We start from the raw sequence: 55,002 nt of genomic DNA, 5'->3' as shown, positions 1-55,002 counted from the left end.
GTTCGGGCTCGATCACGAAGGAGGCGGCATCGCTGTAGCGCCGGGCCACCAGGTCGTGTGCCTCGAGCCCGCCGCGCAGCGGCGCCCAGTCGGCCCAGGTGCGCGGCTGCGCCTTGATCCATTGCAGCCGGTCTTCCATGCGGCGGCCCACTTCCTCGTGCAACCAGGGCGATCCGGCCTCGGGCACGGTCCGGCGCCAGCGCGAAGCCGCCGTGGGGTCGATGGTCGGCGGTCTTCTTGCGGGGTCGGTGGCCATGGGGCCGTGAGTATATTGAGCCCATGTTCAGCCGCTGGGGCCACCGGCCTTTGACCTCTCTGCTCGCACGGCTGCCCAGCCAGTGCGAGGTCTGCCGCGCCTGGCCTTCGCAGCGCGTCTGCGATGCCTGCGTGGCCCGCTTCGCGCCGCCGACCACGCGCTGCGCCACCTGCGCCTTGCCCGTGCCCGCGGGCGTGGTGCGCTGCGGCGAATGCCTGCGCGATCCACCGCCGCTCGATGCCTGCCTCGCCGCCTGCGCCTATGCGTGGCCCTGGCCGGAGTGCATTGCCCAGTTCAAGTTCCGCGGCGAAGCCGGTTGGGCCGGCCCGCTGTCCACGCTGATGCGCAGCGTGCCGTGGGTGGAGCCGGCGCTCGAGCGCTGCGGCCTGGTGCTGCCGATGCCGGTGGCGCCGGCGCGGCTACGCGAGCGCGGCTTCAACCAGGCGCTCGAGCTCGCGCGCCGGCTCGCCCCGGCCAAGACCGATGCCACGCTGCTGCTGCGCACGCGCGAGACGCCGCCCCAGCGCGGCCTCGCGCGCGCCGAGCGGCTGCGCAACCTGCGGGGCGCCTTCGCCGTCGAGCCCTTGGGCGCCGAACGCCTGCGCGGCAGCCGCGTGGTGCTGGTCGACGACGTGATGACGAGCGGCGCCTCGGTGTTCTCGGCCGCCGCGGCGCTGCGGCTGGCCGGCGCCGCGCATGTGACGGCGATCGTGTTCGCGCGCACCGACCCGCCGCATTGAGCGGCCTCGCCCGCGCCGACAATCGGCGCATGTTCCATATCGTTCTGGTCCACCCCGAAATTCCCCCTAACACGGGCAACGTGATCCGCCTTGCGGCCAACACCGGCTGCGCGCTCCACCTGGTCGAGCCGCTGGGTTTCTCGATGGACGACCGGCTGCTGCGCCGGGCCGGACTCGACTACCACGAATATGCCGAGGTCAAGCGGCACGGCAGTTGGGAGGCGCTGCTCGACAGCGAACGTCCGGCGGCCGAGCGCATGTTCGCGCTCACGACCCGCGGCACGCGCGCCGTGCACGACGTGCGCTTCGCGCCGGGCGACTGGCTGGTGTTCGGCTCGGAAACCAGTGGGTTGCCACCCACGCTGCGCGAGCGCTTCGGCGAAGCCCAGCGGCTGCGGCTGCCGATGCGCGAGGGGCAGCGCAGCCTGAACCTGTCGAACGCCGTGGCGGTGACGATCTTCGAAGCCTGGCGGCAGAACGGTTTCGGCTGAACATTTTTTCGCCGGTGGTGTATCCAACCGGCGTTCGGCTGCGTATAGAAGAGCACGTACGGGGCACAACTGCACCCGACCTCTTCAATCATTCTTTCAAGGAATTTGCCATGGCCATGAACCTCTCCACCCTCCTCGTCGCTGCATCGGCAGCCCTCGCCGCAACGACCAGCGCGCAAGCCTTCCAGGGCGAGCAGAACCCGCTGCCGCCCGCGCCGTTCCAGTCGACGCTGTCACGCGCCGAAGTGCAGGCACAGGCGCGCAACCCGCTGCAGATCAGCAATGGCAGCACCGGCGTCCATCACCTCGCCGGCTCGAAGATCGATCGCGCAACGGTGCGCGCCGGTGCGGTCGGCATCACGGCGGACGGCCACTCCGCCTATGGCGAGGCATCCGGCACGATGCTCTGACGTGCTTCAACGGTAGCGGCGCGCCACCGATTCGGCCACGCAGGCCGGCTTGGCCGCGCCTTCGAGCTCGATCGTGGTTTCCCAGGTCATCTGGTAGCCGTCATCGGCGATCGGCTCGGCCGTAAGCAGCTTCATGCGCGCGCGCAGCCGCCTGCCAACGGGCACCGGCGACATGAAGCGCACCCGGTTGAGCCCGTAGTTCACGCCCATGCGCGACTCGACCACCTCGATCGCCGTCTCGAAGAAGCGCGGCAGCAGCGACAGGGTCAGAAAGCCATGGGCGATCGGCGCACCAAACGGCCCGTTCTTGGCACGCTCGATGTCGACGTGGATCCACTGGTGGTCGCCGGTCGCCTCGGCGAACTGGTTCACCTGTTCCTGCGTCACGGTGATCCAGTCGCTCACGGCGACTTCCTGGCCCACGCAGGCGGCAAGGTCCTGCAGCGTCTGGAATGTCTTCTTGGTCATGCGCGGCACTCTAGCGGGTTGCTGCATGCAGGCGGTGTCGGCCGCGCGACAGCGTCAGCCTTCGAGCCACTGGCAGATCGGCTGCCACTGCTCGAGGTCGCGCTGCACCCGCCCGGGCGCGATGTCGAACAGCGTCAGTCCGCGCGCGGCGAGCTGCACATAGTTCTGCGTGTCGCGCACTTCGCCGAGCACCGGCACGCCGAGGCTCGCGACGAATTCGCCGAGCCGGTCGGCCGCGAGCGTGCGGGCATTCACGCGCATGCCCACGAGGCCGATCTTCGTCTTCTCGGCGCGGCGCTGCGCCATGAGCCGGTCGATGAAGTCGCGCGTCGCGTAGATGTCGAAGATGCTGGGCTGCAACGGCACGATCACGCGGTCGGCCAGCGCCAGCACCTCCTTGAAGCGCCATCCGTGCAGGCCGGCGGGGGTGTCGAGCACGGCATGCGTGGTGCCCTTCGGCGGGCGCACCACGGCGCTGTCGCCCGACGCTTCCCAGGTGGCGATCGGCCGCGCCTGCGGCGGGCGCAGCCCGAGCCAGAGCCGCGACGACTGCTGGCGGTCCACGTCGCCGAGCATCACGGCATGACCCCGGCTCGCGAAATAGCCCGCAATGTTCGTCGCGAGTGTCGATTTGCCCACGCCACCTTTCGGGTTGGCGACCAGAACCACCGGCATAGATAAGCCCTCCAGAGCTGGAACAGCCCCCATCGTAGTGCCTGCCCCTGCGCCCGGGCGGGCCGGCAACTTTGCGCTATGTTCGCGAAATGACGACAACAACTACAAGATCCGCCGGCGCCATCTATGTGATTGCCGCCCATCCGCACTGGCGCGAATCGCGCGTCAACCGCCGGCTGCTGGCCGCAGCGCGCTCGGTGCCCGGCGTGGAGGTGAACGATCTCTACGGCACCTACCCCGACCTCGCGATCGACGTGCAGGCCGAGCAGGCGCGTCTCGCCCGGGCCAGCCTGGTGGTGCTGATGCACCCGATCCAATGGTATTCGGCGCCCCCGCTGCAGAAGCTCTGGTTCGACGACGTGCTCGGCTACGGCTGGGCCTACGGCCGCGGCGGCACGGCACTCCAGGGCAAGGACTGCTGGCTCGTCGCCACCACGGGCGGCCCCGAGCGCAGCTACCACCCGCAGAGCTACAACCGCTATTTCTTCGACGCCTTCCTGCCTCCCTACGAGCAGACCGCCACGCTCTGCGGCATGCGCTTCCTGCCGCCGCTGGTCTTGCATGGCGCGCGCAGCGCCTTGGAGGCGGAGGTCGAGGCCCACCTGGAAGTTTTCGTGCAACGCCTCCAGAGCTATCCCGACTGGCCCGAGATGGACGAACTCGATGCCTGCATCGCCTGCCCGGTGCCGCAGACCGACCGGCCCGCGGAGTCGACCTGAGATGGAACACGCACCCGCCTGGCTGACCAGCAGCCTGATCTACCTCAGCGCCGCGGTGCTCGTGGTGCCGCTTTCCAAGGCACTGGGCCTCGGTTCCATCATCGGCTACCTCGTCGCGGGCATCGCCATCGGCCCGTGGGGGCTCGGCCTGGTCTCGAGCGTCGAGGAGGTGCTGCATTTCGCCGAGTTCGGCGTGGTGCTGATGCTGTTCCTCGTCGGCCTCGAACTCGAACCCAGGCGCTTGTGGAACCTGCGCCGGCCGATCTTCGGCTGGGGCACCGCGCAGGTGCTCGCCTGCGCGGTGGCGCTCTTTGCCGTCGGCTTTGCGGTGGGCGCGCCATGGCGCGTGGCGCTGGTCGCGGCGCTCGGCCTTGCGCTGTCCTCCACGGCGATCGCGCTGCAGGTGTTCGGCGAGCGCAACCTGCTGAAGGCGCCGAGCGGCCAGGCCGGTTTCTCGATCCTGCTGTTTCAGGACGTGGCTGCGATCCCCATCCTCGCGCTGCTGCCGCTGCTGGCCGGCGCCACGGCCGCCGAGCCGGCGATCTCGGGACTGGACCGCACGCTCGAGGGCCTGAAGATCGTCGGCGTCATCGCCGCCATCATCCTTGGCGGCCGCCTCGCGTTGCGGCCGCTCCTGCGCTGGATCGCGCGCAGCAACACGCCCGAGATCTTCACCGCCGCGGCGCTGCTGGTGGTGGTGGCCATCGCCGCGCTGATGCTGTTCGTCGGCCTCTCGATGGCGCTCGGCGCCTTCCTGGCCGGCGTGCTGCTGGCCGAAAGCGAATACCGGCGCGAACTCGAGACCGACATCGAACCTTTCAAGGGCCTGCTGCTCGGGCTGTTCTTCATCGCGGTCGGCATGTCGATCGATTTCGGCGTGCTGATCGCAAGCCCCGGCATGATGGCGCTGCTCGTGGTCGGCTTCATGGCGATCAAGCTGGCCGTGATCTACGCGCTCGCTAAGGCCATGGGCATCGCCTACCAGGAGCGCCCCGTGTTCACGCTGCTGCTGGCCCAGGGCGGCGAGTTCGCGTTCGTGGTGTTCCAGGCGGCCGGCCCCGACGTGCTGCCGCCCCAGACCACCTCGCTGCTGATCGGGGCCGTGGCGCTCTCGATGCTGCTGTCGCCGCTCCTGCTGGTGCTGCTAGACAAGCTGGTGCTGCCGCGCTACAGCCGGCCACCGGCCACGCAGCTCGAGGAAATCTCGGAGCAGCAGGATGCCAAGGTGCTGATCTGCGGCTTCGGCCGCTATGGCCAGATCGTCGGGCGCATGCTGATGTCGCAGGGCCTTGCCGTCACGGTGCTCGACCACGATGCCGACACGGTCGAGGGCTTGCGCCAGTTCGGCTTTCGCGTGTTCTACGGCGATGCGACCCGCCTCGACCTGCTGCGCACCGCGGGCGCGGGCACCGCGAAGGCGGTGGTCGTCGCGGTCGACGACGTGGAGCAATCGCTCGAGATCGTCGACCTGTTCCGCGCGCACTTTCCGCAGGCGGGCATCGTCGCGCGGGCACGCAACGTGGGGCACCTGTTCCAGCTGCGCGACCGCGGCGTGGAACACATCGAGCGCGAACTCTTCGAATCGTCGCTGCGCAGCGCGCGCTCGGTGCTCGAGGTGCTGGGCTGGCCCGCGGCCGAGGCGCGCGAAACGAGCATGCGCTTTCGCCTGCGCAACCTGCAGCTCACCGACGAGATCTACCCGCACTACAAGGACCGCGCCAAGTTCATTGCGGCCAACAAGGAGGGTCGCCAGCAGTTCGAGGCGCAGATGGCGCGCGAGCGCGAAGAACGACGCCGCCGCGCCGCGGGCGACTGGGACCGCCTCGGCGACGACGAGGAGGCCGACGCGCCGCGCCGGCCTTGAGCCCTCAGCCCTCGAGCTTCAGCAGCCTGACCGCATTGCCCTTCAGGATGCCCGGCATCACCTCGGGCTTGAAGCCCGCGGCCTCGAAGTCCTTCATCCAGCGGTCGGGGGTGATCAGCGGGTAGTCGCTGCCGAACAGCACGCGATCCTTCAGCAGCGTGTTGGCGTACTGCACCAGCTGCTTCGGAAAGTACTTGGGGCTCCAGCCCGACAGGTCGATCCAGACGTTGGGCTTGTGCGTGGCCACGCTCAGCGCCTCGTCCTGCCACGGAAAGCTCGGGTGCGCCATCACGATCTGCATGTCGGGGAAGTCGATCGCCACGTCGTCCAGGTGCATCGGGTTGCTGTATTCGAGCCGCAGCCCGCCGCCGCAGCGCATGCCCGAGCCGATGCCGCTGTGGCCGGTGTGGAAGATGGCCGGCAGCTTGTGCTCGGCAATCACCTCGTAGAGCGGCCAGGCCATCCGGTCGTAGGGATGGAAGGCCTGCACCGTCGGGTGGAACTTGAAGCCCTTGACACCGTGCTCCGCGATCAGCCTGCGCGCCTCGCGCGCGCCCATCTTCCCCTTGTGCGGATCGATGCTCGCGAAGGCGATCATCATGTCGCTGTTCTTCTGGGCGGCCTCGGCGATCTCCTCGTTCGGGATGCGCCGGCGGCCCATGTTCGACTCGGCGTCGACCATGAACATCACCAGCCCGATCTTGCGCTCGCGGTAATAGGCCACGCTCTCCGCGATGGTCGGACGGCCGCTCGAGCCGAAGTACTTGTCGGCGGCGCGGTCGTACTCTTCGCCGTAGTTGTCGAACGGATTCCAGCAACTCACCTCGGCGTGCGTGTGGATGTCGATGGCAATCAGGTTCCGGTGGTCCATGTCGTGGTCTCCAGTACGGGTAAGTCCCTAGGAATCAGTGCGCTCCAGCGCCTTGAATTGGTTATTTATCATAACCATAATCGAACTCACGGACGAACGCAACATGACCCATCCCGACCTTCACCTCGACATCCGCGACGACGTCGCCATCATCCGCCTCGCGCGCGGCGCCAAACGCAATGCCCTTTCGGACGGGCTGATCCTCGCGCTGCGCGATGCCTTCGAGAACCTGCCCTCGAGCGTGCGCGCGGCAGTGCTCGACGGCGAAGGCCCGCACTTCTGCGCCGGTCTCGACCTCAGCGAGCTGAAGGAGCGCGATGCGGGCCAGGGCATGCAGCACTCGCGCATGTGGCACAGCGCGCTCGATCTGGTCCAGCACGGCCCGGTGCCGGTGGTTGCGGCGCTGCACGGCGCGGTGGTCGGTGGCGGCCTCGAACTGGCGAGCGCCTGCCACATCCGCGTGGCCGACCGCTCCACCTTCTATGCGCTGCCCGAGGGCTCGCGCGGTATCTTCGTGGGCGGCGGCGGCTCGGTGCGCATTCCCAAGCTGATCGGCGTGGCGCGCATGACCGACATGATGATGACCGGCCGGGTCTACAACGCCGAAGACGGCGAGCGCGCCAACTTCGCGCAGTACCTGGTCGACGAGGGCACGGCCTTCGACAAGGCGTTCGAGATCGCCAAGCGCGTGGCCACCAACGCGCCGCTGACCAACTACGCGCTGATGCATGCGCTGCCGCGCATCGCCGAGCAGTCGGCCGACCATGGCTTCTTCACCGAGGCCCTGATGGCGGGCATCGCGCAGGCCGCACCCGAGGCCAAGGCCCGCGTGCGCGACTTCCTCGAAGGCCGTGGCGCCAAGGTGAGCAAATCATGACGCCGATTCGCTACCGCCCGCTGACCTTCGGCGTGACGCGCGCCGTGCTGCGCGCCGGCCCGCCCGGCACGCAGTACCTGCAGGCCGAGACGCCGCTCGGCGCGTACCGCGACCGCATGACCGATCGGCTCGTGCACTGGGCCGAGGCCGCGCCCGATCACACCTTCATCGCGGCCCGCGAGCGCCTGCCCGACGGCAGCACCGGCGAATGGCTGCGCGTGAGCTATGCAGAGGCGCTGTCGCGCGCACGCAGCATCGGCCAGGCGCTGCTCGATCGCGGCCTCGGCCCCGAGCACCCGCTCGCGATCCTCAGTGAGAACAGCATCGACCACGCGATGCTCGCGCTCGGCTGCCTCTACGTGGGCGTCCCGTACTGCCCGGTCTCGCCGCCCTATTCGCTCGTGAGCCAGGACTTCGAGAAGCTGCGCCACGTGCTGGCGACGCTCACGCCGGGCCTGGTGTTCGCCGCCGATGCCGCGCGCTATGGCCGCGCCATCGAGGCCGCGGTGCCGCACGACACCGAAGTGGTGCTCGGCGAAGGCCGGCTCGAAGGTCGCGCCACCACGCCGCTGGCCGAGCTGCTCGCCACGCGGCCCACGCCCGCGATCGATGCCGCGCAGCAGGCCACCGGGCCGGACACCATCACCAAGTTCCTCTTCACCTCGGGCTCGACCAAGATGCCCAAGGCGGTGATCAACACGCACCGCATGTGGTGCGCCAACCAGCAGCAGCTGCGCCACTCGATCCCCGCGCTGGGCGAGGAGCCGCCGGTGCTGGTCGACTGGCTGCCGTGGAACCACACCTTCGGCGGCAACCACAACGTCGGCATCGTGCTCGACAACGGCGGCACGCTCTACATCGACGAGGGCAAGCCCACGCCCACCGGCATGGCCGAGACGCTGCGCAACCTGCGCGAGATCGCGCCCACCATCTACTTCAACGTGCCGACCGGCTTCGAGGCCATCGCGAATGCGATGGAGACCGATGCGGTGCTGCGCCGCAACCTGCTCTCGCGGGTGCGCATGTTCTTCTACTCGGGCGCCGCGCTGGCGCAGCCCATTTGGGACAGCCTGCACCGCACGCAGGAGGCCGAGGTCGGCGAGCGCATCGTCATGGGCACCGGCCTCGGCATGACCGAATCGGGCCCGTTCGCGCTCTACGTCACCGGTCCCGACGTGAAGTCGGGCGACATCGGCCTGCCGGCGCCGGGCATCGAGCTCAAGCTGGTCGAGGTCGACGGCAAGACCGAGGTGCGCTACCGCGGCCCCAACATCACGCCGGGCTATTGGCGCGCGCCCGAGGCCACGGCCGAGGCCTTCGACGAGGAAGGCTTCTTCTCGACCGGCGACGCGGTGACGTGGATCGACGAATCGAACATCCACCGCGGCCTACGCTTCGACGGCCGCATCGCCGAAGACTTCAAGCTCGCCACCGGCACTTTCGTGAGCGTCGGGCCGCTGCGCGCGAAGATCATCGCGGCCGGCGCGCCCTACGTGCAGGACGCGGTGCTGACCGGCATCAACCTGAAGGAAGTCGGCGCGCTGATCTTCCCGACGCAGAAGGTGCGCCAGCTCGCCGGGCTCGCGTCCGACGCGCCGATGCAGCAGGTGCTCGAAAGCGCGCCGGTACAGGCGCACTTCCAGCAGCTGGTCGACACGCTCGCCGCAAGCGCCACCGGCAGCGCCAACCGCATCGCCAGGCTGCACCTCGTGGCCGAGCCGCCGTCGATCGACAAGGGCGAGGTGACCGACAAGGGCTCCATCAACCAGCGCGCCGTGCTCAAGCACCGCGCCGCGCTGGCCGATGCGATGCACGCGGGCACGCTGCCCTTCACCCTCATGCCCCGCTAGACATTCCAGGAGACATCCCATGAAGATCCAAGGACAGGCCGCACTCGTGACGGGCGGCGCATCGGGCCTCGGCGAGGCCACCGCGCGCGAGCTCGCAAGGCTCGGCGCCAAGGTCGCGGTGCTCGACCGCAACGCCGAACTCGCCGAGAAGGTCGCGGCCGACATCGGCGGCATCGCCTGCGCGTGCGACATCACTGATACCGACAGCGTGACCGCGGCGCTCGACAAGGCCGAAGCCGCGCACGGCAGCGCACGCATCCTGATGAACGTGGCCGGCATCGGCAGTGCCAAGCGCATCGTCGGCAAGGACGGCAACCCCGCGCCGCTCGAAGACTTCGTGCGCGTGGTCAACATCAACCTGATCGGCAGCTACAACATGGCGCGGCTGTTCGCGGCGCGCTGCGCGAAGCTCGAGGCACTCGACAACTCGGAAAAGGGCGTGATGCTCTTCACCGCGTCGGTCGCAGCCTTCGACGGCCAGGTCGGCCAGCAGGCCTACAGCGCATCGAAGGGCGGGCTCGTCGGCATGACGCTGCCGATGGCGCGCGATCTCGCGCAGCACGCGATCCGCGTGTGCACCGTCGCGCCGGGCCTGTTCGCCACGCCGCTGCTGATGGAGCTGCCCGAGCCGGTGCAGCAGTCGCTCGCGGCGTCGATCCCGTTCCCGCCGCGTCTCGGCAAGCCGTCGGAGTTCGCCGAGCTGGCCTGCCACATCGTCACCAACGGCCATCTGAACGGCGAGGTGATCCGCCTCGACGGCGCCCTGCGCATGGCGCCGCGCTGATCCCATTCCAAGAACATCCAGGAGACACAGCACCATGACCAACCGACGCCAATTCGTGAACCTGCTCGGCGGCGCCGCCGCGCTCGGCGCGCTGCAGCCGCTGACCGCGTTCGCGCAGATCGTGCAGCAGGCCAAGATCTACTACGGCTTCCCGGCCGGCAGCGCTGGCGACAGCGTGGCCCGCCGCGTGGCCGAGAAGCTCGGCGACACCGCGTTCTCGAAGAACAGCGCGGTGGTCGAGAACAAGCCGGGCGCGGGCGGGCGCATCGCGCTCGACACGCTCAAGGCCTCGGTGGCCGACGGCTCGGTGCTGGCGCTCGCGCAGGCCTCGGCGATCTCGACCTATCCGCACATCTACCGCAAGCTCGGCTACACCATGGCCGACTTTGCGCCGATCTCTATCGGCGCCGTCATGACGCACGGGCTCGCGGTCGGCCCGATGGTGCCGGCCAGCGTCAAGACGCTCAAGGACTACATCGCCTGGGCCAAGGCCAACCCGGACCAGGCCAGCTACGGCTCGCCGGGCGCGGGCTCGACGCCGCACTTCCTGGGCGCGCTGCTGGGCATCCACACCGGCACCGACCTGCGGCACGTGCCGTACCGCGGGTCGCTGCCCGCCGTCAACGACGTGGTCGGCGGCCAGATCGCCTCGAGCATGACGCCGGTCGGCGACTGCCTGCCCTTTGCCAAGGCCGGCAAGCTGCGCGTGCTCGCCAACTCGGGCACGCAGCGCCCGGCCTACCTGCCCGACGTGCCCACCTTCACCGAACAGGGCTTTCCCGAGATCGTGGCCGACGAATGGTTCGGCTTCTTCGCGCCAGCCAAGACGCCGGCCGCCACCATTGCTGCCGCGAGCAGCGCGATCCAGGCCGCACTCAAAGACAAGGCCGTCGCCGACGGGCTGCTCGCGGTCGGCCTGGTGGCCAGCGGCTCCTCGCCCGAGGACATGCGCAAATCGCTCCAGTCCGAATTCGACCGATGGGGTCCGCTGGTCAAGAAGATCGGCTTCACCGCCGAGTCCTGATAGTTCTTCCACCATCAATGAGCTACACCCCCCGCCCTGAAGACCAGCGCTTCCTCCTGAACGCGGTGCTCGATGCACCGTCGCAGCTGCGCGCGCTCGCGCCGTTCGCCGAAGTGGATGATGCGCTCTGTCAACAGGTGCTCGGGGAGGCGGCGCGCTTCGTCGGCGAGGTGATCGCGCCGCTCAACCGCGGCGGCGACGAGATCGGCTGCCGCTTCGCCGATGGCGAGGTCACGACGCCGCCCGGCTTTCGCGAGGCCTACCGCGCCTTCGTCGACGGCGGCTGGCCCGCGCTCGCGGTCGCGCCCGAAGACGGGGGCCAGGGCCTGCCGACGGTGCTCGAGGCCATCGTCTACGAATGGATGACCGCGGCCAACCACGGGCTCACGATGGCGCCCGGCCTGCTGCATGGTGCCTATGCCTGCCTCAAGCACCACGGCAGCGATGCGCTGAAAGCGCGCTACCTGCCAAAGCTCGCGAGCGGCGAATGGCTGGCGACCATGTGCCTCACCGAAGCCCATGCGGGCAGCGACCTGGGCCAGGTGCGCACACGTGCCGTGCCGCAGGCCGACGGCAGTTTGCGCGTCGCCGGCAGCAAGATCTTCATCTCCGGCGGCGAGCACGACCTCACGCCGAACATCGTGCACCTCGTGCTGTGCCGCCTGCCCGACGCACCCGCCGGGCCCAAGGGGCTTTCGCTCGCGCTGGTGCCGAAGCACCTGCCTGACGGCGCGCGCAATGCGGTGCACTGCGAACGCATCGAAGAAAAGATGGGCCTGCACGCGAGCCCCACCTGCGTGATGCGCTTCGACGAGGCCACGGGTTGGCTGGTCGGCGAACCGGGCCGCGGCCTGGCCGCGATGTTCGTGATGATGAATGCGGCGCGGCTGCATGTGGCGCTGCAAGGCATCGGCCTGCTCGACGCCGCGTGGCAGAAGGCCAGCGCGTATGCCGCTGAGCGCCGCCAGATGCGCGCGCCCGGCCCCGCGCCCGCCAGCCGCGGCAGCGAGGCCGCCGACCTGATCGCCGAGCATCCCGCGATCCGGCGCATCCTCGACACGCAGCGCGCCTGGGTCGAGGGTGCGCGCACCCTCGCCTACCGCAGCGCGCTGATGCTCGACGTGGCCGCGCACGACGCCGATCCCAAGGCGCGCGAGCGCGCGCAGCGCTGGTGCTCGCTCGTCACGCCGGTGCTCAAGGCGGCCTGCACGCACCAGGCCTTCCATGGCGCGAGCGATTGTCTGCAGGTGTTCGGCGGCCACGGCTACGTGCGCGAATGGGGCATCGAGCAGATCGTGCGCGACGCGCGCGTGACCATGATCTACGAGGGCACCAACGAGATCCAGGCCATCGACCTGCTGGTGCGCAAGGTGCTGCCCGACGGCGGCGCCGCGATGTCGGCGCTGCTGCTCGAGCTGCGCGACACGCTCGACGCCGCACGCGAGGTCGATGCCGACGTGCAGCGGCGCCTGGCGCAGCTGCGCTACCTGGGCACCACGATCGCGATGGCCGCACATGCCGACCCCGCGCTGCCGCACGAGGTGGCCGACGACTACCTGCGCCTCGTGATGCTCGCGCTGCTGGCCTGGGCCTGGGCGCGCATCGACGCCGCCGAGGCCACGCCAACGGAACGCGCCGCACGCACCGCGCCCGCTGCGGCCTTCCGGCGCTGGGTGCTGCCGGAGTTCGAGATGCGCCACGGGATCGTCAAGCGCGCCTGCGAGGGGATGGCGCTGTCGCATGCGGCTGCGAAGACTCTCGCGCAGCCTTGAACGAAGAGCAACTAATAAGTTGCATATCTCCGAAAAGCGTTGAACAATCAACAGGCAACCATTTTGTTGCCCATTGATGTCCACCCTTCTTCAGGAGACCGCCATGCCCATCGACGCCCCCACCGAACCCACCGACCTCATCGAGCGCAGCATCGTCATCCAGGCGCCGCGCACGAAAGTGTGGAACCTGTTGTCCGACGCCGAGACCTTCGGCCGCTGGTTCGGCGCCGACCTGCAAGGACAGCGCTTCACGCCCGGGGAGGTGACGCGCGGGCCGATCACGATCGAGGGCTTCACGCATGTGATGTTCGATGTTCGCGTCGAGCGCGTCGAGCCGCAGGACCTGCTTTCCTGGCGCTGGCACCCCTATGCCGTCGATCCCGAGGTCGACTACAGCCAGGAAGAACCCACGCTCGTCACCTGGACGCTGCACGACGCGCCGGGCAACGCCACCCTGGTCAAGACGGTGGAGTCGGGTTTCGACAAGGTGCCGCCGCACCGCCGCCTCGAGGCCTTCCGCATGAACACGGGCGGCTGGAAAGAGCAGCTCGACAACGTGCGCCGCCATGCCGAACAAGGCTGAGCCGCCCGCCATCGCCGCGCCGCCCGAGCGGCTCGCGAACGTGTTCTTCGCGCTCGGCGATGCCACGCGCCTGCGGCTGGTGGCCGTGCTGTGCGCGGGCGGCGCCTTCTCGATCGCGCAGCTCACGGCCAGCACCGACATCAGCCGGCAGGCCGTGACCAAGCACCTTCAGGTGCTCGGCGATGCGGGGCTCGTGACCGACCTGAAGATCGGCCGCGAACGGCTCTGGCAGTTCGATCCCACGCAGCTCGAGGAGGCACGCCGCACGCTCGAAGTCATTGGACGGCAGTGGGAAGCGGCGCTGGCGAAGCTGAAGGCGTTCGCCGAATCGGACTAGACGCCACCTTGCCACCGAGCGCGTCGGCCAACTCGAAGTTCTCGCGCCAGTCGCCATCGGCTGGCTCGAGCAGCAGTTCGGTGCGCGGCACCTGCGCGCCGCAGTAGTCGAAGATGCCGTGGTCGATCTGGGTCCGCATGGCGCCGAAGTAGCCATGCCGCGCATAGGTGCGCCAATCCGCGCCGCCGACCGCGGCCAGGTACACCGGCAGCCCGCTGAGCTTTCGGGTCAACGGTGTGCCGGGCGCCTCGTCGTAGGCCCAGCCGTTGGAAAACACGCGGTCGATCCAGCCCTTGAGCAACGCTGGAAACGACCACCAGTACACCGGATAGACCAGCACCAGCGCATCGGCACGGTCGATGCGCGCCTGCTCCGAAAGCACGTCGGCGGCGGGCGCGCGTCGCTCCCGATGCACCGCGACGTCGTGTTCGGTGAAGCGTGGATCGAAGCCTTCGGCCGCCAGGTCGGCGATCTCGGCCGAATGCCCGGCGCGGCGCACGCCTTCGGCGACGCGTGCCGCGATGGCATGGGTGGCGGAGCTGGGCTTGGGATGGGCAACGACGATGAGCGCATGCATGAGGAGACTCCTTCGCTATATACGTTTGGTAGGTTAATGCCTGCAATGTACCATTCGTACATAACCACACCGAACACCCCGACATTGACCGAAGCTCCTCCTCGCAAGCGCCTCGCGCGCAGCGACCGCTACCGCCAGCTCATCGGCGCGGCCTGGGCGCTGGTGCGCCATGAAGGCATGGACGCCCTGACCCTTGGCCGGCTGGCCGAGCAGGCGCAGGTGGCCAAGCCCGTCGTCTACGACCATTTCGGCAGCCGCAACGGCCTGATCTCGGCGCTGTACCTCGACTTCGAGGCGCGCCAGACACTCATCATCGACGCCGCCATCGCAGCGAGCGCCCCGACGCTGCCCGCGATGGCGAACGTCATCGCCTCGACCTACGTGGACTGCGTGCTTGCGCAGGGCCGCGAACTGCCGGGCATCGTCGGTGCGTTGGCCGGTGCGCCCGAACTCGAACTCATCCGTCGCGAATGTTCCGACGCGTTCCACGCCAAGTGCCGCAGGGTGCTGGCGCCGTTCGCGCCCGGCGGGCAACTGGCGCCGCTGCGCGTGCGCGCAATGCTCGGCGCGGCGGAGGCCCTGTCGTACGCCGCGGTCTCGAACGAGATCACGCCCGCCCAGGCTACGGCCGAGCTGCATGCAACGATCGTGCTGCTGGTCACGACGCCGAAGACGCAAATGCCGTCGGCGCGGTAGGCCGACGCGTTACGCTCCGGGCCTATGCCTCGACCCTCCAAGAAAAGCACGCCCAAGGCCGAACCCGCGGCCGCCGGCAAGCACGACCGGCTCGATGCCCGCGTGCTAGAAGACTTCGTCGGCTACAACGCGCGGCGTGCCTGGCTCATCGTGAGCGACGTGTTCGCCGAACGCATGGCGCCCTACGGCCTCAAGCAGATCGATTTCTCGGTGCTGTCGCTGCTGGCGCACAACCCGGGCGCCACCTCGCGCCAGCTCTGCAACACGCTCGACATCCTGCCGCCCAACCTCGTGAGCCTGGTGTCCACGCTCGACAGCCGCGGGTTGATCGAGCGCCGCCCGCATCCGCACGACGGCCGCGCGGTGGGCCTGCACCTCACAGAAGCAGGCGAGAAGCTGATCCGGGAAGCCGAGCAGACGGTGGTGCAGCTCGAGGCCGATGCGAGCGCCCGGCTCACCGCGCGCGAGCGCGAAACGCTGATCCGGCTGCTGCAGAAGATCTATCTCTAGGCCGCGCGCCGCGCCGCGTCAGAGGCCGCGCTCCACCATGTCGATGAGCTGCTGGCCGAGCGCATGGATGCCGGCCGCATCCATGGCCTTGAGCGGGCCGTCGATGATCAGCAGCGCGAGCCCGTGCACCGCCGACCAGGCCAGGTACTCGGCATTCAGGCGGCGCGCGGGATCGAGCGCTCCCGCCTCCACGAGCTTGTCGATCGCGCCGCCCAGCAGCTGGAACGGGTCGAGCCCGCTCTCGCCCGCGCTCCCCGGTCCGACGTCGCCCTGCGCATCTTCGGACGACACCACGAACGCGGTGCGGAACAGCCCCGGCTCGGCCTGCGCGAAGCTCAGGTAGGCCGTGCCGATGGCGCGCACGCGTGCGCGCGCGAAGTCGGCGGGCGGCTGCTCGCAGGGCAGCACCGCCAGTTCCTTTTCCATCGCCACCGCCGCGGCCGAGAGCGCGGCGGCACGCACCGCCAGCAGCAGTTCGCGCCGGCTCGCGAAGTGGCGGTAGGCCGCGTTGGGCACCACGCCGGCGCGCCGCGTCACTTCGCGCAACGCCACCGCCTCGGGGCCGCCGTCGCGTGCCAGCTCGATGCCCGCGTCGAGCAGCGCCCGGCGCAGGTCGCCATGCCGGTAGGTGCTGCGGGCGGCAGGCGGCTTCGGGGCGGGCGGGACAACGCGCGGACTCATCGGAAGATCTCCATGTGGACAGTGTCCATTATGTCTGCTATTCTTTGTGGACGGTGTACACAAACTAGGTATTCCGTATTCGCGCAGTGTCTTGCGCGCCCGTTCATCCCTCCAAAGGAATCGCCATGAAAGTCCAGTCCTATCTCTCGTTCGAAGGCCGTTGCGACGAAGCGATCGCTTTCTACAAGCAGGCGCTCGGCGCCGAAGTGGTCCAGTTGATGCGCTACAGCGAGGCACCCGAGATGCCTGCGTCCGAAGCCGAACAGGGCTGCGCGGGCGGCACGCCCGCAGCCGACAAGGTGATGCATTCGGTGCTGCGCGTCGGCGAAACCGAGCTGATGCTGTCCGACGGGCAGTGCTCGGGGCAGGCGGAGTTCAAGGGCATCATGCTGGCGATCACCGCCGCCACCGACGCCGACGCACGCAAGTGGTTCGATGCGCTGGCCGCCGGGGGCCAGGTGATGCAGCCGCTGACGCCGACCTTCTTCACGTCGAACTTCGGCATGCTCGCCGACCGCTTCGGCGTGGGCTGGCTGATGGTTGTCGCTGCCGCGTAATCCGAAGGAAACACCATGTCTCCCATCCACGCCTATCTCACCTTCGACGGCCAGGCGGCCGAAGCCATGCGCTTCTATGCAAAGACGCTCGGCGGCACGCTCCAGATGATGATGACCGTCGGCGAAACGCCCGACGCCGAGCACTTCCCGCCCGAGGCTCGCGGCCGCATCATGCATGCCTCGCTGGCCTACGGCGACGGCATGCTCATGGCCTCCGACAGCATGCCGGGCCAGCCGTACGAAGGCATGAAGGGCTTCGGTGTCGCGCTCACCATCGACTCGCTGGCCGAAGCGAAGCGCGTGTTCAACACCTTCGCCGAAGGCGGCCAGGTCGGCATGCCCTTCGAGAAGACCTTCTGGGTCGAAGGCTTCGGCATGGTCACCGATCGCTTCGGCACGCCGTGGCTCATCAACGGCGGCAAGCCCCTCGTCTGATCTTGTCTTTCTTGCAGGAACACCCATGACCGACTCACCCGACAACAACAACCGCAAGCGCTGGCTGGCCCTGATGGTGCTGTGCCTCGGCGTGCTGATGATCGTGCTCGACACCACGATCGTGAACGTGGCGCTGCCGTCGATCCGCACCGACCTCGGCTTCACGGAAACCTCGCTGGTCTGGGTGGTGAATGCCTACATGCTGACCTTCGGCGGCTTCCTGCTGCTGGGCGGACGGCTCGGTGACCTTTACGGCCACCGCCGCATGTTCCTCGCCGGCCTCGTGCTGTTCACGCTCGCCTCGCTGGCCTGCGGCATCGCCAATTCGCAGGGCCTGCTGATCGCGGCGCGTGCGGTGCAGGGCCTGGGCGGCGCAGTGGTGTCGGCGGTGGCGCTCTCGCTGATCATGAACCTCTTCACCGAGCCGGCCGACCGCGCCAAGGCCATGGGCGTGTACGGCTTCGTGTGCGCGGGCGGCGGCAGCCTCGGCGTGCTGCTCGGGGGCCTGCTCACGAGCACGCTGAGCTGGCACTGGATCTTCCTGGTCAACCTGCCGATCGGCGTGGCGGTGTATGCGCTGTGCGTGGCGCTGCTGCCGAAGGCGCGCGGCCATGCCCACGGCGAGAAGCTCGACGTGGCCGGCGCGGTGGCGGTAACGCTGTCGCTGATGCTCGCGGTGTACGCCATCGTCAACGGCAACGAGGCCGGCTGGCAGTCGGCGCAAACGCTCGGCCTGCTCGGCGCGGCCGTGGTGCTGATGGTGCTTTTCATCGCCATCGAGGCACGGGTGCAGCATCCGCTGATGCCGCTCGGCCTGTTCCGGCTGCGCAGCGTGTCGGTGTCGAACGTGGTGGGCGTGCTGTGGGCGGCCGCGATGTTCGCGTGGTTCTTCATCTCGGCGCTCTACATGCAGCTGGTGCTCAACTACACGCCGATGCAGATCGGGCTGGCCTTCCTGCCGGCCAACCTGCTCATGGCGCTGTTCTCGCTCGGCGTGTCGGCCCGGCTGGTGATGCGCTTCGGCATCCGTGGGCCGCTTGCCATTGGGCTCGGCCTCGCGGCCGTCGGCCTGGCGCTGTTCGCCTGGGCGCCGGTGAACGGCAGCTTCATGCTGCATGTGCTGCCGGGCATGCTGCTGCTCGGCCTCGGCGCGGGCATGGCGCTGAACCCACTGCTGCTCGCCGCGATGAGCGAGGTGGGCCCTACCGAATCGGGGCTGGCCTCGGGCGTGGTGAATACCGCCTTCATGATGGGCGGCGCCCTGGGCCTGGCCGTGCTCGCGAGCGCGGCGGCGGCACGCACCGGCGCCATGACCGCGGCCGGCGCGCAGCTTCCGCTCGCGCTCACCGGCGGCTACAACCTGGCCTTCCTGATCGGCGCGGTGTTCGCGGCCGTGGCGGGGCTGCTCGGCGGGTTGCTGCTGCGCACTGCGTCGCCGGCTGCATCGCAGGATAGCGACAACAAATCGTTCTTTTCCCCTCAACCCTAGGAGACTTTCAATGGCTCGCTATATCGATGGTTTCGTCGTTCCCGTTCCCTCCAACAACATCGAGGCCTACCGCAAGCTCGCGCGCAAGGCCGGCAAGATCTGGATGGAATACGGCGCGCTCGAATACGTGGAATGCATTGCCGACGACGTGAAGCCCGGCAAGTACACGTCCTTCCCGCAAAGCGTGAAGCAGAAGGCCGACGAGACGGTCGCCTTCTCGTGGATCGTCTACAAGTCGCGCAAGCACCGCGACGCGGTCAATGCCAAGGTGATGGCCGACCCGCGCCTCGCCGCGATGGACCCGAAGACCCTGCCGTTCGACGGCAAGCGGATGATCTTCGGCGGCTTCAAGCCCATCGTGGAGTTCTGAGCGAGCGCTGCGCCGGGCCTGCTGTTCAGGCCAGAAAGCCGTCGTAGACGAGCTTCAGGCCCGTCAGCAGCATGCCCAGGTACACGAAGCGGTAGAACCACGTGGCGTCGATGCGCCGCGCGATGCGGATGCCGACCCAGACGCCGAGGGGCGCGAGCGGCATCAGCACGACCGAGGTGGCCAGCGTGCGCAGGTCGATCAGGCCGAGCCACGCGTAGGGAATCCACTTGCTGAGGTTCACCACGAAGAAGAAGTACGCCATCGTCGCGGTGAACACCACGGGCTTGAGCCGCAGCGGGATCACGTAGGCATTGATCGGCGGCCCGCCCGCATGCGCGATGAAGCTGGTGAAGCCCGACACCGCGGTCAACACCGCACCCACCGCGCGCGAGGGCAGCGGATCGTCGGGCTTGGGCGGAAACACCAGCCGCTGCGCCAGGAACAGCAGCGTGAACATGCCCACGATGCCCGCCACCGTGTGCGGCGACAACACACGGAACAGCAGCGTCCCCACCACCGTGCCGACAAGCCCGAACGGGATCAGGAACTTGAGCAGCGCACGGTCGAAGTCGTTGCGGAATGCGGCCAGGCCCAGCAGGTCCATCAGCAGCAGCAAGGGCATCAGGATGGCCGCGGCCTGCGGCACCGTGACGGCCAGCGCCATCAACGGCACCGCGAGCGAGCCGAAGCCCGCGCCGAAGCCGCTCTTGCTGACGCCGAGCAGCAGCACGGCGGGAATGGCGACCGCATAAAAATGCGGATCGGTGATGAGGGGAAAGACCATGGGGGGCGCGGCGCAGAAAAATGCCCGCGCGGCATTCGGGGCGGACCGCCCGAGCGTAGCAGGATGGCGTGAGCGATGCCTGCGCTATCCTCCGCGCGATGAACTGGCACAAGCTGGCCTCGATGCTCGTCCTGCCCGCCTTTCTCGGCGGCTGCGTCCAGTCGATGTTCTATTACCCCGACCGGGTGCGCTACGAGACGCCCGAGGCGCTCGGCCTGCAGTACCTGCCGGTGCGTTTCCACAGCGCCGACAGCACGGCACTCGCGGGCTGGTTCATTCCCGCCAGCGGGCGCGCGGACCCGCGGCAGGCCAGCGGCACCGTCGTGCATTTCCATGGCAATGCGCAGAACATGTCGTCGCACTGGCGCTTCGTGGCCTGGCTGCCGAAGCAGGACTTCAACGTGTTCGTGTTCGACTACCGCGGCTACGGCGAGTCCGAGGGCAAGCCGGAGCCGAAGGGCGTCTTCGAAGATTCGAATGCCGCGCTCGACCATGTGCGCTCGCGCGTGGACGTCGATCCCGAGCGGCTCCTGGTGTTCGGCCAAAGCCTCGGCGGCACCAACGCGATCGCCGTGGTGGGCGCGGGCAACCGGGCCGGCGTGAAGGCCGCGGCCATCGAATCGACCTTCTTCTCGTATTCGTCGATCGCCAGCGAGAAGCTGCCGGGCGCCGGCCTGCTGGTAGGCGACACCTACGCCGCCTCACGCCACGTGGCAGCGGTGTCGCCCATTCCGCTGCTGCTCATCCACGGCACGGCGGACGCGGTGATCCCGCATTCGCATTCGCAGCGCCTGCTGGCGGCGGCGCGCGAACCGAAGCGGCTGATCGAGGTCGCGGGTGCCGGCCACCTCGAACCCATGGCGGCCGCGCGCTTCGGCACCACGTACCAGCGCGCGCTGGTCGAGTTCTTCAACGCTTCGCTACCGCCACGGCAACCCTGACCATGCAACATTTCGACGAAGCCGCCACCCGCGCCCCGCTCGGCTTCGAGCAGCTGGTGCCCGCATTGCGCGCGGCCTTTGCAGCCGATGCCCAGGTGCCGCCGCGCCATGTGCACGCCATCGAGACCGCCGGCGCCGACCAGGGCACGGTGCTCATCATGCCGGCGTGGAGCGACGCGGGCTTCCTGGGCATCAAGACGATCAACATCTTTCCGGGCAATGGTGCGCGCGGCCTGCCGGGCCTGCATGCGACTTACGTGCTGTACGACGCACGCACCGGCGTGCCGCTCGCGCTGATGGACGGCAACGAGATCACCGCACGCCGCACCGCGGCCGCCTCGGCGCTCGGGGCTTCGTTCCTCGCGCGCCAGGACGCGCGCCGCCTGCTGGTGCTCGGCACCGGTCGCATTGCGCGGCTGCTGCCGGCCGCGCATGCGAGCGTGCGCCCCCTCGGCAGCGTGCATGTGTGGAATCATCGCCCCGAAAGCGCCAGGGCGCTGGCCGCGCAATGGCGCGCCGAAGGCTTTGACGCCAGCGCCGCCTCCGACCTCGAAGCCGCCGTGCGCGAGGCCGACATCGTGAGCTGCGCCACGCTCGCAACCGCGCCGCTGGTGCGCGGCGAGTGGCTCGCGCCGGGCTCGCACCTCGACCTGATCGGCAGCTTCACGCCCGCCATGCGCGAGGCCGACACGCGCTGCTTCGAGGGTGCCCGGGTCTTCGTCGACACCCCCGAGGCACTGCAGAAGGCCGGCGAACTGCTCGACGCGATCGCCGCCGGCACGCTGCGCGCCGACGCAGTGCAGGGCACGCTGACCGCACTCTGCCGGGGCGAAAGCACCGGCCGCGCAGGCCGCGAGGAGCGCACGGTCTTCAAGGCGGTGGGGAGCGCGCTCGAGGATCTGGCTGCGGCCACGCTGGTTTGGCAGAACGCAGGGCCGTTTTTTCCTAGGCCTTAAGGACTACCCATCGTCGCCACAGCGCGCAACGAAAGCCATTGACTGACACGCGCACCGGTCATGCGGCCGATGGCACGCCTCTTGCGCGCTGGCTAAGCTGAAGCGCCCTGGTTCACAGAGGTTCAGAGAGGCCCGCCGCATGCTTACCGTTCTCCAGAAAGCCACCATCCTCGGCAAGGCCGGTTTCGACGTGCCGGCTCGTCCGGTCGACGACGCCACTGCCGCTGCGCCGGGCCTGGCCACGCCCTCGCTCGCGGTGCACGATTGGGCCCGCGCCATCGAAACGATGTACGTGAGCTACGTGGCCGCCCGCGCAGCCAAAAGCCTGCGCGACGCCGAGGAATCGCGCCAGGCCGACCTGCTGCGGCGGTTGTCGCTCGCCGGCTCGTAAACGAGTCCGAAACCACCATTGGCTCGTTAATGTGTAGAAAAGTTCACACTTTCGGGCATCTGCCAGGTAACTCGCGCCCCACCCACCCCGGATAGACAAGGAGCGTCGACCGGACTGCCGGCAGGCCGACGCGTTCACGTCCTGCCGGCGGGGGTTCGTGCATGTTGTTCAGGTTGGGGAGTCGCTTCGCGGATCGCTCCGTCGAAGCCGTCGGTGCAGTGGCGCACCTGCGCCGGGCGGGTGCAGCCGTCGCTTGGGCCATGTTCCTGCTGCCGCCGTCGATGGCCTCGGCAGCGCTCGACGAGGTCGGCAAGGCGCCGCAGAGCGTGCACCGGCTCAAGTTCTACGTCGACCCGGTGCATGCCTCGGCCATCGGCGCGGAAGAGGCGGGGCGGCGGCTCGCCCGGTACGTGGCCGACATCAACAGCGTGTTCGCGCGCGAAACGGTGCGCAGCTTCGTCTTCGACCCGGCGCAGGACCTCCGGCTGGTCGCGCCCAAGGCCGCGCCGCCCTGCACCTTCAACGACCTCGTCGACCGGGAGATCGTCGTGTGCGTATCGGCCTCGCAGCGCGGCTACAGCCACGGCGGGCTCGCGATGAGCTGGACCTATCCGCAGAAGGGCGTGATCTGGAACCTCAACTGGACCGCCATCCACGACCCGGATGCCTTGTCGCGCGATATCGTGCCCGCAGCGCCCGAGTCGGTCGAGAAGGACTACCTCGGCCGCCAGCTCAAGACGCTGCTGCACGAGCTGGAGCATGTCTTCGGCGCGGGCTCGGGCGAGTACTACAACGCGAGCCATGTGACCGACACCACGGGCGTCGCGCCGAAAACCGACCTCGCACTCTCGAACCCGCGCGATGCGTACTGGTGGCCGCGCCAGCACTGGCGGCACGATCCGCTGCTCGGCAGCGTGTTCGAGGAGCGCTTCCGCCCGCAGGCCAACCGCACCGCCACGCTCGCGATGACCCGCTTCACCGCGGGCACCAGGGCGATGATCAACACCGACTGGCGGCAGTGGCCGCGCTGGGCCAGCTCGACCTACATGGCCGGCACGGCGCACACGCAGGTGGCGGTTACCGATCGCCGGACCGGGGCCGTGCTGCCCGGCGCGCGCGTCGCCGTCTGGCGCGATCCGGGCCGGCACAAGCCGCTGGTGCAGGTGGCCGAGGGCCGCACCGACGCCAGCGGCCGCTTCGTCTTCGACTGGGGCTGCGGGCACAGCTGCTTCGCGGTCGGCAAGACGACGCTGCTGGTCAAGGCGCAAGCCGAAGGCCGCGTGGCCGGCGCCACATGGTTCACCATCTTCGATGCCTTCGAGCAGAAGGCGGTGCAGGGCCGCGACGGGTTCACGATCGACCTGGCGCTCGGCACACCCGACAGCCACCGGCCGAGCGTTTCGGTCGCCGCGCCCGCGGCCGCGGTGGTCGGTCAGGCCACGGTGGTGACGCCCATCGTGTCGGACGACGCCGGCGTGACGGGCGTGAAGGTGCTGCTGGCCGGCAGCAGCCTACCGCTGTGCACCTTCACTGCCGCGCCCTACGTCTGCCACTGGACCCCGGGCAATGCCGGACTGCAGACGATCGAGGTGCTTGCGACCGATGCAGCGGGCAACACGGCCGTCGCGTCGGCGCGCGTGCAGGTGGCGGCGCAGGCCGCTGAGCGCGGCCTGGCCCTGGCCTTTGCGGCGATCTTCACCGCGCCGTAGCGTTCAGACCCGTTCCAGGATCACGGCGATGCCCTGCCCCACGCCGATGCACATCGTGCACAGCGCATAGCGGCCGCCGCCCTTGTGCAGCTGGTTCACCGCGGTGGTGGCCAGGCGTGCGCCGCTGGCGCCGAGCGGATGGCCGAGCGCGATGGCGCCGCCGTTGATGTTCACGCGCGCATCGTCGTCGGCGAGGCCGAGCAGGCGCAGCACCGCGAGGCCCTGCGCGGCGAAGGCTTCGTTGAGTTCGATCACGTCGATCTGGTCGAGCGTGAGGCCGGTGAGCGCCAGCACCTTCTGCGTGGCGGGCGCGGGGCCGATGCCCATCACGCGCGGCGCGACGCCCGCCGTGGCCATGCCGACCACACGGGCGCGCGGCGTGAGGCCATGCTTCGCGGCGCTGGCTTCGTCGGCCAGCAACAGGGCGCAGGCGCCGTCGTTCACGCCGCTGGCGTTGCCCGCGGTCACGGTGCCGTCGGGGCGCACCACGCCCTTGAGCTTGGCGAGCGACTCGAGGCTGGTCTCGCGCGGATGCTCGTCCTTGCTGACGATGAGCGGATCGCCCTTCTTCTGCGGCACGGTCACGGGCACGATCTCGGCGTCGAAGAAGCCGGACTTCTGCGACGCCACGGCGCGCAATTGCGAGGCGAGCGCCATGCGGTCTTGCGCCTCGCGCTCGATCTTGTAGTCGGTCGCCACGTTCTCTGCCGTCTCGGGCATCGAGTCGACGCCGTACTGCGCCTTCATGAGCTTGTTGACGAAGCGCCAGCCGATGGTGGTGTCGTACACCGCGTTGTTGCGGCTGAACGCGCTCTCGGACTTGGGCATGACGAAGGGCGCGCGGCTCATGCTTTCGACGCCGCCGGCGATCATGAGGCCGGCTTCGCCCGCGCGGATGGCGCGCGCGGCGCTGCCCAAGGCATCGAGGCCCGAACCGCACAGGCGGTTGATGGTGGCGCCGGGCACTTCGATCGGCAGGCCCGCGAGCAGCGCCGCCATGCGCGCGACGTTGCGGTTGTCTTCGCCGGCCTGGTTGGCGCAGCCGTAGAGCACGTCGGTCACGGCCTGCCAGTCGACATTGGCGTTGCGTTCCATCAGCGCCTTGAGCGGCACGGCGCCGAGGTCGTCGGTGCGCACGCTGGAGAGCGATCCGCCGTAGCGGCCGAAGGGGGTGCGAACGGCGTCGCAGATGAAGGCTTGCTGGGTCATGTGTGTGTCTCTGTGGAAGGGGTGGTCGGGCTGCGGGCCGGTGTCATGCAGCGATCGGCAGGCCCACGAGCTGCTCGAGCGCCTCGCGGCTCAGCCCCTCGACGGTGTCGATGAGCTTCAGGCCCTGGGGCGTGCATTCGAGCGTGGCAAGGTCGGAGTACACGCGCTTGACGCAGCCGATGCCGGTCAGCGGATAGGTACATGCCTGCACCAGCTTGCTCGTGCCCTGCTTGGTCAGCAGGTCCATCATGACCCAGGTCTGCTTGGCGCCGATGGCCAGGTCCATCGCGCCGCCGACAGCGGGGATGGCGTCCTTCTCGCCCGTGTGCCAGTTGGCGAGATCGCCGGTGGCCGAGACCTGGAACGCACCGAGCACGCAGATGTCGAGATGACCGCCGCGCATCATCGCGAAGCTGTCGGCATGGTGGAAGAACGCGCCGCCGGGCAGCAGCGTCACGGGCTGCTTGCCCGCGTTGATGAGGTCGTAGTCCTCTTCGCCGGCCTCGGGCGCGGGGCCCATGCCGAGGATGCCGTTCTCGCTCTGCAGGATGACCTCGCGGCCCTGCGGCAAGTGGTTGGCCACGAGCGTCGGCTGGCCGATGCCGAGGTTGACGACGGCGCCGTCGAAGATGTCTTGCGCCACGCGCGCGGCGAGCTGGTCCTTGGTGCGGCGGGTGTAGTTGCTGTTGCTGCTCATCATGCTGCCTTCTTGAAGCCGCCGGCCTGCGTGACCGTGCGTTCGATGCGCACCACCTGGTGCACGAAGATGCCGGGGGTGACGATGGTCTCGGGGTCGAGCGTGCCGAGCTCGGCAATGTCGTGCACCGTGGCCACGGTCTTCTTCGCGGCCATGGCCATCACCGGGCCGAAGTTGCGCGCGGCCTTGCGGTAGACCAGGTTGCCCCAGCGGTCGCCGCGCTCGGCCTTGATGAGCGCCACGTCGCCGTGGATCGGGTACTCGAGCACGTATTGCTTGCCGTCGATTTCGCGCGTTTCGCGCTCGCCCGCGAGCTGCGTGCCGTAGCCGGTTGGGCAGAAGAAGGCGCCGATCCCCGCGCCCGCAGCGCGGATGCGCTCGGCCAGGTTGCCCTGCGGCACCAGCTCGAGCTCGAGCTTGCCGCTGCGGTAGAGCCCGTCGAACACCTGGCTGTCGGCCTGGCGCGGGAAGCTGCAGATGATCTTGCGCACGCGGCCGGCCTTGAGCAGCGCGGCCAAGCCGGTCTCGCCGTTGCCGGCGTTGTTGTTGACCACGGTGAGGTCCTTGGCGCCCTGCTCGATGAGCCCGTCGATGAGCTCGCCGGGAATGCCGGCGGTGCCGAAGCCGCCGATGAGCACCGTGGCGCCGTCGGGAATGCCCGCCAGCGCATCGGCGACCGAGCGCGCGATCTTGTTGATCATGAAGCCTGTCTCCGGAGAAGAAAGAAGAAGGAAGGACCAGCGAACCGGGCGGCCGACCGCGCAACGGAACGCTGTGCAATGCGTCAAGATGTTCGCATAAAGAACATTTGTTCGTATAATGAATTCTAAGGACGATCGTTCAGCATGGCAACCCACCCCCTCCAGACCGGCACCACGCCCGCGCCCGGCGACAGCTACGTGCAGTCGTTCGCGCGCGGCCTGCAGGTGATCCGCTCGTTCAGCGAAAGCGCGCCGCGCCAGACGCTGAGCGAGGTGGCCGCTGCGAGCGGCCTCACGCGCGCGGGTGCGCGGCGCATCCTGCTCACGCTGCAGACGCTGGGCTATGTCGTGAGCGACGGCAAGTTCTTCACGCTCACGCCGCGCATCCTCGACCTGGGCTTTGCGTACCTTTCGTCGATGCCGATCTGGAACCGCGCCGAGCCCGTGATGGAAGCGCTGGTGCAGCAGGTGCAGGAGTCATGCTCGGCCGCCGTGCTCGACGCGACCGACATCGTCTATGTGATGCGCGTGCCGACGCAGAAGATCATGCGCATCAGCCTGGGCGTGGGCTCGCGCCTGCCGGCCTACTGCACCTCGCTAGGCCGCCTGCTGCTGGCCGACCTCGACGACGACGAGGTGCGCGCGCGCCTCGAAGCCTCGCCGCGCGAGGCGCTCACCGAGCACACGGTGACCGACGTCGACACGCTCATGGACAAGGTCGCGCAGGCGCGCCGGCAGCAGTGGTGCCTGGTCGACCAGGAACTCGAGGAAGGCCTCGTCTCCGTGGCCGCGCCCATCGTCGACCGGCAGGGCCGCATGGTGGCCGGCCTCAACATCAGCGGCCAGGCCAACCGCACCAGCGCCAAGGCGATGCAGGAAACGATGCTGCCCGCACTGATCGACGCCGCCAGAAAAGTCTCGCAACTGCTTTAGCCAGAGCCAGCGTCCTAGGCTTCAGATTGGATGCCCTTCATGATGATCACACCGCCGAGCCGGGCCGTGTCGGCGCGCATGCGGCGGGCCAGCGCCTCGGGCGGGCCGGGCTGGGCCTGCCAGCCGGTCTTGAGCAATGCGGCCGCGACCTCGGGTGAACGGATCACCTCGGTCAGCGCGGCATTGAGGCGGGCCACGGCGGCCGGCTTCATGCCCGCGGGCGCGGCAAGCGCGGTCCATATCTCGAGATCCGCGCCGCGCACGTCGACGTCGCGCACCGTCGGCAGGTCGCCGGCCAGCGGACTGCGCTCGGGCGAGGTCACGCCGATCGCCTTGATCTTGCCCGACTTCACATGCGGCAGCGCGAGCCCCGGCGGCAGCAGCGCCAGCTGGATCTCGTTGGCGAGCAGGCCGGCAATCACCTGCGGATTGCCGGTGTAGGGCTTGTGCTGCGCGGTGATGGCCGCACGGCTCTTGATGAGCTCCATGCCCAGGTGGCCCACCGTGCCCACGCCCGGCGTGCCGTACCTGCCGCCGCTGCTCAGGTTGCGCACCCACAGCAGTTGCTCGGCGGCCGTCTTGCCCTCGGCCGCACCCGACACCGCCAGCACCAGCGGCGCGGTGCCGACCAGGCCCACGGGCGCGAAGTCCTTCTCGGGGTCGAAGCCGAGCTTGGGATTGAGCAGCTTCGCGATCGTGAGATTGCCGTTGATCAGCGCGCCGATGGTGTGGTCGTCGGTGGCCTTGGCCACCAGGTCGGCCACCAGATTGCCGCTTGCACCGGGCTTGTTCTCGACGATGACCGGCTGACGCAGGATCTTCGACAGCGGCTCGGCGATGGCACGCGCCGCGAGGTCCGGCGAAGCGCCGGCCGGAAAGCCCACGAGGATGCGCAGCGGCCTGGTGGGCCATGCGGCGTCGCTGGCGGCGGCAGCCGGCGCGGCGGCGCGCTGGGCCAGTGAAGCGGGCGTGAAAAGCGTTGCGGCAAGGGCGGCGGCGCCACTTTCGAGCAAGCGGCGTTTGGTGATCTTCAAGGCGGCTCCAGAGAGTGAGAGGCAGGAAGTGTCGGGGGAGGTGTCGGCGAGGTCGGACTTACAGAACGTTACATGAATGTTTCCTATCGCGCAAGCCAGGCGCCTTGCCCGTTAGCGACGGCCATGCTCGGTATCCGGAAGTTACCCGCCCACATACAATTCCTGCCGCGTCCCACTCCCTTTTCTCCCCTACGAGGTCTTGCCCGCAATGCCCAAGAGCCCCCTGCTGCGCGCCCGTTTCGGCTCGTTGTCCCCCGTTGTTCGCGCCCTGCTCGTGGCGACGGCTTGCGGCATCTCGTTTTCGGCGCTCGCTGCACCGGAGCACGACGAGGTCGACCGCCTCGTGCAGGCCGGCAAGTTCGACGAGGCCCAAACCCGTGCCGACGCGTTCCTGAAGGACAAGCCCAAGGATGCGCAGATGCGCTTTCTCAAGGGCGTGATCCAGCTCAACGCGGGCAAGCGCAACGAGGCGATCGCCGTGTTCACGCAGCTCACGCAGGATTCGCCCGAACTGCCCGAGCCCTACAACAACCTGGCGGTGATCTACGCCGGCCAGAACCAATTCGACAAGGCGCGTGCCGCGCTCGAAAGCGCGATTCGCACCAATCCGAGCTACGCCACGGCGCAAGAGAACCTCGGCGACGTGTATGCGCGGCTGGCCAGCCAGGCCTACAGCAAGGCGCTGCAGCTCGACCAGAACAATGCGGCGGCCGTGCAGCCCAAGCTGGCGGTGATCCGCACGCTGTTCACGCCGCCGGCGGGCAGCGCAGCGGCGGCGCCGGTCGCACCGGCACCTGCACCGGTCGCGAAGGCGCCGGCCGCGCCCGCGCCCGCAGTTGTTGCCGCTGCAGCCGTTGCACCGCCGGCGCCCGCGCCGGCCCCGACCCGCGCCACCACTGTCCCTGCCCCGGCCGCACCGCCCGTCGCGATCGCCAAGGCCCCCCCGTCGGCTGCTGCACCCGCGCCCGCGCCTGCACCAGCCGCCGCGCCCGACGCTAGCGCCGACGTCGAGAACGCTGTGCGCACCTGGGCGGCGGCCTGGGCGGCGCAGGACATGGACCGCTATCTCGCGGCTTACGGCCCCGACTTCAACCCCGGCGGCGGCCAGAGCCGCAAGGCCTGGGAAGAAGAGCGCCATGCGCGCATCGTCGGCAAGTCGAACATCAGCGTGAACCTCGAGAACCTCGTGGTCCACGTCGACGGCCAAGTGGCCACGGCCAAGTTCCGCCAGATCTACCGCGCCGACAACCTCAACATCAGGAGCCGCAAGACGCTGGAGCTGCAGCGCACGTCGGGCAGCCAATGGCAGATCCGCAAGGAAAGCGTCGGCGGCTAGTGACGGGTGTCGTCCGGCCCCAGATGCCTCCGCTGCGGCGCGGGGGGCGCCTGCTCGCCGCGCTCGCGGCGGCAACGGCGCTGCTGGTGTCCGCGCCCGCTGCCCTCGGTGCTTCAGTCAAGCAGGGTCAGGGCAAGACGAGCAACGCCAAGAGCGCGAAAGCGACCAAGTCGAAGGTGGCGACCGGCAGCCGCCGGGCGGAGCTAAAAAGCGCGGCCCGGCCGAAAAACGCCACGCGCAGCAGAAGGGCCGCCCCGGCCGGCCCGATCGAGCAGGCCAGCAGCGCCGAGGCCCGGCTCATCGGCGTTTACGAACTGTTCGGCCGCGGCCAGGCCCGCCCGGCCTTGCAGAAGGCGCGCGAACTGGTGCGCGACCATCCCAACTTCCAGTTGGCCCAGTTGGTCTATGCCGACCTGCTCGCCACCCAGGTGCCGCCCGCGCACGGTTTTTCGGATGCCGCGAGCGTCGGCAAGCTGCGCGGCAGCGCGGCCATGGCCGAACTGCGCGAAGAGTCGCGCCGGCGCCTGCAGGCACTGCGTGACCGGCCGCCGCCCGGCACCGTGCCGTCGCAGTTCCTCGCGCTTTCCACGCGCAGCCGCTATGCCATCGCCGTCGATGCCTCGCGCTCGCGCCTGTACCTGCTCGAGAACTCCGACAAGGGCTTGCAGCTCGTCGCCGACTACTACGTCTCCGTCGGCAAGTCGGGCATCGGCAAGGTCAGCGAAGGCGATGCACGCACCCCGCTCGGCGTGTACTACGTCACCAGCAAGCTCGACCCGAAGTCGCTGAAGGACTTCTACGGCGCGGGCGCGCTCCCGATCAACTATCCGAACCCCTACGACGTCCGCCGCGGCAAGACCGGCAGCGGCATCTGGCTGCACGGCACCCCGCCGCAGCAGTACGCCCGCGCGCCGCTCGCCAGCGACGGCTGCGTGGTCATGGCCAACCCTGACCTGAAACAGCTGCTGCGCAAGGTGCAGATCGGCGCCACGCCGGTGGTCACCGCACCGAGCCTGCAATGGATTTCGCGCGCGCAGGCCGAAAAGGAAGCCCAATCGTTCACCAGCGCCATGGCGGCCTGGAAAGACGCGCGCGCCAATGGCAATGAAGTGCAATTGAAGAAATTCTATTTGCCGGATTTCCAGCGCGGCGGCAGGAAATCGGCAGAACCGGCTTCGGTTTTCCAGGACGAAGTGGAATACGCCCAGGGCAAGCGTGTCCAGTTCAAGGAAATGTCGTACCTGCACTGGCGCGACGGCGACGACACCATGGTCGCCACCTTCGGCGAAGTGTTCGAAGGCGAGAAAAGCGGGCGCACCCGGCGCCAGTACTGGCTGCGGCAAGGCAGCGAGTGGAAGCTTTTCCACGAGGACATCCTCGGCTAAAGCCTCAATTTGCCCCTGCCAACCGGGGGGCTAAGGGGCTGGATGTGTGACTTTTTTCTCACTTTCTCCCCCAATATCGACCGTTACATCTGGTCGCTCAACTGTGGTGTTACGTGACGCGAAACGTCTGTGTTCCCGTAACGTCAACATCTTCGCACCCCTCTGTTCCACGTAACGTGGGTACCACATTCATGGTATGGGTACCTCTGTTTACAGAGGTAAGAATCCGCCTACGAACCGGTCAGGGCGCGATGGCGCAGAGGTGGTTCGGAGGGTGGCGCCGGGCTGGCAGCCATCCTGCTTAGTGAGTAGGGCTATCACAACCGCGGCCGCTTCCCGTTCGTTGACCCGGTTGATACACAGAGTTACGCCGTATAACATCAAGCCTCCCAGCCGTTCGTTAACATTTTTCAAAGGGTAAAAATCATGCTTCGCTCTATCACTCGGTTCCTGCGCGACGAAGAAGGCGCTACTGCAATTGAATATGGAATTATTGCGGGGCTGATGGCAATTGTTTTGGCCGCTATTTTCAGCGATACGAATGGGACTCTTGCTGGAGCACTCCGTGGTGTGTTTTCGCGGATCTCCACGACGCTGGGCGGTGCTGCCGTCACCCCTGGCTCCTAAACGAGTTGTCACAACACTTCCTTACCGAGTCCTCATTGCTCGTCTGGTTGTTGTTTGTTGCCGTCTTCGATTTCCGAAAGCGCCGCGTTCCCAATTGGCTGGTACTTGGCGGGGCTGCCCTGGCCTTGGCAACACTGGCGGGTGGTCAGCAGCCTTTCGGACTCCCGTGGACTGCAGCTTTCCTGGGCGCAGCGGTCGGGTTCGGATTTCTCCTGCTGTTCTACGTCGTCGGCCTCATGGGGGCGGGGGACGTGAAATTCGCGGGCGCGCTCGGGCTCTGGGTGGGCCTGCAGGGACTGGTGCCGATCTGGATCGTTGCAAGCTTGCTCGCTGGCCTCCACGGAGTGCTCTGGCTTGCATTGCAACGCTGGGCACTGTTTCCTAAGGTCGCCTTGATGCTTCGGGGCCAACCGGACGCCCTCAACGCTACGGCGCCGCCTGGCAGTAAGGCGCGCTTCGTTCCTTACGCAGCCTATCTCGCACTGGCCACTGTGGTGTGGATTGTTGGGGGACGACAGAGTTAGCCGCTTCAGCCTCTGTCTCGCAGGCCTCTTTGTTCTTTCGTTGGTTGCTTGCTCCTCTTCTTCAGTCCGCCGCCCATGATCAATCTCACCAAAGTCATCGCCGCCATCCTCGTGCTCCTGGCCCTCGCGCTCGGCGGCTATGCATGGATGCTCAGCCGCCAGCCCCCGCCGCCGGTCGCTGTCGCACCTTCCTCTTCTTCTGCCGCGGCTCCCGGCAAAGCGGCCCAGGCACAGACCTTCCCCATTGTCGTGGCGGCCAAGCCCTTGCCCGCGGGGCAGGCCATCCCGGCCGATGCACTGCGCGTCGAACGCCTGACGATCAATCCGATGGGCGCCTTCCAGGACACTTCGCCCGTTGCTGGCCGCGTGCCGGTGATCGACCTCAGCGAAGGCTCGCCGCTGCTCGAAGGCCAGCTCGTGTCGGGCCTGGCCTTGCGCGTCGCCGAAGGCGAGCGCGCGGTCGCCATCAAGGCCGACGAGATCATGGGCGTGGGCAACAAGGTGCAGCCCGGCGATTTCGTCGATGTCTTCGTGATGCTCAAGTCGGACAGCAAGGACATCGATCGCAGTCAGGCCCGACTGCTCCTCTCGCGCAAGCGCGTACTCGCCTACGGTAGCGCCTCGGTCGACGGCCTGCCCACCAAGATGGACAAGAACGGCACGGCACAACAGCAGGCCCAGCGCGCCGAACAAGCCCGCACGGCGGTGCTCGCAGTTCCCGTGGACGACATCAATCGGCTGACGCTGGCCGAGAACAGCGGCCGTTTGATGCTGGCGCTGCGCCATCCCACCGACATGGCGGAGCCCGATCCCAAGCTCATTGCCGAATTGCCGCTCGCCCTGCAACCGCCCGCGCCCAAGCCCGGCGAACCGCGCCGCGCCCCGCTCGAGGGACTGGACCGCGCGCAGGCCGGTGTCACCACGGCAGATTTCGTGAGCGGCGGCAAGCCGGGCAGCACCGTCTCGCGCGTGCCCACCATGGCTACCGCGCGCACCGCGGCGCCACGCACCGGCGATGCCCGCGGCGGACTCAAGGTCGAAGTCATTCGCGGCGATCGCAGCGAAACCATTAACTACTGATCACGCAGGAAAAAAAGAACACCATGACGATCGCCCCTCGCGCGAAAACAGCCGGCCCCGCACGCGCCCTGCGTCCCACACTCGCGGTGCTGAGCTTGCTGGCGCCGGGCGTCTGGCCGGTGGCGTCCACTGCTGCCGATGCCACGGAGGCGACGTCAGCGCGCGCCGCGCTCACGCTGCGCATCGACGCGGGCACGCAAAAGGAGCTGCTGATCGGCAGGGGCATCGAGCGCATGGCCCTCGCCGACGAGACGGTGGCGGGCGTCTCGCTCACACGCCAATCGCCCAACTCGCCGGCGGCACGCCTGATCGTCACAGGCAAGGCTGCGGGGCGCACCACGCTCATGGTCTGGGAAAAAGGCCAGTCCGCCGCCACGGTGTACGCGCTCGAAGTCCGGCGCCGCAGCGCCACGCTCAAGGGTTCGCTCGACAGCATGGAAGCGCACCAGGATGCGCGCACAGCAGCCCTGGCCGCCAGCGGCGACAAGGCCACGCTGATCGACCGCTCCGTCGTCAACGTGCGAGGAAGCAGCGTGCAGGTCGAGGTGAAGATCGTCGAATTCAACCGCAGCGTGCTCAAGCAGGCCGGCCTCAATATCTTCAGCACCCGCGCCAATTCCAACGGCTTCAGCTTCGGCGTGTTCACGCCGTCGTCGCTGCGCTCCACGACCTTCGCCTCCGACGGCTCGATCAGCGGCGACTACAGCAATCCGCTCGCGCAGGCCTTCAGCCTCTTGTTCAATTTCGGCAAGGCGGGCCTCGGCCTGAACGTCGGCTTCCTCGAAGGCAACGGCATGGCGCGCGTGCTGGCCGAACCGACACTGGTGGCGCTGTCGGGCCAGAGTGCGAGCTTTCTGGCCGGCGGCGAACTGCCTGTTCCCGCACCGCAGGGCTTGGGCACGACGAGCATCGAGTACAAGCCGTTCGGCATCGGCCTCACTGTCACGCCGACCGTGCTGTCGAACGACCGCATCGTGCTCAAGGTGGCGCCCGAAGCCAGCGACCTGGACTACACCAATTCGCTCAGCATCGGTGGCGTCGCCGTGCCCGCGATCAGCACACGCCGCGCCGACACCACGGTGGAACTCGGCGACGGTGAGAGCTTCATCATCGGCGGCCTCGTGAGCCGCACCACGACCTCGAACGCAGACAAGGTTCCGCTGCTCGGCGACATCCCCGTGCTCGGGACCTTCTTCAAGCAGAACAAATACCAGATGAGCGAGAAGGAGCTGGTGATCCTCGTCACGCCGCACCTGGTGAAACCCATTGCGCGTGGCACCGACCTGGGCCCGTACCTTCCCGGTGGCGCAGAGCAGCGCGACGGCCCGGTCTGGCGTTCGCATCTGTTGGGCCCGGCATCCGGCACCACGGTCCCGGGCTTTTCGCGTTGACGACAACCAGTTCACCAATCCAGTGGCCGATGCGATGAACGCCCCACGCGACAGCCTTCCCGAAATCGGTGCGGAGACCTATCTCTTTGCATCGCCGAACAGCAGCCATGTCACCTGGTTGACCGACGCGCTCGGCCGGGTGGGCGCGGTGGTGACCCTTCCGCCCGACGCCAAGGCGATGGACGAGCGCATCGCCATGCTCAGCCCTGCGGCGGTGTTCCTCGATTTCGCGGGCCAGCACGCTGCTGCGGCCAGCGAACTCCACCAACGCCTCAAGCGCGAATGGCCGACATTGCCGGTGCTTGCGACAGGGGCTTCGGCCGAGCCCGCGTCCATGCTTGCGGCGCTGCGCGCCGGCGTGGACGATTTCGTCGACATGAGCGCGCCGCCCAGCGACGCCATCAGCACGTTGCGCAAGCTGCTCGACCGCCAGACCAGCTCGCCGAACCGCCCACGCGGAAGCACGCTCGCATTGCTCGGCGCCCGCTCCGGCATCGGCGTGACCACGCTCGCGACCAGCCTGTCGCTGATGCTCAATGACCAGCTGTCTCAAGCAGCGGCGGCGGTCCCCGGACGCAACACGCGCCGCGGCGTGGCTTTGCTCGACCTCGGGCTGCCGGCGCGCGACGGTCTTCTCTATCTCGACACGCAAAGCGGCTTCAGCTTTGTTGACGGCGTTCGCAACCTGCGGCGCCTCGACCAGACGCTGCTGCACACCGCCCTTGCGCATCACACGAGCGGCCTGGCCGTGCTGCCCCTGCCTGTGAGCCTTGCGCAGGTGCGCGAGATCTCCCACGCCGATTCGGTGGCGCTCATCAAGCGCCTGGGCGAGTTCTACGACTTCCAGATCGCCGACCTCGGCGGTTTCACAACCCTCGACTTCGTCGCCCAGACCGTGAAGGCGGCCCAGCGCAGCTGGGTGGTGTGCGACCAGAGCATCGGCGCGATCGTCTCCACCGCCAACATGCTTAAGGAACTGCGCACACGCGGCGTCGAGACCGATCGGCTGCAGCTCGTGGTCAACAAATTCGACAGCCATGTCGGGCTGCCGGCCAAGGACATTGCCGAGCGGCTCGAGTTGACGCTGCACCACGTGTTGCCGATGCGCAGCACGCCGTTGCTGGCGGCAGCGAGCCGTGGCGAGATGCTGGTGCGCACTGCACGCAGTGACCCCTATTCGCAGGGCATTGCCGCCCTCGCACGCGGCCTGAACCAGGCCCATGGGGCCGACGCAGGCCAGGCATCGTCCACTGAATCCCGCTGGAGGGCCCGCATGGCGCAAATCGTCGGCTTCCGAAAAAGCTCTACTGAAGGTTGAACCGCCTCTATGTCCACCGATCTCGAATTCGCCGACGACGACCAGGCGTTCATCAACTCCCAGCAGTTCCAGGACATCAAAAGCTGGACGCATGACCACCTGCTGAGCCGCATCGAGGAGCTCGGTGCGGAATTCGGCCGCTGGTCGCGCGCGTCGATCCAGCAGTTCGTCGAACTGGAGGTCGACAGCTTCGTGCGGCTGCGCCGCGTGCCGATCAACGACCGCGAGATGCAGCTCATCTCCGATGCGTTGACCAAGGAGCTGGCGGGTTTCGGCCCGCTCGAAGATCTGCTCAACGATCCCGCGGTTGAAGACATCCTGATCAACGGCTACCAGAACGTCTACGTTTCGCGCCATGGCATGCTGGAGCGCGAGACGGTGCGCTTCGCCGATTCGGAGCACGTGATGCGCATCGTGCGCCGCATCCTCGCGCCGCTCGGGCGTCGGCTGGATGAATCCAATCCGATGGTGGATGCGCGCCTGCCGGACGGCGGGCGCATCAACGTCATCATCGAGCCGCTGGCGATCGACGGCCTGTCGGTCTCGATCCGCAAGTTCCGCAAGGAGCCGCTCACGCCGGCCGACCTGGTGAAGCTCGGCACCTTCGACGCAGGCATGGCGCAGTTGCTGGAGATTGCCGTGCGGGCGCGCTGCAACATCCTCGTGAGCGGCGGCACCAGCTCGGGCAAGACCTCGCTGCTCAATGCGCTGGCGACCTTTATTCCTGCGCGCGAGCGCGTCATCACCATCGAAGACACGGCAGAGTTGTCGCTCGGCACCAGCCACGTCGTTCGACTCGAAAGCCGGCCAGGCGGGTTCGACGGCACCGGCGTGGTGTCGATCCGCGACCTGCTGCGCAACAGCCTGCGCATGCGGCCCGACCGGATCATCGTGGGCGAGGTGCGCGGTGCCGAAGTCATCGAGATGATGCAGGCGATGAACACGGGCCACGAAGGGTCGATGGGGACCATCCACGCCAGTTCTCCACGCGAATGCCTCTACCGCCTTGAAATGCTCGCGGGCTTTGCCGGCTACCAGGGCAGCGAAGTGAGCCTGCGCCGGCAGATCGCCAATGCCATCGATTTCATCGTGCAGATCGGGCGCCTGTCGAGCGGCCAGCGTCGCATCCTCTCGCTGAGCGAAGTCACGGGCGTCAACGACAACGTGGTCGCGATGCAGGAGCTCTATCGCTACGAACCCATCGCGTCGCCCGACGGCGAGGAGCGCGATCGTTGGGTGTCGCTCGGCATCGCGCCGCACTCGCCCAAGATCACGCGCTTCCGCCAGTCGCTGACGCGCGCGCAGCAGCAGCAGGGAGACAACCGTGCGTGAAGTCCTGCTCACGGTGGCCTGCATTGCGCTGCTGCTTGCAGCCGCGGGGCTGCTGCTGTGGCAATGGGCAAAAGGGCGCCAGGCACGCCAAGCGGCGGGGCGGCATTTGAACCAGCAGATCCTGGCGAGCACGGCCGATGCGGTGCCGGTGCCAATGCCGATGCCCTTGTCCAGCGATGGCCTCCTGACGAGCGTGACCACGGACCCGTGGCTCGAGACGGAAGCAAGTGCCTCGGCTGGCGCATCGGCAGGTCTGTTCGAAAAGGCGCTTCCCGGATGGTTGGTCGGCGTGATCGACGTGCGTGTGGCTGCACTGTGCCTTGTAGCTCTCGTCGTAGTGACCGCGGTTGCCGGCATGGTCGGCGGCTGGGTCGTTGCATCGAGTGTGCTGGCCCTCTTGGCGCTCCTTTCCGTCTTCGTGGTCTGGCTGCGCCTGCAGAAGTTTCGTCGCAAGCTTGTCAGCCAGTTGCCCGGATACATCGACGCGATGGTGCGCCTGATCACCATTGGCAACTCCACCCAAGCGGCTTTTCAACTGGCGATTGCCACCACCGAGGCGCCATTGCGCGGCCAACTGGAACGTGCAGCGTCTCTGGTACGTGTAGGCATGGATCTGGACCGGGCGCTTCACCAGACGGCGAGCAATGTCCGCATCGACGAGATGTATCTGTTGGCCTCCATTCTCGGCCTGGGCGTGCGCTACGGCGGCCGTGCGGATCTGCTGCTGGAGCGCGTAGGGAACTTCATGCGCGACCGGGAGCAAGCAGAGCACGAACTGGTTGCCATGTCTTCGGAGATCCGGCTCTCTGCTTGGATCCTTGGACTGCTGCCACTAGGCGTGGGAGGCTTCCTCATCATGACCAACCCCGGTTACTTCGTGGGAATGTGGAATGACGAGACGGGTCGCATGCTGATCTTCTCCTCGGCAGGACTTCAGTTGCTTGGTGCCGCCCTTCTTTATCGATTGGCAAAACTGACATGACGTTCTCGCCCAATCAACTCGTCGTGCTTGCCTTGGGGTTACTGGCCTTGGGCCTCATGGCGGGAGCCGGCGCACTGATTGCATCCGAATTCCGTCGCGCCCGCAGTGGAAAGGTCATCGGCCGCGCCATCCATCAAGCCGTGGAAGCTCCGAACCTATTGAAATCTTCCACTGACATGGGGGAAGAGCTCGGAGCCCCGGCGAAGCCGGATATCGAGTTGCCGTTCCACTGGCTCGATTCGCGGCTCGGACGAACGCTCGTGGCAGATGAAGACCGCAACCTCATCGACCAGTGCGGTCTCTCCTCGAAGCGCGCGCAGCTTATTTTCTTGGTGACTCGCGTTCTCCTTGCGCTGCTTCTCCCGCTTTTGGTCCACCTGATTTGGGGTGAAGACACGGGGCGGACCTTCGTCGTCTTTCTTGCTGGTGCTTTCGTCATCGGATTCATGGCGCCGAAATGGACGCTTGGCCGCTTTGCTGCTACACGGCGCGACCGAGCGAATCAGGAGCTTCCGCTGTTCATCGACTTGCTGCGCCTTCTCCAAGGCGTTGGATTGAGCTTGGATCAAAGCCTTCAGATCATGGCCGCGGACTTTTCGCATGTGCTGCGCGTGCTGGGCTACGAGTTGAACTTGGCCAACAACCAGTACAGCCGTGGTCGCAGTCGCGAGCATTCGTTGCAACGCCTCGCAACCTTGCACAAGAACGAGAACCTCCGAGGGCTCGTGTCTTTGCTGGTACAGGTCGACAAGCACGGCGGCGCGGTGCAGGAGCCATTGCGCATCTTTAGTGACCGGCTGCGCGAGCACCGACGTTCGGAAATGAAGGAGAAGATCGGGAAGATCACTGTGAAGATGACTGCCGTGATGGTGTCCACGCTTCTGCCGGCGCTTCTCATCGTCACAGCAGGTCCAGGCTTCATCGCGATATTCCGAGCACTCGGAGCCGTTGCCAAATGAAAACTCTGGCCTCTTTCACCCACTCGCCCGCCGTGCGGCGCATTCTGACTTTTGCCTGCGCAGGCGCTGCGGCTCTCGTGGTCACGGGCTGCGCCGGCACCAAGGATCAGTACGCCGCTAGCGCGGATGCGCAACAGCGCATGGCCGCTGAAGCGGCTGCCGAAACAAAGGCCGGCGCGAACGTGGACACCCAAGCAACCTACCTCAGACTCGTCGAGCAGATGCAGAAGGAGGACCTATGGTTTGCATCGCTCGCGCACATCGATGCGCTCGAACGCCGGTGGGGTGTGTCGCCGGAATCCATGCGCGTGCGCGCGGACGCGCTGCGCCAGACTGGACAAGCTGAACTCGCTGAGACTGCCTACAAGCGCTTGTTGGCCACGCCGCAGGAGAGCTCGGGTTACAGAGGGCTGGGCCTGCTCGCTGGCGCACGCGGCCAATACGAAGAAGCGATTCAGCTGTTCAAGCAGGCGCAGCGCCGAACGCCGACAGATGCATTGCTGCTGAGCGATCTGGGTTATGCGACCCTCCGCGCCGGCAAGCTTGAGGAGGCACGCCTTCCGCTAATGCAGGCCCTGCAGTTACAGCCCGACAGCAAGCAGGCACAGGCCAATGTGGCACTTTATCTCGAGGTGACGAACCAGCAAGAGCAAGCCACCGCTCTCATGGATGCGAACCGCATGCCCGAAACCACGCGCGCGGCAGTGCGTGCAGCCGCATTACAGTTTCGGCCCGCAGGGAGCCCGGCCACACGGCCCTCCTTCATCTCGGCACCGGCACCAACGCCCGTAACCATATCGAATGGGGCGTCCAAGACGCTGCTACCCAACGACCCGGCCGCAGTCTCCTTGCCGCTCGCGCTTAAGCCGGCCCGATGGGCCGGCGGCGGCGGGCGCACCGCCAACCATTTGAACCCACCAGCCTCGACTGCAGGCACACCTGTTTCACCGAACCCGATTTCACGAGGGGCACCATGAACAACAACCAGCCGTTCAACCAGCTTTCTACGCTGTCCACCTGCGCGCTAGTCGCCGCTTTCTTGCTCATGAGCGCAGCAGCCTCTGCACAGGCAGTCGATACCAGCGCCAGTCAAGGCGACATCACTCCCGGTCACGCATCAGCGGTGAGTCGTGTCCTTCACGATGACACGAAACCTCGTTTCGACTCGACGCAAGACGCTCTTACTACTGAGGACGAAGAAGAGGCCTTCGATCTTCCGTACGAAGTTGGCGATGCGACGACAAACCTATTTGCTTGGCAGCGCGGCGGCCAGATCGCCTCCGCCACGACCCGCCCCATCGCGGGCCCAATTGCCAGCCGAAGCTACGAACGCTATCTCAAGAGTTTCGAGCATCCCATCCCAGAGCAGTTTGGCTCAAGCGTGTCCAAGAATGGTGGTGCTCCACCAAACGCAGGCGCTCGCTAGGGAACCGGCCATTTCTACGAAATCCAGTTCCAAATCCCATGCGCAAGCGACTCAAGTCTCTGTATGCACAGCGAGGTATCTACGCACTTGAGTACGCGCTCGTATTTCCGCTCGTGTTCGTGGTGCTTTATGCAATTCTCAGCTACGGGATTCTCTTCACCATCCGATTGGGTATGCAGAACGCTGCCGAAGAAGGAGCGAGGGCCGCGTTGCGATACCAATCGGTGAATACCGCTCTCTGCACGGACCAACTCTCATGCCGCAGGCTAGCAGCGGTGAATGCCGCCCGCACGGGCATCGATTGGCTAAGCGCAGCAACAGTCGATGCCAAGGTCTGCCTCGTAGACACCGACGACGTCTGTACGAGCAGTGCGATCCCGAGTTGTGGTTCATCTCTGGCGACACGGTGCCAGATGATCGTGACAGTCAACTACGACTATGACGCCCACCCGCTGGCCCCTTCGCTCCCCGGACTCGGCTTTCTGATGCCAAGCGCACTTCAAGGCAGAGCCAGCATGCTGATGACCGACCCTATGGCAGGAAATCAGATATGAGCGGACATCCTTTTCAGCAGCCCAAGTGCGAACTGCAGCGAGGCATTGCCGCCGTTGAGTTCGCTCTCGTTCTGTCAACGCTGCTGTTAGTCCTCTACGGCCTTGTTTCCTTTGGTGCGGTGCTTTACGCACAACAGGCCATCTCCCGCGCAGCCGAGGATGGTGCGCGCGCCTTCGCGGGGGTCAATGACCCGACGGAGACGACCAACATTGCGCTGATCAAGAACATTGTTTATGCCTCACTGGCTTCATCGCTTGTGACCCCGGCAAACGTCGGTAGCACTACCACACAGCGAAAGAGCTGGCTAGAAGCCAATCCGAACGTCTCTGTCATCGTCGATGCGTCGGGTCTCGTGACCGTTTCGTATCCCTACGAAGAAAGTCCGATCATCGCGCTGCCAGGTGCCTTGTCTCCGGCCCGAATTTCTGGCTCTGCCAAATTCTCCATGTAAGACCAAATGACATGAGCATCGTGGCAAACAACAGAAAAACCCTACGATCGCAGCGCGGCTCTGTGGTCGTTCATGTCGCCATCTTCATGAGCCTTGCGGTCATTTTGTTCGTTGGCACCGAACTGGGCTACCTCTTCTACTTAAAAAGAGAGTTCCAGAAATCTGCTGATCTGGCAGCTCTCGCCGGAGCGCAAGCGCTCAATGTCAACAACTGCACGGCGGCATACAGCGCAGCCAAATCCAATGCGAACGATAGTCCCGATCGCAACATGCCCGCAGATTTTTCGCTCTCAGACTCGGACCTGGCCTGTGGGCAATGGAACGCACAAGACACGACGAACGCGAACCACTTCAACGAAGCTTCCACCGAGAAGAACGCGATACGGGTGAACATCACGCGGACGCCTCCTACGCTTTTCATCTTCTTCACCGGGAACCGAACGATTACGGTAGAGGCTATCGCAGCGCGGGCACTGCCGAAGGCCGCCTTGAGCATCAATAGCACACTGTTGACCCTGAAAACCGAGCAGTCGGAAATCCTCGATGGCCTCGTGGGAGGCCTGCTCGGCGGAAGCGTTGAACTGGGAGCCGTCGGCTGGGAAGGGTTGGTGACTTCACAGATCAGTCTGCTCAGCTTTCTCGATGCCTTGGCGCCCTCGGTCAACCTCGCCGTTGGAGACTATGACGGTATCCTCAACGCGAATGTGACTGTTGCGCAGCTCCTTGAGGCGATGGCGAGCGTGCTCCAGCGAAACGGCGCGCTGCTCAGTGCCGAGCTCAGCGAGTACCGGAAGCTTGCCGCATTGGCGGCGGCGCTGAATCTACCGCCCATAAAGGTCGGTGACGCTTTGGGCGTTCTTACGGGCACCGCGACCAGCGCTCTGGATCTTTCATTGCAGGCGGCGCAGTTAACTCAGGCGTTTGTGCAACTCGCCAACAGCCAAGTCGCGGATCCTTCGGCTGTCCTTGCCGACGTTGCACTTCCGATCGCTGGGGTCACGGCCACTGTGAAGATTATTGAACCGCCACAATTCTCTGCCATCGGCAATCCGGAGCTCGCCAAGGCAGCACCGCTGGGGTCTGACAAGATCTACGTTCGAACTGCGCAGATTCGGACATTGATCTCGGTCAACATCGGAGAGCCGGGCCAACTGTTGACAAACTTGGTTGTAGGCTTTTCGAACGCCCTGAATTCGCTGACGTCGGCGCTCGTTTCGATTCTGACCTCAATCATCGATCTGACACCACCGGGAGATTGTTTAATCATTGCGGTCCTCTGCCAGACGACGCCTAAGGCCGTCATTTCGGATATTTCTGCACTCCCACTACCGATTCGCATCGATATCAATATCGATATCGCTCCAGCATCGGCTTATGTCGCCGACTACGATTGCACCAACCCCGCCGACAAGAAGTTGTGGGCCGAGTCAATGTCCAACGTGGCGACTTTGCGCATAGGAAAAATGGGCACGAGTTCTGAAGATGCGAAAACGAAGGTCTTTTCCTCTGCCACATTGCCTCCGGTCGTGGAACCTATTGCTTTGGTGGATATCGGGACCGTGCAGACCAGAAAAACTTGTACTGTCGCAGTCTTGGGACTGTGCGTCGCGAGCTTTCAAGAGTACTTGAAAGCCGACGGCACATGGACAACGCTGAAGTCAGCTGCTAAGAGAACTGCTTTCGGCGGCGGCGGCATAGGGCTCTCGATCAACCCGGCCCCGATCAGCAGCGGGGGCTCGACACTCCCCTTTCGTTCAAGTACGGCAGGCCTTCTCAAGGATCTCACTGACACGTCTGCCCCAGCTCAGACCTATCTTTCAACTTCGGCCACCGGCAATGCGGCTGGAGTCTTGATCGATACGGTGAACGGCCTCCAACTTGATCTGTACGCTCCCAGCACATCGACCGGCCTCTTAGGCTCGGTCCTCAAAACAACGGATGCTGCAGTAACTCTTGTTTTTGATCTTCTAAAGACCGTGATTACTCCGCTGCTGGCTTCCGTTATCAATCCGCTTATTGAGCTGCTCCTGAAGGCGTTGGGGATTGACCTTGCGAGTGCAGAAATCGGCGCCCGCATGACATGCAGAGCAGGTGCGGAGTTGGTGTACTAACGCGAAATGAAGACAAGAAATTGACTGCTGCGCTCCGGGCGAATGCTTCTATGACAGCCACCAACTTCGACGAACTCGACCTCTTTGTCTGGGAAGGCAAGGCCGACATCCTCGACCGCATCGCGCGCTGCATGGCGAGCTTCGATGTCGAGGTGATCCGGGCCGACGGCATGCCTGCTCCGTCACAGGACCGCGGCACCGCGCTGCGGCCCTCCGTGGCGATCCTGAGCGTGACGGTCATCGACAACGGCGGGCTCGCGCATGCGACCGAGCTGCTGCAGGGGATGCCCGTGATCTGGGTCGCGGCAGCGGCGCGCGAGCGCGACTCGCGGACCTACCCGCCCGAGTACCTGCACGTGCTGCCCTACGACTTCACCTGCGCCGAGCTGCGCACGATGGTCGCGAAGCTCGTGCGGCAGCTGCGCGCGCGCGAGGTGGCACCGCAGCCACCCGACGAGCTGGTGGCGCATTCGGAGGCGATGCAGTCGCTGCTGGCCGAAGTGAACGCCTTCGCCAACTGCAACCACAGCGTGCTGGTGCGCGGCGAGACGGGCGTGGGCAAGGAGCGCATCGCGCAGCAGCTGCACCTGGGGCACGAGAACTACGGCAAGGGCGCGTTCGTGGCGGTGAACTGCGGCGCGATTCCCGACGGGCTGTTCGAATCGCTCTTCTTCGGCCACACCAAGGGCTCGTTCACCGGTGCCGTGCATGCGCACCGCGGCTATTTCGAGCAGGCCACGGGCGGCACGCTGTTCCTCGACGAGATCGGCGACCTGCCGAAGTACCAGCAGGTCAAGCTGCTTCGCGTGCTCGAGGACAACACGGTGACGCGGCTGGGCGCGACCGCACCGATCCGGGTCGACTTTCGGCTCGTGGCCGCCACCAACCGCAACCTGCGCGAGATGGTGGCGAGCGGCGAATTCCGCGCCGACCTGTTCTACCGGCTTGCAGTGATCGAGCTGCATGTGCCGAGCCTCGAGGAGCGCGGCGAGATCGACAAGATCGCGATCTTCAAGGCGCTGTTGCGCAACGTGCTTGGCGACGAGCTTGAGACGTTGGGCGAGACGCCGCACTGGCTCTGCGATGCAGTCGCGGAGATCTACTTTCCGGGCAATGTGCGGCAGTTGCGCAACCTCGCCGAGCGCGTGGGCGTGATCGCACGGCAGCTGCGCGGCTGGGACCAGAACCTGATCCAGCGGGCGATCGCGCTCACGCGCGGCACGCCGACGCCGGCGATGTTGGCCGCGAACGGCGGCGGTGGCATGGGCGCGGGCAGCAGCAACGGCGTGGCGCTCGACGGCAGCGGCGAGCGCCGGGGCTGGAACAGCAGCGAGCGCAACCGCATCATCGCGGCGCTCGAGACCAACGACTGGAAGCGCCAGGACACGGCGCAGCACCTTGGCATCAGCCGCAAGGTGCTGTGGGAGAAGATGCGCAAGTATCAAATTCTCGACGGCGAGCCCGGCATCCCGGAAGAGACTTAGCAGCCCGCCCCCGAAGGGGCTCGCTCCGCGCTCGCCCGCGGATCAGCGGGCAGGCATTCTTTGCGTGGTGCGCAGCGCGGGGGCGGCGGCCGTCGCGCTCGCGCTCCGGTCGACCACGGCTTCGTTCGCACAGGCCGCGTTGCTTGCAATGCACAGCATCGCGAGCATGCCGTCGTCGCTCAACACCGGACGGGTCGGCGGGCCGAAGATGCGGTCGATCCAGTTGTTGCCGGCTTCGGGGTCGATGCGCAGTTCACCCACGGTGCGCGCGAGGCGCAGCTCGGTGATGCGCAGGTCGAAGACCGAATCGACATAGTCGAACAGCAGGGTGTAGTAGTCGAGCTGCGCGTCGAGCACGGCGGGCAGGGTCTCGCGGCCGAACTCCATCAGCCGGCGCCGGCCGCGGAACGACTGGCCCGACGCGTTGACGGCCTCCATGAGCTGGCGTTCGCGTTCGCGGCCCGACACGGTGCGCGACCACGAGGCCGACGTGAGTTCGAGCAGGTTGAGCCGCACGCCTTCGAGCTTGGCTTCCTGGTTGGCGACCTCGGCGAGCGCGGACTTCAACTTCATCTGCCGGTCGAAGCCGTTGCCGAAGTTCCAGTTCAGCTCGAAGGCCGCGCGCGTCGGGTCTTGCGGCGAGACGCCGCGCGGGTCCTTGCTCTTGACGACCACCGCGTCAACCGTGGGCCAGATGCTGGCTTCCTGCTGCTCGACCAGCGCCTGCGCGCGCGCAACGCGGCCCCTGGCCTCGGCGATCTCGGTGCTGCGCTCCTCGGCACGGCGCAGGGCCTCGTCGCGCGACACGATGCGCCAGGCTGCGGGCGCGGCGAGCACGGGCAGCGACGAAGGCTCGGGCGTGAAGCGGAAGTAGGTGTTGAACTTGGCCAGCGCCTCGTCGCGCTGGGCCTCGAAGTCTGCCTCGCGCGCGGCCACGGCGGCGCGGCGCGAGGCCGCCATGTTCAGGTCGTTCTCGCCCGTCGCGCCGAGTGCGACGCGCCGCGATTCGACGCGCGAGAGCTCGGCCACCACTTCGGTGGACTTGCGCGCGATCTGCTTCTTCAGGTCGAAGCGCTGCACCTGCAGGTAGGCGGTGAGCGCATCCAGAACCACCTTCTGCGAGGTGGTGACAACCGCGTCCTCGTCGGCCTGGTTGCCCGCCTCGGCGGCCCGCACGGCGGCGCTCATGGCACCGCCGTCGATCAGGCTCACGCGTGCTTCGGCGGTCAGCACGGTGTAGTTCTCCGTGGCGGCATTGGCCGCGCCGCTGTTGTAGGTGCCCGAAGCAGTGCCCATCTTGAACCGCGGATAGCGCGCCTTCTTGGCCGTCTCCACGCCGAAGCCGCTGGTGTTGGCGGCGGCCTGCGCGGTCTGCACCTCGGGGAATTCCTGCGACAGCGTGAAGAGCGCCTGCTTCACGCGCTGCACGGAGCTCGCGGCGCCGAGCGATGGCGACGAAAGGCGGCGCGCGGCCGCCAGCGTTGGCGGTGACTCCTGCGCCAGCGCGGCTTCGGGAGGCAGCAAGAGGCCGGCGCACAGCGCCGCACAGAGGACGCCGGTGCCCGTGGTTCGGCGCCGGCCTGTATCGGTCGTCGCGCTCATGGTTCGCGGAACGCTTCGCGTCGCAGCTTGAGCACCGGGCGCAGGATGTACCAGATGAACGGGTCGGTGCCCACCTTCAGGTCGACCTCCGCTTCCATGCCGGCGGTGATGCGGTTTTCCTTCTGCCCCACGAAGGTCTGCTCGGTGCCGACCAGGATGCGGTAGTAGGGCGTCGAGTTGGCGACGGCCGGGTCGCGGTCGGCGTCGGCCGCCACCAGCGTGACCTGGCCGTCGACCGCGCCGTAGCGCAGGTAGTCGTAGGCCGTGATCTTCACGCGCGCGCCCTGCCCGATCTCGACGAAGCCCCGGTCGTTCGGGTTCAGGCGCGCCTCGATCATGACCTCGTCCTTGTCGGGCACCACTTCCATGATCGCCTCGCCGGGCTTGATGACCCAGCCCGGGCTCGCGCTGCGCAGGCCCTTGATGATGCCGTCGGCGGGCGCCTTCACGGTGGTGCGCGAGCGCTGCGTGCGGGCCCGCGCGAGGTCTTCGTTGAGGCTCGCGAACTGGCGCTCCACGGTGGCCAGCTCGTCGGATGCGCGGCGGCGGAAGCGGCCTTCGGCCTCGGCCATCTTGGCCTGGGCCTCGGCGATGGCGGCGCCGGCCGAGATCGAGCCCTGACGCGCCACCGCGAGTTCGCTGCGCACGCCCTCGACCTGGCGGCGCTTCTCGAGCACCTCGACCTGGCCCACGAGCTTCTCACTGAGCAGCTGCTCGGAGATCTCGAGTTCCTTCTGCATCAGCGCCAACCGGTCGTTCAGGCCCTTGACCTTGGCCTGCTGCTCGAGCTGCTTGCTGCGCGCCTGCTCCAGCATCGACACCGCACCGGCCATCACGCCGCGCTGCTCGAGCGAGCGCGCTTCATAGGCGCCGACCTCGCCGTCGAGCACGCTGGCGTCGATGTCGGCGGCAAAGCTGTCGCGCCGCAGTGGCTGGCCCCGACTCTCGGCCATGAGCCGGATGCGCGTGGCCTGCGTGGACGCATAACGTGCAGAAAGCTCCTCGAAGTTCAGGCCGCTGCCGCCCAGGTCGATCTCGACCAGCGACTGGCCCTGCTGCACCCGGTCGCCTTCCTTCACCATCACCTCGCTGACGATGCCGCCTTCGAGATGCTGGATCGACTTGACCCGGTCGGACGGAATCACCCGCCCCGGCGCCACCACCACCGTCTCCATCGGAAAGCCCAGCCCCACCACGGCCAGCAGCGCCACCGCGCCGCCGATCACCCATTGGCGCCGCCGGCCGCTGGGCGACGTCTGCGCCGAGCGCTTGCTTTCCTCTTCCTGGAGGATCTGCGGCAAATCTGATTTCAATTCGGTCCCCACATACGGTTCTTCGTTCGTTCAGGCCATGGAGCGGCTGGCGCCGGCGCCGTGCGCGGCTTCGTCGTCGCCCGCACCGCCATCGCCCAGCGCCACCAGCGCCTTCTTCACGCCGAAGAGCTTCGGCACCATGACGGCCGCCGTTCCCTGCTCGACATTGCCCTGCCCCGTCACGTGGTAGACCGTGGTGGCGGCCGACACGATGCGCAGCGAATGCGTCACCACCACCACGGTGCGCACCTTGGCCACCGCAAGCAGCGTGGCGAGCAGCGTGCGCTCGCTCTGGAAGTCGAGGTCGTTACTTGGTTCGTCGAGCACCAGCACCGAAGGCTTGCGCAGGAAGCTCATGGCCAGCGCGAGCTTGCGCCGCTCGCCGACCGAGAAGCCCACGCCGCCCTCGCCCACCACGGTGCGGTAGCCGTCGGGCAACCGCGAGATGAAGTCGTGCGCGCCCGAAAGCTTGCAGGCGGCCACCACCTGCTCGTCGCTCTGGCCCGGCGCAGTGCGGCGCATGGTGTCGATCAGCGGGCCGCCGAACCAGTAGACCTCCTGCGAGAGATAGCTGATCCAGCGAGACAGCTCTTCGCGGCCGAACTGCGACAGGTCGTATTCGCCGATGCTGATGACGCCGCGCGTGGGCGTGTACAGGCCCGAGAGCAGCTTGACCAGCGTCGACTTGCCGGCGCCGTTGCGCCCCACGATCACATGCAGCCCGCCGGGACCGATGTCGAGGTCGACGTTCTCGAGCACCGGCTTGTGCGACTCGGCGCTGAAGCTGAAGCTGACGTCCTTGAGCGTCACGCGGCCGAGTGGCTGCGGCAGCGTCATGCCCGACGGCGGCTTCTCGACGGGCTCGCCCAGCACCTTCTCTAGCCGCTTGGCCGCTTCCTTGGCAGCGGCCAGCGAGCGCCAGCTCGAGACCAGGCCGGCCACCGGCTGCAGCGCCTTGAGCGCCAGCATGTTCGAAGCGACGAGCCCGCCAACGGTCATCCACTGCTCCATGACCGAGATCGCGCCCACCGTGACGATGATCACCGAGAACACCGTCAGCAGCACCGTGGTTCCGTCGCGCGCGGTCTCGATCTGGCCGTTCTTGCTGAAGCTCTCGCCGAGCCAGTCGTTGTAGGTCTGGCGCCACATCTCGACGGTGGGTCCGTCATTGGCCTGCGTCTTGAGCGTTTCGCGGGCGTTGCAGATCTCGGCGGTCATGCGGTCGAGGCCGCGTCCGCGCTGCACTTCCTCGACCCGGCCGGTGCGCACCTCATCGGCCCACCACCAGGCCAGGAAGGCCATGATGCCGAGGAACAGCACCACCACAGGCAGCACCGGCAGTGCCACGATGCCGATCACCGCCAGCGCGAACACCGCCATCGGCAGGTCGAAGATCGATTGCGCCAGGCCGCCCGTGACCGTGCCGCGCACCGAGGCCACGTCGCGGAAGAACTGGTGCCACACCGAAGCCGGGCGCGCTTCGAGTGCGCGCAGCGGCCGGTTCAGCATCGAGTGCAGCAGCGCCCCCGAGACCCCGTGGTCAATGATCGCGCCCGCATTGCGCAGCAGGCGAGAGCGCCGCATGCGCAGCCAGAACTCGATGCACAGGAAGAACAGGATGCCGCAGACCAGCGCGGCCAGCGTCGAGACACCGCTGCGCGACAGCACGCGGTCATACACCTGCAGCAGGAAGATCGACGGCAGCAGGCCGAACAGGCTGATCGGCAGCGAGCGCCAGGCCGCGCTCTTGACCAGCGGATAGGCATCGCGAAACGCCTTGTGCAGCGCGCCCGCGTAGGGGCTCGAGCCAGCCTCCTCCGGCGGGTCGGCCAGCAGCTGGCTGGGCAGAAGAAACTTGATCATGGGAAAAGGCCGATCCGTGCGGCAATGACGCCTGCGTCATTATCGACTGTTACCCAAATGTTACGAAGCGATTTTCTTTTACGCACCACTGCATCGAAGCGCTTCCCGCAGCGTAGGCGGCGCGGTCATCGCGGTCGCGCCATCCTGAAGCCCGCAATCAACGGGCTTGCGGGCCACCGGGCGCTCCGACTCCCGCGGCGGCTGGTCCTGCGCGAGCACGAGCGCGACGTTGGCACACAGCAACATGCACAGCAACCATGCGCAAAGAAGCTGAAACCATCCGAGCCACCAGCGGCGCGGGGTCGCGGGCGAAGCCTCGGCGGAAAGGGGAAGGGAGAGGCTGGGTTTCATGGCAGTGCTTTCAATACCCGGGCGAGGCGCGAGAGGCCGACACCGGGGGAACTCTTGGCCAGCACCCAGTCGCCCGGCTGCAGCAGGCCTCCGAGTGCGGTCGACAGATCGGCCACGTCGACGAACCAGTGCGAGCGGACCTTGGTGCTGATGCGCGCATGCAGCGCGCGCATCAGCGGTCCGCACAGCAGCACGCGGTCGGGTTGCGAGGCGAGCAGCTCGGGCTCGAGGTCGAGGTGGTGGCGTTGCGCGGCGGGGCCGAGCTCCTGCATGTCGCCGAGGATCGCCACGCGGCGCGCGGGCTCGCAGGGCGCCTGCGACAGCAGTTCGAGCGCAGCGCGCATCGAACTCGGGTTGGCGTCGTAGGTCTCGTCGATCAGCTTGAAGCTGCCGCCGCCGATGTGGATGGTGTGCAGCGCGCCGCGCGCGCCGGAGGGCTCGAATGCGGCAAGCGGCTCCACCGCGGCCGCGAGCTTGAGCCGCATCGCATGCAGCGCCGCCAGCGTGGCCACGGCGCTCAGGCCCATGTGGCGCCCCGGCGCGTTGAGCCGCAGCTGGAACGGCTCGCCGAGCACTGCGACTTGCGCCTCGCCGTGGTCGAAGGCCAGAAGCCGCAGGTCGGCGTCCTGGTGCTCGCCATAGCTCACGATCTGGAGCTGGTGTGCCATGGCGGCTTCGGCGAAGGCCGCGAACTCGGGGATGTCGCGGTTGAGCACCGCGGTGTCGCCAGGCGCCATGCCCTCGAAGATGCGACTGTCCTGCCGCGCGGCGGCGTCCGAAGGGCCGCTGCGCTTCTGCGCAGAGGCCGACAGCCCGGTGACCACGGCCAGCATCGGGCGCACCAGCTCGGTCAGCGCGGGCAGGTTCGGCGAACCCATCTCCAGCACCCAGTAGGCGGCGCGCCGCGGCATGCAGGTCAGGTTCCAGGCCATGCCCGAGGGCAGGCTGACGTTGCCTTCGGGCCGGCCGACCTCGCCCCAGACGCCCAGGGCATCGGCCAGCATCGCCGCCACAGTGCTGCTGGCCGCGCCGCTGCCCACCACGCCGCAGACACGGCCCGCGAACTCGGTGCGCGCATGCGTGCCCAGCGCCAGCACCGCCTGCGGCAGGTTCTGCACCTGCAGCACCGGTACGCGCTTGTCGAGGTGTGCAGAGGCGTCGGTGCACAGCACGGCGGCCGCGGGCTGCAGCACGCCCTTGAGGATCACTGCGGCCAACGGCGCCTTCGAGGGGCGCGTCTGGTGCTCGAACACCACGCGGCCCTTGCGCAGGAACGAGCGCTGCGTGATGCCGGTGGCGCGCCAGCCGTCGTCGGGCCGCACCACCCAGTCGCCGCCGGTCACGCGCGCCATCTCGTCGGCGGTCCATTCGGCGCCGTCGTCCCTGAGGTTGCCCGCACCCGGCACGGCCGGCCGCTCGAGCAGGTAGCGGTGATAGGCCACGAAGCCCGACATGTACTGCGCCACGTCGTCGATGCGCACGCGAAACGCATGGTGGCGCACGAAGAATGCGCCGGCAATGTGCGACGGACGGCGAAAGTACATCGCCATCTCGGGCCAGAAGAAGCCGTTCTGAAGGTAGTGCGCGCGGTAGTCGAGCGCGCGGTAGAACTTCTCGGTGTCGAGCTCGTCGAGCAGGTGCCGCATGGCCGCCATGCCCTCGAGCCGCTGCAGCATCTGCTGCGCGGCCAGCATGAGTTCGAGCAGCGTCGGAAAGGTGGTCTTGCGGTCGAGCACGAAGTCGAGGTAGCCCGCGACGTTCTGCAGGCCGAAGCGAAAGTAGCGCTCCTGCGGGCTCCAGCGCGTGAGCTCGTTCACGCAGCGGCTCAGCCAGTGGTCGTGCGCCTGCCAGTGCTGGCTGGCGATGAAATGGTCGAAGGCCTTCTCGACCACCGCGAGCCAGCGCGGATCGCGCGTGAGGCCGTAGAGCCGCATGAGGCCGAACACCGCCTCGCCCTCGTGGTAGACGGCACGCGCGGCCTGCTTCACGCGCAGGTCGGCGGCGTGCAGCACATGGTTGAAGCGGCCGGTGGCAGGGTCCTGCAGCGAGGCGATGCCCAGCGCGAGCTTCTCGAGCAGCGGCAGCCAGCGGCGCGTCTCCATCGCCTCGCCGTGCGCCACCAGCGCGAGGATGCAGGCGGCGTTGCCGCCGAGCGTGATCTCTTCGCCGTCGACCAGGAAGGCGGCCTCGCGGCCGTCGGGCAGCTTGTATTCGCGGATGAAGCGGCTCGCGAGCGGCGGCAGCGCGCGGTCGATCGCGGCGCGCAGCTTCTCGTCGCGCGTGAGCTCCCAGGCCTCGACCATGGCGCTGACCACGCTTGCATGGCGCATCGCGTCGTAGGTCGGAATGCGGCGGTCGAAGCAGGGGAAGTAGCCGGAGACGAACAGCCCGTCGTCCTGCACCTGGCGCGCAAGATAGACCGCGCCGCTGCGCACCAGCTCGAGAGCCGAAGGTGGCGTGAGCGCAGGCGACTGGCGGCGTCCCGCATCGAGCCCCGTGCCCACCAGCTTGTGCACCACGCCGTCGGCCTGGCAGAACACGCCCACTGTCGCGAGCAGGTAGACCGGGTGGTCCGCGGGCAGATCGAGCGCCAGCGCGCGGGCAAAACGCGCTTCGGCATAGAGCGCGAAATTGCGCGCGTTCACCACCGCATGCGCGATGGTCGAATCGCCGCTCAGCATCGCATTGGCGTTGAGCTCCTGCTCGGTGAAGGCGGTCTCGAAGTCCTTGTCGAAGGCCAGGCCGAGACGGAAGTAGTTGCGCTTGACGGCGCCGAGCTGGGCCTTGAATTGGCCCCACCCCAACGGGCTCGCGCCCTCGACCCAGTCGATGCGCAGCCACGGCGCGACGAGGCCGCAGTCGCGCACCCGCCGTTCGACCGCTTCCGCGCCTTCGCGCCACGCGGTCTCGAAATCGGCCGCGCGTGCGTGCACCACATGCGCGCGCTGCGAACCGTCGGTGACCGAGAAGAAGAGCGTGAAGGCCGGATAGGGCGGTGGCAGCGCCGCACATACCGAGGCCAGGCGCTCGTGGCAGGCATGGAGCTGTTCGGAGAAGGACATCATTCAGCCCAGGGCCTGTTCACGCTGCGCAAGGGGGTCGCGTTCTCCGGCTTCAGCGGTAGCTGAATTCAGCTCGGCGATTGAGCTGATAGCCCTCCTCGGTGTTGTCGGGCGACGCAGGCTTCTCGATGCCCCAGCTGATGGCCTCGATGCGCTCGGCCGGCACGCCCAGCTGCGTGAGCGCACGCTGCACGGCTTCGGAGCGGCGCTGGCCCAGCGCCAGGTTGTATTCGCGTCCGCCGCGCGAGTCGGTGTGGCCTTCGATCACCACGCGGCTCGTGGGACGGTTGCGCAGGTAGCTCGCGTGCGCCTCGACCACGCTGCGGTCCTGCGCACGGATGTTGTACTTGTCGAAGTCGAAGTACACGATGCGCGGCACGCCGACCGGGCCGTTCTGCGCCAGCGGGGCCGGCGGCGCCTGCACCCTGGCCACGTTGCTCGCGGCCTTGTTCGAGAAGTAGTACTTGGCGTCTTCGCGGCCGTCCTTGGGGCCGGTGCCGCAAGCGGCAAGGCTGGCGGCCAATGCAAGGGTGGCGAGTATCCGGAAGTTCTTGTTCATGTTGATCGTCCTTTTGGCGGGACAGGCCGGGTTGCGGCCTGTCCCTGTGCTGTCGTTCTTGTGATGGGTTGCCCCGTGGTGTTTCCGGGGCTCAGCCCAGCAGGCCGTGCAGGATGTTCGACACGGGCGTCAGCACGCTGTTGTTGCCGGCGACCTGGTCGACCAGGCTGGTGATCGGGGTCACGACGTCGGTCACGATCGGCGCGGCATGCTCCACCGTGTCGACCAGCCCTGCGACCGTCTCGATCACCGGCGACAGCGTGGTGCCCGCACCGGCCAGGATGTCGGTCACCGGTTGGGCCACTTCGGACACGGCAGCCACGACTGGCTCCAGCGTCTCGGCGGCGCCGCCGGCCACTTCGAGCACCGGATCGAGGATGTTGGCCACCACGCCACCGAGCAGGCCGTCGCTGCCGAGCAGGCTGCCGACCAGGCCGTCCTGGCCCAGCAGGCCGCCGCCGAGCAGGTCGCCGCCCAGGAGGTCACCACCCAGCAGGCCGCCGACGATGCCGTCTTCACCGAGCACTCCGCCCAGCAGGTCACCGCCGAGGAGGTCACCACCGATCAGGCCGCCGACGATGCCGTCTTCACCGATCACGCCGCCGAGCAGGTCGCCGCCCAGGAGGTCGCCACCGAGCAGGCCGCCGATGATGCCGTCTTCGCCAAGCACGCCGCCGAGCAGGTCACCGCCGAGGAGGTCGCCGCCCAACAGGCCGCCGACGATGCCGTCTTCGCCGAGCACGCCGCCCAGCAGGTCGCCGCCGAGGAGGTCACCACCGAGCAGGCCGCCGACGATGCCGTCTTCACCGATCACGCCGCCGAGCAGGTCGCCGCCAAGGAGGTCGCCACCGAGCAGACCGCCGACGATGCCGTCTTCACCGAGTACGCCGCCGAGCAGGT

56 protein-coding genes and 1 pseudogene (1 of these 57 only partly in view) are annotated in these 55,002 nt (G+C 67.4%); 39 read left to right on the top strand and 18 right to left on the bottom strand.

Annotated elements, in window-relative coordinates:
- On the bottom strand, positions 1–256 hold the 5' portion of the coding sequence (locus AC3A6R_RS18595; RefSeq protein WP_487865186.1) for a class I SAM-dependent methyltransferase. It extends 662 nt beyond the left edge of the window; the window shows 256 of its 918 coding nt (coding positions 1–256); its start codon is at positions 254–256; its stop codon lies off the left edge, out of view.
- A 23-nt stretch (positions 257–279) separates the two neighbouring features.
- Between AC3A6R_RS18595 and AC3A6R_RS18590 the strand changes: the two genes are divergently transcribed.
- The 3 genes from AC3A6R_RS18590 to AC3A6R_RS18580 all read left to right on the top strand — a co-directional run bounded on the left by AC3A6R_RS18590 (position 280) and on the right by AC3A6R_RS18580 (position 1,897).
- Positions 280–996 (top strand): ComF family protein, encoded by a 717-nt coding sequence (locus AC3A6R_RS18590; RefSeq protein WP_487865185.1) that lies wholly within the window; start codon positions 280–282, stop codon positions 994–996.
- Positions 997–1,025: 29 nt separating this feature from the next.
- A complete protein-coding gene (gene trmL, locus AC3A6R_RS18585) occupies positions 1,026–1,487 on the top strand; it encodes a tRNA (uridine(34)/cytosine(34)/5-carboxymethylaminomethyluridine(34)-2'-O)-methyltransferase TrmL (protein WP_487865184.1) in 462 nt (153 codons plus the stop codon).
- 110 nt (positions 1,488–1,597) lie between these two features.
- Positions 1,598–1,897 carry a DUF4148 domain-containing protein gene (locus AC3A6R_RS18580; RefSeq protein ID WP_487862812.1) on the top strand — a complete coding sequence of 100 codons (300 nt, stop codon included), beginning with the start codon at positions 1,598–1,600 and terminating at the stop codon, positions 1,895–1,897.
- A gap of 6 nt (positions 1,898–1,903) precedes the next feature.
- Here AC3A6R_RS18580 and AC3A6R_RS18575 read toward each other — a convergent pair whose 3' ends face one another.
- Both AC3A6R_RS18575 and AC3A6R_RS18570 read right to left on the bottom strand, forming a co-directional pair.
- Positions 1,904–2,365, bottom strand: a complete 462-nt coding sequence (locus tag AC3A6R_RS18575; protein ID WP_487865183.1) for a MaoC family dehydratase — start codon at positions 2,363–2,365, stop codon at positions 1,904–1,906.
- Positions 2,366–2,419: 54 nt separating this feature from the next.
- Positions 2,420–3,040 (bottom strand): nucleotide-binding protein, encoded by a 621-nt coding sequence (locus tag AC3A6R_RS18570; protein WP_487862810.1) that lies wholly within the window; start codon positions 3,038–3,040, stop codon positions 2,420–2,422.
- 89 nt (positions 3,041–3,129) lie between these two features.
- On the opposite strand from AC3A6R_RS18570, the gene kefF reads away from it, so the two are divergent.
- Together kefF and kefC are read left to right on the top strand one after the other, a co-directional pair.
- On the top strand, positions 3,130–3,759 hold the full coding sequence (gene kefF / locus AC3A6R_RS18565; RefSeq protein ID WP_487862809.1) for a glutathione-regulated potassium-efflux system oxidoreductase KefF: 630 nt from the start codon (positions 3,130–3,132) through the stop codon (positions 3,757–3,759).
- A gap of 1 nt (position 3,760) precedes the next feature.
- Complete coding sequence (gene kefC / locus AC3A6R_RS18560) at positions 3,761–5,623, top strand: glutathione-regulated potassium-efflux system protein KefC (protein WP_487865182.1); 1,863 nt, start codon at positions 3,761–3,763, stop codon at positions 5,621–5,623.
- A 4-nt stretch (positions 5,624–5,627) separates the two neighbouring features.
- Here kefC and AC3A6R_RS18555 read toward each other — a convergent pair whose 3' ends face one another.
- Positions 5,628–6,494, bottom strand: coding sequence for an amidohydrolase family protein (locus AC3A6R_RS18555; RefSeq protein WP_487865181.1), 867 nt, complete (start codon positions 6,492–6,494; stop codon positions 5,628–5,630).
- Positions 6,495–6,597: 103 nt separating this feature from the next.
- Between AC3A6R_RS18555 and AC3A6R_RS18550 the strand changes: the two genes are divergently transcribed.
- The 7 genes from AC3A6R_RS18550 to AC3A6R_RS18520 all read left to right on the top strand — a co-directional run bounded on the left by AC3A6R_RS18550 (position 6,598) and on the right by AC3A6R_RS18520 (position 13,721).
- Entirely contained in the window at positions 6,598–7,371 is a 774-nt protein-coding gene (locus AC3A6R_RS18550; RefSeq protein WP_487865180.1) for a crotonase/enoyl-CoA hydratase family protein, read from the top strand.
- Complete coding sequence (locus AC3A6R_RS18545) at positions 7,368–9,221, top strand: feruloyl-CoA synthase (protein ID WP_487865179.1); 1,854 nt, start codon at positions 7,368–7,370, stop codon at positions 9,219–9,221. The genes AC3A6R_RS18550 and AC3A6R_RS18545 overlap by 4 nt, the downstream gene beginning before the upstream one ends.
- Positions 9,222–9,240: 19 nt before the next feature.
- On the top strand, positions 9,241–10,005 hold the full coding sequence (locus AC3A6R_RS18540) for an SDR family NAD(P)-dependent oxidoreductase (RefSeq protein WP_487865178.1): 765 nt from the start codon (positions 9,241–9,243) through the stop codon (positions 10,003–10,005).
- 34 nt (positions 10,006–10,039) lie between these two features.
- Positions 10,040–11,029 (top strand): Bug family tripartite tricarboxylate transporter substrate binding protein, encoded by a 990-nt coding sequence (locus AC3A6R_RS18535; protein WP_487865177.1) that lies wholly within the window; start codon positions 10,040–10,042, stop codon positions 11,027–11,029.
- 17 nt (positions 11,030–11,046) lie between these two features.
- Positions 11,047–12,801, top strand: a complete 1,755-nt coding sequence (locus tag AC3A6R_RS18530; protein ID WP_487865176.1) for an acyl-CoA dehydrogenase family protein — start codon at positions 11,047–11,049, stop codon at positions 12,799–12,801.
- A gap of 103 nt (positions 12,802–12,904) precedes the next feature.
- A complete protein-coding gene (locus AC3A6R_RS18525; RefSeq protein WP_487865175.1) occupies positions 12,905–13,384 on the top strand; it encodes an SRPBCC family protein in 480 nt (159 codons plus the stop codon).
- On the top strand, positions 13,368–13,721 hold the full coding sequence (locus AC3A6R_RS18520; protein WP_487865174.1) for an ArsR/SmtB family transcription factor: 354 nt from the start codon (positions 13,368–13,370) through the stop codon (positions 13,719–13,721). The genes AC3A6R_RS18525 and AC3A6R_RS18520 overlap by 17 nt, the downstream gene beginning before the upstream one ends.
- On the opposite strand, the gene AC3A6R_RS18515 is transcribed toward AC3A6R_RS18520, so the two are convergent.
- Positions 13,660–14,298: an NAD(P)H-dependent oxidoreductase gene (locus tag AC3A6R_RS18515; RefSeq protein WP_487865173.1), complete on the bottom strand. Its 639-nt coding sequence runs from the start codon at positions 14,296–14,298 to the stop codon at positions 13,660–13,662. The two genes, AC3A6R_RS18520 and AC3A6R_RS18515, sit on opposite strands and share 62 nt — an antisense overlap.
- An 84-nt stretch (positions 14,299–14,382) precedes the next feature.
- On the opposite strand from AC3A6R_RS18515, the gene AC3A6R_RS18510 reads away from it, so the two are divergent.
- Together AC3A6R_RS18510 and AC3A6R_RS18505 are read left to right on the top strand one after the other, a co-directional pair.
- On the top strand, positions 14,383–14,994 hold the full coding sequence (locus AC3A6R_RS18510; RefSeq protein WP_487862792.1) for a TetR/AcrR family transcriptional regulator: 612 nt from the start codon (positions 14,383–14,385) through the stop codon (positions 14,992–14,994).
- A 24-nt stretch (positions 14,995–15,018) separates the two neighbouring features.
- Positions 15,019–15,504 (top strand): MarR family winged helix-turn-helix transcriptional regulator, encoded by a 486-nt coding sequence (locus tag AC3A6R_RS18505; protein ID WP_487862791.1) that lies wholly within the window; start codon positions 15,019–15,021, stop codon positions 15,502–15,504.
- An 18-nt stretch (positions 15,505–15,522) separates the two neighbouring features.
- On the opposite strand, the gene AC3A6R_RS18500 is transcribed toward AC3A6R_RS18505, so the two are convergent.
- Entirely contained in the window at positions 15,523–16,185 is a 663-nt protein-coding gene (locus tag AC3A6R_RS18500) for a TetR/AcrR family transcriptional regulator (protein ID WP_487865172.1), read from the bottom strand.
- 125 nt (positions 16,186–16,310) lie between these two features.
- Between AC3A6R_RS18500 and AC3A6R_RS18495 the strand changes: the two genes are divergently transcribed.
- The 4 genes from AC3A6R_RS18495 to AC3A6R_RS18480 are packed head-to-tail and all read left to right on the top strand — an operon-like array spanning position 16,311 to position 19,036.
- Positions 16,311–16,742, top strand: coding sequence for a VOC family protein (locus AC3A6R_RS18495; protein WP_487865171.1), 432 nt, complete (start codon positions 16,311–16,313; stop codon positions 16,740–16,742).
- Between the two features lie 15 nt (positions 16,743–16,757).
- A complete protein-coding gene (locus AC3A6R_RS18490; protein WP_487865170.1) occupies positions 16,758–17,177 on the top strand; it encodes a VOC family protein in 420 nt (139 codons plus the stop codon).
- Between the two features lie 25 nt (positions 17,178–17,202).
- Positions 17,203–18,666: a DHA2 family efflux MFS transporter permease subunit gene (locus AC3A6R_RS18485; protein ID WP_487865169.1), complete on the top strand. Its 1,464-nt coding sequence runs from the start codon at positions 17,203–17,205 to the stop codon at positions 18,664–18,666.
- Between the two features lie 10 nt (positions 18,667–18,676).
- Complete coding sequence (locus tag AC3A6R_RS18480) at positions 18,677–19,036, top strand: DUF1428 domain-containing protein (RefSeq protein WP_487862786.1); 360 nt, start codon at positions 18,677–18,679, stop codon at positions 19,034–19,036.
- Between the two features lie 25 nt (positions 19,037–19,061).
- Here the strand turns inward: AC3A6R_RS18480 and AC3A6R_RS18475 are convergent, their stop codons facing one another.
- Positions 19,062–19,820 carry a sulfite exporter TauE/SafE family protein gene (locus AC3A6R_RS18475; protein WP_487865168.1) on the bottom strand — a complete coding sequence of 253 codons (759 nt, stop codon included), beginning with the start codon at positions 19,818–19,820 and terminating at the stop codon, positions 19,062–19,064.
- Positions 19,821–19,918: 98 nt separating this feature from the next.
- Here AC3A6R_RS18475 and AC3A6R_RS18470 point away from each other — a divergent pair, with 98 nt between their 5' ends.
- From AC3A6R_RS18470 to AC3A6R_RS18455, 4 genes are all read left to right on the top strand, one after another.
- Positions 19,919–20,761 (top strand): alpha/beta hydrolase, encoded by an 843-nt coding sequence (locus AC3A6R_RS18470; protein WP_487865167.1) that lies wholly within the window; start codon positions 19,919–19,921, stop codon positions 20,759–20,761.
- Between the two features lie 2 nt (positions 20,762–20,763).
- A complete protein-coding gene (gene lhpI, locus AC3A6R_RS18465) occupies positions 20,764–21,717 on the top strand; it encodes a bifunctional Delta(1)-pyrroline-2-carboxylate/Delta(1)-piperideine-2-carboxylate reductase (protein WP_487865166.1) in 954 nt (317 codons plus the stop codon).
- A gap of 139 nt (positions 21,718–21,856) precedes the next feature.
- A complete protein-coding gene (locus AC3A6R_RS18460) occupies positions 21,857–22,108 on the top strand; it encodes a hypothetical protein (protein ID WP_487865165.1) in 252 nt (83 codons plus the stop codon).
- A 161-nt stretch (positions 22,109–22,269) separates the two neighbouring features.
- Positions 22,270–23,817 carry an Ig-like domain-containing protein gene (locus AC3A6R_RS18455; RefSeq protein ID WP_487865164.1) on the top strand — a complete coding sequence of 516 codons (1,548 nt, stop codon included), beginning with the start codon at positions 22,270–22,272 and terminating at the stop codon, positions 23,815–23,817.
- A gap of 3 nt (positions 23,818–23,820) precedes the next feature.
- On the opposite strand, the gene pcaF is transcribed toward AC3A6R_RS18455, so the two are convergent.
- The 3 genes from pcaF to AC3A6R_RS18440 are packed head-to-tail and all read right to left on the bottom strand — an operon-like array spanning position 23,821 to position 26,424.
- On the bottom strand, positions 23,821–25,026 hold the full coding sequence (gene pcaF, locus AC3A6R_RS18450; protein WP_487865163.1) for a 3-oxoadipyl-CoA thiolase: 1,206 nt from the start codon (positions 25,024–25,026) through the stop codon (positions 23,821–23,823).
- 43 nt (positions 25,027–25,069) lie between these two features.
- The gene (locus tag AC3A6R_RS18445; RefSeq protein ID WP_487865200.1) at positions 25,070–25,723 is read right to left on the bottom strand and encodes a 3-oxoacid CoA-transferase subunit B; all 654 of its coding nucleotides are present in this window, start codon (positions 25,721–25,723) and stop codon (positions 25,070–25,072) included.
- Positions 25,723–26,424: a 3-oxoacid CoA-transferase subunit A gene (locus AC3A6R_RS18440; protein ID WP_487865162.1), complete on the bottom strand. Its 702-nt coding sequence runs from the start codon at positions 26,422–26,424 to the stop codon at positions 25,723–25,725. Before AC3A6R_RS18440 ends, AC3A6R_RS18445 begins: the two co-directional genes overlap by 1 nt.
- A 144-nt stretch (positions 26,425–26,568) precedes the next feature.
- Here AC3A6R_RS18440 and AC3A6R_RS18435 point away from each other — a divergent pair, with 144 nt between their 5' ends.
- Complete coding sequence (locus tag AC3A6R_RS18435; protein ID WP_487865161.1) at positions 26,569–27,357, top strand: IclR family transcriptional regulator domain-containing protein; 789 nt, start codon at positions 26,569–26,571, stop codon at positions 27,355–27,357.
- Between the two features lie 14 nt (positions 27,358–27,371).
- On the opposite strand, the gene AC3A6R_RS18430 is transcribed toward AC3A6R_RS18435, so the two are convergent.
- Positions 27,372–28,391 (bottom strand): Bug family tripartite tricarboxylate transporter substrate binding protein, encoded by a 1,020-nt coding sequence (locus tag AC3A6R_RS18430; protein ID WP_487865160.1) that lies wholly within the window; start codon positions 28,389–28,391, stop codon positions 27,372–27,374.
- Positions 28,392–28,599: 208 nt separating this feature from the next.
- Between AC3A6R_RS18430 and AC3A6R_RS18425 the strand changes: the two genes are divergently transcribed.
- The 16 genes from AC3A6R_RS18425 to AC3A6R_RS18350 all read left to right on the top strand — a co-directional run bounded on the left by AC3A6R_RS18425 (position 28,600) and on the right by AC3A6R_RS18350 (position 45,352).
- Positions 28,600–29,727: a YybH family protein gene (locus AC3A6R_RS18425; protein WP_487865159.1), complete on the top strand. Its 1,128-nt coding sequence runs from the start codon at positions 28,600–28,602 to the stop codon at positions 29,725–29,727.
- A gap of 23 nt (positions 29,728–29,750) precedes the next feature.
- Positions 29,751–31,112: a L,D-transpeptidase family protein gene (locus AC3A6R_RS18420; protein WP_487865158.1), complete on the top strand. Its 1,362-nt coding sequence runs from the start codon at positions 29,751–29,753 to the stop codon at positions 31,110–31,112.
- A 426-nt stretch (positions 31,113–31,538) separates the two neighbouring features.
- Positions 31,539–31,739 (top strand): Flp family type IVb pilin, encoded by a 201-nt coding sequence (locus AC3A6R_RS18415; RefSeq protein ID WP_487865157.1) that lies wholly within the window; start codon positions 31,539–31,541, stop codon positions 31,737–31,739.
- Positions 31,740–31,774: 35 nt separating this feature from the next.
- Entirely contained in the window at positions 31,775–32,263 is a 489-nt protein-coding gene (locus AC3A6R_RS18410; RefSeq protein ID WP_487865156.1) for an A24 family peptidase, read from the top strand.
- A 75-nt stretch (positions 32,264–32,338) separates the two neighbouring features.
- Positions 32,339–33,343: a Flp pilus assembly protein CpaB gene (gene cpaB, locus AC3A6R_RS18405; protein WP_487865155.1), complete on the top strand. Its 1,005-nt coding sequence runs from the start codon at positions 32,339–32,341 to the stop codon at positions 33,341–33,343.
- Positions 33,344–33,366: 23 nt separating this feature from the next.
- Complete coding sequence (locus AC3A6R_RS18400) at positions 33,367–34,734, top strand: type II and III secretion system protein family protein (protein ID WP_487865154.1); 1,368 nt, start codon at positions 33,367–33,369, stop codon at positions 34,732–34,734.
- A gap of 34 nt (positions 34,735–34,768) precedes the next feature.
- On the top strand, positions 34,769–36,052 hold the full coding sequence (locus AC3A6R_RS18395) for a CpaE/TadZ family protein (protein WP_487865153.1): 1,284 nt from the start codon (positions 34,769–34,771) through the stop codon (positions 36,050–36,052).
- A gap of 9 nt (positions 36,053–36,061) precedes the next feature.
- The gene (locus AC3A6R_RS18390) at positions 36,062–37,384 is read left to right on the top strand and encodes a TadA family conjugal transfer-associated ATPase (protein WP_487862768.1); all 1,323 of its coding nucleotides are present in this window, start codon (positions 36,062–36,064) and stop codon (positions 37,382–37,384) included.
- Complete coding sequence (locus AC3A6R_RS18385) at positions 37,377–38,366, top strand: type II secretion system F family protein (RefSeq protein WP_487865152.1); 990 nt, start codon at positions 37,377–37,379, stop codon at positions 38,364–38,366. Before AC3A6R_RS18390 ends, AC3A6R_RS18385 begins: the two co-directional genes overlap by 8 nt.
- Positions 38,363–39,325, top strand: a complete 963-nt coding sequence (locus tag AC3A6R_RS18380; RefSeq protein ID WP_487865151.1) for a type II secretion system F family protein — start codon at positions 38,363–38,365, stop codon at positions 39,323–39,325. Before AC3A6R_RS18385 ends, AC3A6R_RS18380 begins: the two co-directional genes overlap by 4 nt.
- A complete protein-coding gene (locus AC3A6R_RS18375; protein ID WP_487865150.1) occupies positions 39,322–40,302 on the top strand; it encodes a tetratricopeptide repeat protein in 981 nt (326 codons plus the stop codon). Before AC3A6R_RS18380 ends, AC3A6R_RS18375 begins: the two co-directional genes overlap by 4 nt.
- Positions 40,299–40,751 (top strand): DUF3613 domain-containing protein, encoded by a 453-nt coding sequence (locus AC3A6R_RS18370; RefSeq protein WP_487865149.1) that lies wholly within the window; start codon positions 40,299–40,301, stop codon positions 40,749–40,751. The genes AC3A6R_RS18375 and AC3A6R_RS18370 overlap by 4 nt, the downstream gene beginning before the upstream one ends.
- A 38-nt stretch (positions 40,752–40,789) precedes the next feature.
- Positions 40,790–41,305, top strand: coding sequence for a TadE/TadG family type IV pilus assembly protein (locus tag AC3A6R_RS18365; protein ID WP_487865148.1), 516 nt, complete (start codon positions 40,790–40,792; stop codon positions 41,303–41,305).
- Positions 41,302–41,757, top strand: coding sequence for a TadE/TadG family type IV pilus assembly protein (locus AC3A6R_RS18360; protein WP_487865147.1), 456 nt, complete (start codon positions 41,302–41,304; stop codon positions 41,755–41,757). Before AC3A6R_RS18365 ends, AC3A6R_RS18360 begins: the two co-directional genes overlap by 4 nt.
- 11 nt (positions 41,758–41,768) lie before the next feature.
- Positions 41,769–43,868 carry a TadG family pilus assembly protein gene (locus tag AC3A6R_RS18355; RefSeq protein WP_487865146.1) on the top strand — a complete coding sequence of 700 codons (2,100 nt, stop codon included), beginning with the start codon at positions 41,769–41,771 and terminating at the stop codon, positions 43,866–43,868.
- Between the two features lie 50 nt (positions 43,869–43,918).
- Positions 43,919–45,352, top strand: a complete 1,434-nt coding sequence (locus AC3A6R_RS18350; RefSeq protein WP_487865145.1) for a sigma 54-interacting transcriptional regulator — start codon at positions 43,919–43,921, stop codon at positions 45,350–45,352.
- A 42-nt stretch (positions 45,353–45,394) separates the two neighbouring features.
- Here the strand turns inward: AC3A6R_RS18350 and AC3A6R_RS18345 are convergent, their stop codons facing one another.
- From AC3A6R_RS18345 to AC3A6R_RS18315, 7 genes and pseudogenes are all read right to left on the bottom strand, one after another.
- Complete coding sequence (locus AC3A6R_RS18345) at positions 45,395–46,954, bottom strand: TolC family protein (protein ID WP_487862759.1); 1,560 nt, start codon at positions 46,952–46,954, stop codon at positions 45,395–45,397.
- Positions 46,951–48,267: an HlyD family type I secretion periplasmic adaptor subunit gene (locus AC3A6R_RS18340; RefSeq protein ID WP_487865144.1), complete on the bottom strand. Its 1,317-nt coding sequence runs from the start codon at positions 48,265–48,267 to the stop codon at positions 46,951–46,953. Before AC3A6R_RS18340 ends, AC3A6R_RS18345 begins: the two co-directional genes overlap by 4 nt.
- Before the next feature lie 30 nt (positions 48,268–48,297).
- Positions 48,298–50,130: a peptidase domain-containing ABC transporter gene (locus AC3A6R_RS18335; RefSeq protein ID WP_487862757.1), complete on the bottom strand. Its 1,833-nt coding sequence runs from the start codon at positions 50,128–50,130 to the stop codon at positions 48,298–48,300.
- A gap of 78 nt (positions 50,131–50,208) precedes the next feature.
- Entirely contained in the window at positions 50,209–50,481 is a 273-nt protein-coding gene (locus tag AC3A6R_RS18330) for a hypothetical protein (protein WP_487865143.1), read from the bottom strand.
- Positions 50,478–53,546 carry a glutamate ligase domain-containing protein gene (locus AC3A6R_RS18325; RefSeq protein ID WP_487865142.1) on the bottom strand — a complete coding sequence of 1,023 codons (3,069 nt, stop codon included), beginning with the start codon at positions 53,544–53,546 and terminating at the stop codon, positions 50,478–50,480. Before AC3A6R_RS18325 ends, AC3A6R_RS18330 begins: the two co-directional genes overlap by 4 nt.
- A gap of 49 nt (positions 53,547–53,595) precedes the next feature.
- Complete coding sequence (gene pal, locus AC3A6R_RS18320) at positions 53,596–54,102, bottom strand: peptidoglycan-associated lipoprotein Pal (RefSeq protein WP_487862754.1); 507 nt, start codon at positions 54,100–54,102, stop codon at positions 53,596–53,598.
- Between the two features lie 91 nt (positions 54,103–54,193).
- Positions 54,194–55,002, bottom strand: a pseudogene (locus tag AC3A6R_RS18315) (hypothetical protein); the annotation flags it as partial.

Source organism: Variovorax sp. Soil_C_19 (genome assembly GCF_057657255.1).
This window is presented reverse-complemented; position numbering and strand designations above follow the sequence as displayed.

Coding starts and splice junctions, on each gene's coding strand:
- AC3A6R_RS18590 (WP_487865185.1), top strand. CDS start 280: ATGTTCAGCCGCTGGGGCCACCGGCCTTTGACCTCTCTGCTCGCACGG.
- trmL (WP_487865184.1), top strand. CDS start 1,026: ATGTTCCATATCGTTCTGGTCCACCCCGAAATTCCCCCTAACACGGGC.
- AC3A6R_RS18580 (WP_487862812.1), top strand. CDS start 1,598: ATGGCCATGAACCTCTCCACCCTCCTCGTCGCTGCATCGGCAGCCCTC.
- AC3A6R_RS18575 (WP_487865183.1), bottom strand. CDS start 2,365: ATGACCAAGAAGACATTCCAGACGCTGCAGGACCTTGCCGCCTGCGTG.
- AC3A6R_RS18570 (WP_487862810.1), bottom strand. CDS start 3,040: ATGCCGGTGGTTCTGGTCGCCAACCCGAAAGGTGGCGTGGGCAAATCG.
- kefF (WP_487862809.1), top strand. CDS start 3,130: ATGACGACAACAACTACAAGATCCGCCGGCGCCATCTATGTGATTGCC.
- kefC (WP_487865182.1), top strand. CDS start 3,761: ATGGAACACGCACCCGCCTGGCTGACCAGCAGCCTGATCTACCTCAGC.
- AC3A6R_RS18555 (WP_487865181.1), bottom strand. CDS start 6,494: ATGGACCACCGGAACCTGATTGCCATCGACATCCACACGCACGCCGAG.
- AC3A6R_RS18550 (WP_487865180.1), top strand. CDS start 6,598: ATGACCCATCCCGACCTTCACCTCGACATCCGCGACGACGTCGCCATC.
- AC3A6R_RS18545 (WP_487865179.1), top strand. CDS start 7,368: ATGACGCCGATTCGCTACCGCCCGCTGACCTTCGGCGTGACGCGCGCC.
- AC3A6R_RS18540 (WP_487865178.1), top strand. CDS start 9,241: ATGAAGATCCAAGGACAGGCCGCACTCGTGACGGGCGGCGCATCGGGC.
- AC3A6R_RS18535 (WP_487865177.1), top strand. CDS start 10,040: ATGACCAACCGACGCCAATTCGTGAACCTGCTCGGCGGCGCCGCCGCG.
- AC3A6R_RS18530 (WP_487865176.1), top strand. CDS start 11,047: ATGAGCTACACCCCCCGCCCTGAAGACCAGCGCTTCCTCCTGAACGCG.
- AC3A6R_RS18525 (WP_487865175.1), top strand. CDS start 12,905: ATGCCCATCGACGCCCCCACCGAACCCACCGACCTCATCGAGCGCAGC.
- AC3A6R_RS18520 (WP_487865174.1), top strand. CDS start 13,368: ATGCCGAACAAGGCTGAGCCGCCCGCCATCGCCGCGCCGCCCGAGCGG.
- AC3A6R_RS18515 (WP_487865173.1), bottom strand. CDS start 14,298: ATGCATGCGCTCATCGTCGTTGCCCATCCCAAGCCCAGCTCCGCCACC.
- AC3A6R_RS18505 (WP_487862791.1), top strand. CDS start 15,019: ATGCCTCGACCCTCCAAGAAAAGCACGCCCAAGGCCGAACCCGCGGCC.
- AC3A6R_RS18500 (WP_487865172.1), bottom strand. CDS start 16,185: ATGAGTCCGCGCGTTGTCCCGCCCGCCCCGAAGCCGCCTGCCGCCCGC.
- AC3A6R_RS18495 (WP_487865171.1), top strand. CDS start 16,311: ATGAAAGTCCAGTCCTATCTCTCGTTCGAAGGCCGTTGCGACGAAGCG.
- AC3A6R_RS18490 (WP_487865170.1), top strand. CDS start 16,758: ATGTCTCCCATCCACGCCTATCTCACCTTCGACGGCCAGGCGGCCGAA.
- AC3A6R_RS18485 (WP_487865169.1), top strand. CDS start 17,203: ATGACCGACTCACCCGACAACAACAACCGCAAGCGCTGGCTGGCCCTG.
- AC3A6R_RS18480 (WP_487862786.1), top strand. CDS start 18,677: ATGGCTCGCTATATCGATGGTTTCGTCGTTCCCGTTCCCTCCAACAAC.
- AC3A6R_RS18475 (WP_487865168.1), bottom strand. CDS start 19,820: ATGGTCTTTCCCCTCATCACCGATCCGCATTTTTATGCGGTCGCCATT.
- AC3A6R_RS18470 (WP_487865167.1), top strand. CDS start 19,919: ATGAACTGGCACAAGCTGGCCTCGATGCTCGTCCTGCCCGCCTTTCTC.
- lhpI (WP_487865166.1), top strand. CDS start 20,764: ATGCAACATTTCGACGAAGCCGCCACCCGCGCCCCGCTCGGCTTCGAG.
- AC3A6R_RS18460 (WP_487865165.1), top strand. CDS start 21,857: ATGCTTACCGTTCTCCAGAAAGCCACCATCCTCGGCAAGGCCGGTTTC.
- AC3A6R_RS18455 (WP_487865164.1), top strand. CDS start 22,270: ATGTTGTTCAGGTTGGGGAGTCGCTTCGCGGATCGCTCCGTCGAAGCC.
- pcaF (WP_487865163.1), bottom strand. CDS start 25,026: ATGACCCAGCAAGCCTTCATCTGCGACGCCGTTCGCACCCCCTTCGGC.
- AC3A6R_RS18445 (WP_487865200.1), bottom strand. CDS start 25,723: ATGAGCAGCAACAGCAACTACACCCGCCGCACCAAGGACCAGCTCGCC.
- AC3A6R_RS18440 (WP_487865162.1), bottom strand. CDS start 26,424: ATGATCAACAAGATCGCGCGCTCGGTCGCCGATGCGCTGGCGGGCATT.
- AC3A6R_RS18435 (WP_487865161.1), top strand. CDS start 26,569: ATGGCAACCCACCCCCTCCAGACCGGCACCACGCCCGCGCCCGGCGAC.
- AC3A6R_RS18425 (WP_487865159.1), top strand. CDS start 28,600: ATGCCCAAGAGCCCCCTGCTGCGCGCCCGTTTCGGCTCGTTGTCCCCC.
- AC3A6R_RS18420 (WP_487865158.1), top strand. CDS start 29,751: ATGCCTCCGCTGCGGCGCGGGGGGCGCCTGCTCGCCGCGCTCGCGGCG.
- AC3A6R_RS18415 (WP_487865157.1), top strand. CDS start 31,539: ATGCTTCGCTCTATCACTCGGTTCCTGCGCGACGAAGAAGGCGCTACT.
- cpaB (WP_487865155.1), top strand. CDS start 32,339: ATGATCAATCTCACCAAAGTCATCGCCGCCATCCTCGTGCTCCTGGCC.
- AC3A6R_RS18400 (WP_487865154.1), top strand. CDS start 33,367: ATGACGATCGCCCCTCGCGCGAAAACAGCCGGCCCCGCACGCGCCCTG.
- AC3A6R_RS18395 (WP_487865153.1), top strand. CDS start 34,769: ATGAACGCCCCACGCGACAGCCTTCCCGAAATCGGTGCGGAGACCTAT.
- AC3A6R_RS18390 (WP_487862768.1), top strand. CDS start 36,062: ATGTCCACCGATCTCGAATTCGCCGACGACGACCAGGCGTTCATCAAC.
- AC3A6R_RS18380 (WP_487865151.1), top strand. CDS start 38,363: ATGACGTTCTCGCCCAATCAACTCGTCGTGCTTGCCTTGGGGTTACTG.
- AC3A6R_RS18375 (WP_487865150.1), top strand. CDS start 39,322: ATGAAAACTCTGGCCTCTTTCACCCACTCGCCCGCCGTGCGGCGCATT.
- AC3A6R_RS18370 (WP_487865149.1), top strand. CDS start 40,299: ATGAACAACAACCAGCCGTTCAACCAGCTTTCTACGCTGTCCACCTGC.
- AC3A6R_RS18365 (WP_487865148.1), top strand. CDS start 40,790: ATGCGCAAGCGACTCAAGTCTCTGTATGCACAGCGAGGTATCTACGCA.
- AC3A6R_RS18360 (WP_487865147.1), top strand. CDS start 41,302: ATGAGCGGACATCCTTTTCAGCAGCCCAAGTGCGAACTGCAGCGAGGC.
- AC3A6R_RS18355 (WP_487865146.1), top strand. CDS start 41,769: ATGAGCATCGTGGCAAACAACAGAAAAACCCTACGATCGCAGCGCGGC.
- AC3A6R_RS18350 (WP_487865145.1), top strand. CDS start 43,919: ATGACAGCCACCAACTTCGACGAACTCGACCTCTTTGTCTGGGAAGGC.
- AC3A6R_RS18345 (WP_487862759.1), bottom strand. CDS start 46,954: ATGAGCGCGACGACCGATACAGGCCGGCGCCGAACCACGGGCACCGGC.
- AC3A6R_RS18335 (WP_487862757.1), bottom strand. CDS start 50,130: ATGATCAAGTTTCTTCTGCCCAGCCAGCTGCTGGCCGACCCGCCGGAG.
- AC3A6R_RS18330 (WP_487865143.1), bottom strand. CDS start 50,481: ATGAAACCCAGCCTCTCCCTTCCCCTTTCCGCCGAGGCTTCGCCCGCG.
- AC3A6R_RS18325 (WP_487865142.1), bottom strand. CDS start 53,546: ATGATGTCCTTCTCCGAACAGCTCCATGCCTGCCACGAGCGCCTGGCC.
- pal (WP_487862754.1), bottom strand. CDS start 54,102: ATGAACAAGAACTTCCGGATACTCGCCACCCTTGCATTGGCCGCCAGC.